Origin of the sequence: Streptomyces hoynatensis, from assembly GCF_003626535.1 — a bacterium.
GTDB lineage: Bacteria > Actinomycetota > Actinomycetes > Streptomycetales > Streptomycetaceae > Streptomyces > Streptomyces hoynatensis.
Genome location: NZ_RBAL01000001.1, coordinates 56,980 through 114,650 on the forward strand (window position 1 = coordinate 56,980; position 57,671 = coordinate 114,650).

General features: G+C 75.0%; 40 protein-coding genes (1 of these 40 running past the window's edge). 21 read left to right on the forward strand and 19 right to left on the reverse strand.

Going from position 1 to position 57,671, the window contains the following annotated elements:
- Positions 1-168: 168 nt before the first annotated feature.
- Entirely contained in the window at positions 169-6,981 is a 6,813-nt protein-coding gene (locus D7294_RS00220; protein WP_158674539.1) for a CHAT domain-containing protein, read from the forward strand.
- Between the two features lie 62 nt (positions 6,982-7,043).
- On the opposite strand, the gene D7294_RS00225 is transcribed toward D7294_RS00220, so the two are convergent.
- Together D7294_RS00225 and D7294_RS00230 are read right to left on the reverse strand one after the other, a co-directional pair.
- Positions 7,044-8,663: a peptidoglycan-binding protein gene (locus D7294_RS00225; RefSeq protein WP_120674143.1), complete on the reverse strand. Its 1,620-nt coding sequence runs from the start codon at positions 8,661-8,663 to the stop codon at positions 7,044-7,046.
- Positions 8,664-8,678: 15 nt separating this feature from the next.
- Positions 8,679-9,935, reverse strand: coding sequence for a hypothetical protein (locus D7294_RS00230; RefSeq protein ID WP_158674540.1), 1,257 nt, complete (start codon positions 9,933-9,935; stop codon positions 8,679-8,681).
- Between the two features lie 12 nt (positions 9,936-9,947).
- Here D7294_RS00230 and D7294_RS00235 point away from each other — a divergent pair, with 12 nt between their 5' ends.
- Positions 9,948-10,478 carry a TetR/AcrR family transcriptional regulator C-terminal domain-containing protein gene (locus tag D7294_RS00235; RefSeq protein WP_120674148.1) on the forward strand — a complete coding sequence of 177 codons (531 nt, stop codon included), beginning with the start codon at positions 9,948-9,950 and terminating at the stop codon, positions 10,476-10,478.
- A 115-nt stretch (positions 10,479-10,593) separates the two neighbouring features.
- On the opposite strand, the gene D7294_RS00240 is transcribed toward D7294_RS00235, so the two are convergent.
- Positions 10,594-11,481 carry a DUF4232 domain-containing protein gene (locus tag D7294_RS00240; protein WP_120674150.1) on the reverse strand — a complete coding sequence of 296 codons (888 nt, stop codon included), beginning with the start codon at positions 11,479-11,481 and terminating at the stop codon, positions 10,594-10,596.
- Positions 11,482-11,755: 274 nt separating this feature from the next.
- The gene (locus D7294_RS00245; protein ID WP_120674152.1) at positions 11,756-13,177 is read right to left on the reverse strand and encodes a serine/threonine-protein kinase; all 1,422 of its coding nucleotides are present in this window, start codon (positions 13,175-13,177) and stop codon (positions 11,756-11,758) included.
- Between D7294_RS00245 and D7294_RS00250 the strand changes: the two genes are divergently transcribed.
- Entirely contained in the window at positions 13,176-13,781 is a 606-nt protein-coding gene (locus D7294_RS00250; protein WP_120674154.1) for an RNA polymerase sigma factor, read from the forward strand. The two genes, D7294_RS00245 and D7294_RS00250, sit on opposite strands and share 2 nt — an antisense overlap.
- Positions 13,782-14,235: 454 nt before the next feature.
- Positions 14,236-14,922: an NAD(P)-dependent oxidoreductase gene (locus D7294_RS00255; RefSeq protein ID WP_120674156.1), complete on the forward strand. Its 687-nt coding sequence runs from the start codon at positions 14,236-14,238 to the stop codon at positions 14,920-14,922.
- Positions 14,923-15,087: 165 nt separating this feature from the next.
- Here D7294_RS00255 and xynC read toward each other — a convergent pair whose 3' ends face one another.
- Positions 15,088-16,392, reverse strand: a complete 1,305-nt coding sequence (gene xynC, locus D7294_RS00260) for a glucuronoarabinoxylan endo-1,4-beta-xylanase XynC (protein WP_120674158.1) — start codon at positions 16,390-16,392, stop codon at positions 15,088-15,090.
- Positions 16,393-16,879: 487 nt separating this feature from the next.
- Between xynC and D7294_RS00265 the strand changes: the two genes are divergently transcribed.
- The gene (locus tag D7294_RS00265) at positions 16,880-19,228 is read left to right on the forward strand and encodes an alpha-glucuronidase family glycosyl hydrolase (protein WP_241561997.1); all 2,349 of its coding nucleotides are present in this window, start codon (positions 16,880-16,882) and stop codon (positions 19,226-19,228) included.
- Positions 19,229-19,285: 57 nt separating this feature from the next.
- On the opposite strand, the gene D7294_RS00270 is transcribed toward D7294_RS00265, so the two are convergent.
- Both D7294_RS00270 and D7294_RS00275 read right to left on the reverse strand, forming a co-directional pair.
- Positions 19,286-20,242 (reverse strand): sigma-70 family RNA polymerase sigma factor, encoded by a 957-nt coding sequence (locus D7294_RS00270; RefSeq protein WP_422070644.1) that lies wholly within the window; start codon positions 20,240-20,242, stop codon positions 19,286-19,288.
- A 199-nt stretch (positions 20,243-20,441) separates the two neighbouring features.
- Entirely contained in the window at positions 20,442-21,656 is a 1,215-nt protein-coding gene (locus D7294_RS00275; protein ID WP_120674160.1) for an NAD(P)/FAD-dependent oxidoreductase, read from the reverse strand.
- Between the two features lie 264 nt (positions 21,657-21,920).
- Between D7294_RS00275 and D7294_RS00280 the strand changes: the two genes are divergently transcribed.
- The 3 genes from D7294_RS00280 (at position 21,921) to D7294_RS33585 (ending at position 27,831) form a co-directional block, all read left to right on the forward strand.
- A complete protein-coding gene (locus D7294_RS00280; RefSeq protein ID WP_120674162.1) occupies positions 21,921-22,850 on the forward strand; it encodes an endonuclease/exonuclease/phosphatase family protein in 930 nt (309 codons plus the stop codon).
- A 379-nt stretch (positions 22,851-23,229) separates the two neighbouring features.
- Entirely contained in the window at positions 23,230-25,203 is a 1,974-nt protein-coding gene (locus D7294_RS00285; protein WP_120674164.1) for a polysaccharide lyase family 7 protein, read from the forward strand.
- A gap of 462 nt (positions 25,204-25,665) precedes the next feature.
- Positions 25,666-27,831 carry a protein kinase domain-containing protein gene (locus tag D7294_RS33585; RefSeq protein WP_158674541.1) on the forward strand — a complete coding sequence of 722 codons (2,166 nt, stop codon included), beginning with the start codon at positions 25,666-25,668 and terminating at the stop codon, positions 27,829-27,831.
- Positions 27,832-28,492: 661 nt separating this feature from the next.
- On the opposite strand, the gene D7294_RS00295 is transcribed toward D7294_RS33585, so the two are convergent.
- Entirely contained in the window at positions 28,493-29,287 is a 795-nt protein-coding gene (locus tag D7294_RS00295) for an FHA domain-containing protein (protein WP_241561998.1), read from the reverse strand.
- Between the two features lie 206 nt (positions 29,288-29,493).
- On the opposite strand from D7294_RS00295, the gene D7294_RS00300 reads away from it, so the two are divergent.
- Positions 29,494-29,757 (forward strand): hypothetical protein, encoded by a 264-nt coding sequence (locus D7294_RS00300; RefSeq protein ID WP_120674169.1) that lies wholly within the window; start codon positions 29,494-29,496, stop codon positions 29,755-29,757.
- Positions 29,758-29,812: 55 nt separating this feature from the next.
- Here D7294_RS00300 and D7294_RS00305 read toward each other — a convergent pair whose 3' ends face one another.
- The 3 genes from D7294_RS00305 to D7294_RS00315 all read right to left on the reverse strand — a co-directional run bounded on the left by D7294_RS00305 (position 29,813) and on the right by D7294_RS00315 (position 33,260).
- Positions 29,813-31,174 (reverse strand): pyridoxal phosphate-dependent decarboxylase family protein, encoded by a 1,362-nt coding sequence (locus D7294_RS00305; protein ID WP_120674171.1) that lies wholly within the window; start codon positions 31,172-31,174, stop codon positions 29,813-29,815.
- Between the two features lie 245 nt (positions 31,175-31,419).
- Entirely contained in the window at positions 31,420-32,079 is a 660-nt protein-coding gene (locus D7294_RS00310; RefSeq protein WP_120675190.1) for a response regulator, read from the reverse strand.
- Complete coding sequence (locus D7294_RS00315; protein ID WP_120674173.1) at positions 32,076-33,260, reverse strand: sensor histidine kinase; 1,185 nt, start codon at positions 33,258-33,260, stop codon at positions 32,076-32,078. Before D7294_RS00315 ends, D7294_RS00310 begins: the two co-directional genes overlap by 4 nt.
- A 110-nt stretch (positions 33,261-33,370) precedes the next feature.
- Here D7294_RS00315 and D7294_RS00320 point away from each other — a divergent pair, with 110 nt between their 5' ends.
- Positions 33,371-34,081 carry an ATP-binding cassette domain-containing protein gene (locus D7294_RS00320; RefSeq protein ID WP_174248233.1) on the forward strand — a complete coding sequence of 237 codons (711 nt, stop codon included), beginning with the start codon at positions 33,371-33,373 and terminating at the stop codon, positions 34,079-34,081.
- A 3-nt stretch (positions 34,082-34,084) separates the two neighbouring features.
- Positions 34,085-34,912, forward strand: a complete 828-nt coding sequence (locus D7294_RS00325; protein WP_120674175.1) for an ABC transporter permease — start codon at positions 34,085-34,087, stop codon at positions 34,910-34,912.
- 205 nt (positions 34,913-35,117) lie between these two features.
- Here D7294_RS00325 and D7294_RS00330 read toward each other — a convergent pair whose 3' ends face one another.
- The 5 genes from D7294_RS00330 to D7294_RS00350 form a co-directional block, all read right to left on the reverse strand.
- Positions 35,118-36,143, reverse strand: coding sequence for an alpha/beta hydrolase family protein (locus D7294_RS00330; RefSeq protein ID WP_120674177.1), 1,026 nt, complete (start codon positions 36,141-36,143; stop codon positions 35,118-35,120).
- On the reverse strand, positions 36,140-37,063 hold the full coding sequence (locus D7294_RS00335; RefSeq protein WP_120675194.1) for a zinc-binding dehydrogenase: 924 nt from the start codon (positions 37,061-37,063) through the stop codon (positions 36,140-36,142). The genes D7294_RS00330 and D7294_RS00335 overlap by 4 nt, the downstream gene beginning before the upstream one ends.
- 637 nt (positions 37,064-37,700) lie before the next feature.
- Positions 37,701-38,969, reverse strand: a complete 1,269-nt coding sequence (locus D7294_RS00340; RefSeq protein ID WP_241561999.1) for a serine hydrolase domain-containing protein — start codon at positions 38,967-38,969, stop codon at positions 37,701-37,703.
- A gap of 65 nt (positions 38,970-39,034) precedes the next feature.
- On the reverse strand, positions 39,035-40,012 hold the full coding sequence (locus D7294_RS32700; RefSeq protein ID WP_277751063.1) for a beta-galactosidase: 978 nt from the start codon (positions 40,010-40,012) through the stop codon (positions 39,035-39,037).
- The gene (locus tag D7294_RS00350) at positions 39,916-40,680 is read right to left on the reverse strand and encodes a class I SAM-dependent methyltransferase (RefSeq protein ID WP_120674181.1); all 765 of its coding nucleotides are present in this window, start codon (positions 40,678-40,680) and stop codon (positions 39,916-39,918) included. The genes D7294_RS32700 and D7294_RS00350 overlap by 97 nt, the downstream gene beginning before the upstream one ends.
- A 109-nt stretch (positions 40,681-40,789) precedes the next feature.
- Between D7294_RS00350 and D7294_RS00355 the strand changes: the two genes are divergently transcribed.
- The 4 genes from D7294_RS00355 (at position 40,790) to D7294_RS00370 (ending at position 44,334) form a co-directional block, all read left to right on the forward strand.
- Positions 40,790-41,269, forward strand: coding sequence for an Lrp/AsnC family transcriptional regulator (locus D7294_RS00355; protein ID WP_120674183.1), 480 nt, complete (start codon positions 40,790-40,792; stop codon positions 41,267-41,269).
- Between the two features lie 167 nt (positions 41,270-41,436).
- Positions 41,437-41,841, forward strand: a complete 405-nt coding sequence (locus D7294_RS00360) for a BlaI/MecI/CopY family transcriptional regulator (protein WP_120674185.1) — start codon at positions 41,437-41,439, stop codon at positions 41,839-41,841.
- A gap of 4 nt (positions 41,842-41,845) precedes the next feature.
- Positions 41,846-42,769, forward strand: coding sequence for a M56 family metallopeptidase (locus tag D7294_RS00365; RefSeq protein ID WP_120674187.1), 924 nt, complete (start codon positions 41,846-41,848; stop codon positions 42,767-42,769).
- Positions 42,770-43,911: 1,142 nt separating this feature from the next.
- Entirely contained in the window at positions 43,912-44,334 is a 423-nt protein-coding gene (locus tag D7294_RS00370) for a hypothetical protein (protein ID WP_120674188.1), read from the forward strand.
- Positions 44,335-44,503: 169 nt separating this feature from the next.
- On the opposite strand, the gene D7294_RS00375 is transcribed toward D7294_RS00370, so the two are convergent.
- Together D7294_RS00375 and D7294_RS31775 are read right to left on the reverse strand one after the other, a co-directional pair.
- Positions 44,504-46,399, reverse strand: a complete 1,896-nt coding sequence (locus D7294_RS00375) for a discoidin domain-containing protein (protein ID WP_120674190.1) — start codon at positions 46,397-46,399, stop codon at positions 44,504-44,506.
- A gap of 304 nt (positions 46,400-46,703) precedes the next feature.
- Entirely contained in the window at positions 46,704-46,934 is a 231-nt protein-coding gene (locus D7294_RS31775) for a hypothetical protein (protein ID WP_158674542.1), read from the reverse strand.
- A 138-nt stretch (positions 46,935-47,072) separates the two neighbouring features.
- Here D7294_RS31775 and D7294_RS00385 point away from each other — a divergent pair, with 138 nt between their 5' ends.
- Entirely contained in the window at positions 47,073-50,615 is a 3,543-nt protein-coding gene (locus tag D7294_RS00385) for an NACHT domain-containing protein (protein ID WP_147450744.1), read from the forward strand.
- 98 nt (positions 50,616-50,713) lie between these two features.
- Here the strand turns inward: D7294_RS00385 and D7294_RS00390 are convergent, their stop codons facing one another.
- The gene (locus D7294_RS00390) at positions 50,714-51,523 is read right to left on the reverse strand and encodes a FadR/GntR family transcriptional regulator (RefSeq protein WP_120674195.1); all 810 of its coding nucleotides are present in this window, start codon (positions 51,521-51,523) and stop codon (positions 50,714-50,716) included.
- A gap of 227 nt (positions 51,524-51,750) precedes the next feature.
- Between D7294_RS00390 and D7294_RS00395 the strand changes: the two genes are divergently transcribed.
- The 5 genes in view from D7294_RS00395 to D7294_RS00415 are tightly spaced (at most 14 nt apart) and all read left to right on the forward strand, a layout consistent with a single transcriptional unit that may run on beyond the window.
- On the forward strand, positions 51,751-53,364 hold the full coding sequence (locus tag D7294_RS00395; protein ID WP_241562001.1) for an ABC transporter substrate-binding protein: 1,614 nt from the start codon (positions 51,751-51,753) through the stop codon (positions 53,362-53,364).
- 14 nt (positions 53,365-53,378) lie between these two features.
- Positions 53,379-54,320 carry an ABC transporter permease gene (locus D7294_RS00400; RefSeq protein WP_422070645.1) on the forward strand — a complete coding sequence of 314 codons (942 nt, stop codon included), beginning with the start codon at positions 53,379-53,381 and terminating at the stop codon, positions 54,318-54,320.
- Entirely contained in the window at positions 54,317-56,401 is a 2,085-nt protein-coding gene (locus D7294_RS00405; RefSeq protein WP_120674201.1) for a dipeptide/oligopeptide/nickel ABC transporter permease/ATP-binding protein, read from the forward strand. Before D7294_RS00400 ends, D7294_RS00405 begins: the two co-directional genes overlap by 4 nt.
- A 5-nt stretch (positions 56,402-56,406) precedes the next feature.
- Positions 56,407-57,414, forward strand: a complete 1,008-nt coding sequence (locus D7294_RS00410; RefSeq protein WP_120675196.1) for an oligopeptide/dipeptide ABC transporter ATP-binding protein — start codon at positions 56,407-56,409, stop codon at positions 57,412-57,414.
- Positions 57,411-57,671, forward strand: partial view of a dihydrodipicolinate synthase family protein gene (locus D7294_RS00415; protein ID WP_120674203.1) — the 5' portion only. 660 nt of this gene lie beyond the right edge of the window; the window shows 261 of its 921 coding nt (coding positions 1-261); its start codon is at positions 57,411-57,413; its stop codon lies beyond the right edge, outside the window. The genes D7294_RS00410 and D7294_RS00415 overlap by 4 nt, the downstream gene beginning before the upstream one ends.

Below are 57,671 nucleotides of genomic sequence, written 5' to 3' on the forward strand. Positions count from 1 at the left end.
GGCCGCGCCGGGGGCGGGCCGCGCGGGGGGCGGGCCGCCCCCGGGCGGCCTCGGGCCCGGCGGCGCGGCGGCACGGGGGGGCCGGGCCGCCCCGAAGGCCCGGGCCGCCGGCGGGGCGCGGCCGTCTGGCGGAACGCGGACCTGGGTAGAGGCCGAGAGGGGGATGCCGTGACCGAGGAGACGCAGCCGGGCGGGGACGCGGGCTTACCCGACCGCGCCCACGCCGCGGCACACCGGGCGGGAGCCGCCGCCGACCGGCCGCGTGAGTGGGCCGGGCGGCCCGCGCCCGCCCGGGACGCCGGGGAGGCGCTCGCCCGCGCCACCCGCACGCTGCTGGCCCGCGCCCGGGAGGACGCCGCCGCCTTCGCTCGCCTGACCGCCTGGCTCTGCTCCCGCCTCACCACCCAGGCCCCCGCCGGGCAGGTCGCCGCCGAACTGGCGGAACTCGGCCTCGACGACCCGGAACTCGCCCCGCTGCAGGAGCTGTTCACCCGGCTTGGCACCGGGAGCGGGGAGCCCCGCGCCCAGGCGGAAGCCGCCCGCTCCTGCGCGCGCGCCGCCCGGCGGGCGCTGGACGCCGCCCCCCGCGGCGCCAGGGAACGGCCCGGGATCGCCAGGTTCCACGCCCTCCTGCTGGTGCGGCAGGCCCTCCTCGCGCCTGGCACGGTCGACTTCACCGAGGTGGACGACGTGGCCCTGGCCGCCCCGGAGCCGGACCCCGCCGCCCGCGCGGCCTGGCCGGGGCCGCTCGGCGCGCAGCACCAGGTGGCCTCCCTGGTGGACACGGTGCGGATCTTCCAGACCGCCGACCGCAACCGCCTGGAGCACAGCGTCGCCAGGCTCCGCGAGATGACCGCCGCGGTGCCGGGGGAAGGACCGGCGGCCCAGGCCGCCAGGCGCTCCACGGCCGGACTGCTCTCGGCCACCTTCCTGCACGCATCCCGCCTCCAGGGCAACCACCGCGACGTCGACGCGGGACTGGCCACGGCCAGGGAACTCCTCGCCGCCCACCACCGCGAGGGCACCCCGCCGCCGACCGAACTGCGGGTGCTGGCGGCGTTCCTCGAAATCAACGTCGCCTGCCGCGGCGACGACCCGCAGGCGCTGGCACCCCTGATCGAGGAGCTGACCCGGCACCACGCCGCCCTGGCCCCCGGCCACCAGCTCCGCTTCGCCGTGGCCGCCGCCCTGGGCGAGGCCCACCGCGCGCTCGCCGCCCGCACCGGGGACCCGGCCGGACTCGCCACCGCCTCCCGGTACTTCCGGCAGGCCGCCGCCACCGAGCAAAGGCACGTACCGCCGCTGCTCGCGCCCTACTTCCCCGCCTATCGGGCCGAGACCCTGGCCAACCTGGTCCTGCTCGAACCCGGCCGGGAGGCCGTCGGCCGGGCCGTCGCCGCCGTGCGGGAGGCCCTCGCGGCGCCGGGCGCCTTCGCCGGGCAGGAAGCGCTCCTGCGGTACTCCCTCGGCCGGGCCCTGCTGCACGCGGCCGGCCGGCCCGGCGAGGCCGGCCTGCTCGACCAGGGCCTGGCCGAACTCTCCCGGGTCCGCGAACTCGCCGCCCAGGGAGCCGAGTTGCCGCAGCTCGCCGACGCCCTCACCCGGCTCGCCGAGGCCCACTGGCAGCGCGGACTGCGACGCCGCTCCGCGCCCGACGTGGAGACCTCCCTGGCCATCGGCCGCGAGGCGCTGCTGCGTCTCTCCGCCGACGTGCTCCTCCAGCTCGGCGCGGAACACGGCCTCGCGGTGGCCCGCGGCGGGGCGGCCCAGGCGCTGCGGCTGGCCCACCGCTGCGCGCTGACCGGCCGCCGGGCCCGGGCGGTGGAGGCCCTGGAACTGGGCCGCGGCCTGGTGTTGCGGGCCGCCGCCGCCTCCCGCGGCGTTCCCGAACTGCTGAAGGAACGCGGGCGGCCCGACCTGGCCGCCCGCTGGCGCGCCGAGGCCGCCGTGGAACCCCTCGGCCCCGGGGCCGCGCCCGCCCTGCTCGACCCGTCCGCCGGGCCGCAGGTGCCGAGCAGCCTGCGGCGCGGCGTGCTCGCCGCGCTGGGCGCGAGCAGCGGCGAGGGCGCCGTCGCCCTGCTCGGCGTACCAGGACTCGACGAGCTGGCGGCCGGGCTCGCCGCGGCCGGAGCCGACGCGCTGATCTACCTCGTTCCGGGCGAGGCGCCCGGGCAGCCTGGCTTCGCGCTGCTCGTGCGCCCGGAACCGGGCGCCGCCCCGCGGACCACCCTGCTGGAGCTGCCGCGGCTGACCCAGGACGCCGAGCCGCTGAAGCGCTACCTCGACGCCGTCGCCCCCCGGTCCAGGGCCCTCGCCGACCCCGCCCTGCACCGCTCCTGGCGCGCCGCCTGGGACGCCCACTGGCAGGCGGCGCTGCGCGAGCTGTGCGACTGGGCCTGGCCGGCCGTCATGGGACCCGTGCTGGCGGCCGTGCGCCCGCGCGGCCCCCGGGCGCCGCGGCTCGTGCTGGTGCCCTGCGGCCGGCTGGGCACCGTGCCCTGGCACGCGGCCAGGACCCGCGACCCGTCCGGCGGCGCGGGCCGGCGGCGGTACCGGTACGCCTGCCAGGAGGCGGTGTTCAGCCACGCCGCCTCCGGGAGCCAGTTCCTGCGGGCGGCGGCCCGCGCGCGCCTGCCCCTGACCGGGCGCCGGGTGCTGGTGGCCGACCCCCACCTCGACCTGGTGTGGTCGGAGATCGAGACGCAGGCGCTGCGCGCCACCTGCTACGCCGACGCCCTCGGCTACGGCGCGTTCCCGACGGCGGCCCGGGAACCCGACGCGCCCGGCACCCCGCGGGACCTCCTCGCCGCCCTGCCGGGAGGCACGGCCCCCGCCGCCGTCCTGCACCTCTCCTGCCACGCCCTCGCCGGCCCGAGCCCCACGCGTTCCGCGCTCCGGCTGGCCGTGCCGCCGGGCGGTGAGCCGGACGCCGGGCAGCTGACCGTCGCCCGCATCCTGGACAGCGCCGCCCGCCCGCCGGACCCCGCGGGCCCGCTGGTCGTGCTCAGCGCCTGCGAGACGGACCTGAGCACCCGCGACCACGACGAGGCCCTGACCCTGGCCACGGCCCTCGTCGCCGGCGGCGCGGCCGACGTGGTCGGCTCGCGGTGGGCCGTCTCCGACGGCTCGACGGCCCTGATGATGACCGTGTTCCACCACTACCTGGTCCACCGGGGCCAGGCCCCGGCCGACGCCCTGCGCGCCGCGCAGCTGTGGATGCTCGACCCCGGCCGCGAGCCGCCCCCCGGCCTCCCCGCCCCGCTGCGCCGCGAGGCCGCCCGCCGCGACCTCGACCAGGTCCACCTCTGGGCCGCCTTCACCCACCAGGGCAATCCCACGGCCGGCCCCGGAACCGCCCGAGCGAATGAGGAGCCCCACATGAACGGCACCGAAGGCACCGAAGGCACTGACTGCACCGAAGGCACCGACAGCACCGAAGGCACCGACGGCATCGACGAGTTGCTGGAGCGAGCGGAGTGCTTCCTGCCCGCCCTGTTCACGCCGGGCCCGCGCCGCCCCCCTGCGGCGCCCCCCGTGGCCGGAGAACGCGAGCGGGTCATGCGGCAACTGGCCGCGGCCGAACGGCGCCTGGCCCCGGGCGACCCGCGGCTCGCCCCGCTCAGGGTGCGCCTGGGCACCCTGATCGGCGTCAGGTACCTGCGGGAGGCGGGCGAGGGGGACCGGGAGGAGGCGATCCGGCTGCTGCGCGCGGCCAGGGAAGGGAGCGCGGCCGGCCTGGGGGAGGACGACCGGCTGCTGGGCACCACGCTCCTGGCCCTGCTCCTGCTGCCGATGCCGGTGCCCTGGCCCGAGGGCCGGATGCCCGACTTCGAAGCCATGGTCGCCTGGGCGGTGCGGCAGCCGCCGCCTGGCCCCGGGCTCGTGGCGGAACTGGCGGAGGCGGAACGGCTGCTGACCGAGCTGCGGGCCGGGCCGCTGCCGCCCGGATGGCGCGAGCAGGTCGCCCAGCTCGCGCGGGCGGCCCGCCTGGTGCGCACGGCGATCCACAGCGGCATCGCGGGGCTTCCCTCCTTCCTCGGGCGCATCGGGAAATTCGCCCGGGCGCTGCCCGGCGTGCCCTACGGCGACCAGCTGCAGGCCGTGCTCCGTCTCGCCCACTCCGCGGCGCCCGGCAACCTCCCACGGACGGCGCCCGATTCCCCGCAGACGGCCCCCGATTCCCCGCGAGCGCCCTCCGGTTCCCCGCAGCGGCCCCCCCACTCCCCTACGACGGCCCCGGCTTCGCCGCCCGACCCGAGCCGCGACTTCGCGGAGCTGCTGATGCTGGCCGAGATGCAGGTGCCCGGGACCGTGAGCACCGAGCGGCTGGGCGAGATCTCCTCGCTCCTCGCCCGGCCGGGGGACGGTGCCTCGGAGCGCGCCGTCGTCGCGGATCAGGCCCTCAGCGGGCTGGTCAAGGCGATCATGGCCCTGCGGACGGGCAAGGCGGAGCACCTGGCCGAGGGCGCCGAGGCGATGCGTGGGGTGGCGCCGAAGATCCCGGGCATGGAGCACATCCTCCCGGGGATCTCGGCGGCGGGCAGGCTGGTGCGCGGGAACATCGAGGACGAGGACGAGGGGCTGCGCGGGCTCCGGGCGCTCGCCTCGGGTGCGGCCGGCCGGCCGGGCGCGCCGCCCACGAAGGAGGTCAGGGACGCGCGGCTGCTGGGCAGGGTCATGGAGGCGATGCTCCGGCTCTGGCGGCTCCACAGGTCCCCGGCCGAGACCGGCCCCGAGCGGGAACGCAGCCTGCGGGAGCTGGAGGAGATCCACGCCGGGCTGCTGGAGACGGCGCGGGACACCGATCCCGGCGACGAGTGGTATGGGTACGTGTCCATGGCGCTCGGCATCGCCGAGATGGATCTGGCCCTCAGGCGCGGGTTTCGCCTCGGGGAGCTGCGTGCCGGGCTGGAGAAGCTGGAACGGGCCCTGGCCCACGAGGGCTCGCCGGGTTTCCTGCGCGCGTGGCTCGACAACGTCGTGCTGGCGCTGCGGGCGCACCTGCGGCTGCTCGAAGGGGACCCCGGCGGCGTCGCCGGGCTCGCCGAACGGGTTCACGGGAGCCTGGACAAGGGGGACGCGTTCCTCAACCAGCGGGCGCTCGGCCGGGCGAGCCTCGCCATGACCCAGCTGTCCGCATACGGGCTGACCGGGGATCGTGCGCTCCTCGACGAGGCGATCGCCGAACTGGAGCGCGCCACGGCGGAACTCGCCGAGGAGGGCAGCGACCCGATCCGCGGCGACGTGCCATGGGAGCTGGCGCGCGCCTACGCGGCGCGGGCGGGGGACGGCGACCTGGCGCGGGCCGCCGCCGCCGGGCTGGACTCGCTGCGCCTCGTCGCCGACGACGTCCTCATGCAACTGGGGGCCGAGCACGCGCTCCAGGCGGCGCAGGCCGGGGCCAGCCGGGGGCTTCGGATCGCCGCCTGGGCGCTGGGCGTGGGGCTCCTGCCCCAGGCGGTGACGGCCCTGGAGGCGGGGCGCGCCCTGGTGTTACGGGCCGCCGGGGCCGCGGCCGGCGTCCCGGAGCGGCTGGAGGCCCTCGGGCAGCGCGCGCTCGCCGAGGAGTGGCGCCGGGCCGCGCCCCGGTCCCCGGGCGCAGCGGACGCCCCGGGCCCGTTCGACCGGGAGCACCTCATCCCCAGCACGCTGCGCCGCCGCGCCCTCGACGCCCTCGGAGCGGAACGCGGGGACCTGCTTGCGGTGCCAGACCTGCCCACGCTGACGGCGGCCCTGGAGTCCGGCGGCGCCGACGCGCTCGTCTACCTGATCCCCGGGCAGGGGAAGGCGGACGGGGCCGCGCTGATCCTGGGCCGGGCGGCGGGCCCGGCGCGAGCGGAGGATGCGGCCGGTGCGGCACGTGCGGGGGCCGACGCGGGCGCCGTGCTGCGGCTGCCCGGGCTGTCGCAGGCCGGCCGGGAACCCCTGGAGCGTTGGCTGAACGCCGCCGCGGACCGCGCCGCCGACCGGCCGCGGTGGGAGGCGGCCCTCGACGCCCTGTGTGACTGGGCGGGCCGGGCCGTGGTGGGGCCGTTGCTGCGGCGGATCGGGCGCGCCCTGGGACCGGTGCCTGGGCCGTACCGCCTCGTCCTCGTCCCCTGCGGCAACCTCGGCGTGGTGCCCTGGCACGCCGCCCGGCTCCCGCAGGGCGGCTACGCCGTGGAGCGGGCCGTCTTCACCTACGCCGCCTCGGGGGCGCAGTTCGCCGGGGCGGCGGCCCGGAAGCGGACGCCACCCGCCGGGCGGGCCGTCCTCGTGGCCGACCCCTCGCTCAGCCTGCTGTGGGCGGCCGAGGAGGTGACCGCCCTGCGCCGCGCCTTCTACCCGCAGGCCCGGCTGTACGGGGACTTCCCGGACGACCCTTCGCTGCCGGTGCGGGGGCGGGGCACGCCGGAGGAGGTGCTGGCCGTGCTGCCTGGCGCGCCGCGCCAAGGCGAGGCCGCCTCCCTGCTGCACATCGCCTCGCACGGCTCGGCCGGCGCGCGGCCCACGGTCTCCGCCCTCGACCTGACCGGGCCGCTGACCGTGGCGCGGGTCCTGGATCGGGCGGGCGGCCCCAGGCCGGGGGAGCGGGGGCCGCTGGTCGTGCTCAGCGCCTGCGAGACCGATCTCAGCACCCGCGACCACGACGAGGCGCTCACCCTCACCACGGCCTTCGTGGCCCGCGGCGCCACGGACGCGGTCGGCTCCCGGTGGATGACCGAGGACAGCGGCTCGGCCCTGCTGATGGCGGTCTTCCACCACCACCTGTCCTTCGGCGGGCTGGCGCCCCCGGACGCGCTGCGCGCCGCCCAGCTGTGGATGCTCGACCCCGCCCGCACGCCCCCGCCCTGCCTGGAGGGCCACCTGCGGCGCGAGGCGCTGCGGCCGCACCTCGAACGGCCGCGCGTCTGGGCCCCGTTCATCCACCAGGGCAACCCCGCGCCCGCCGGGCCAGGGGCCACCCCCGCGGGCGGCGGCCCCGGCGGCGGCCGGCCGTAGCCCCGCGCGCCCGGGGGCGGCGTCCCGGCGCCGTGGCCGGGACGCCGCCCCCCGCGGCCCCCTCAGCACAGCACGCGGAATCCGGCCTCCTCGCCCAGCGTCGTCAGGGACCTGCACCCGGGCGCGCCGTCCGCGTCGCTGCCGCCGAACCCCTGGGCCCGCTGCTCGGCGGCGTACGCGGCCCGCGTGGCGGTGCCGAAGTGCCCGGTGGCGCCGGTCGGCAGGTGGCGCCCGCGGGCCAGGAGCGCCCGCTGCACCGTGCGGACCTCCTCGTTGGTCTTCCCGAACTGCACGTTGGCCAGGCGCACGAGGGGCTGCTCCCCCTCCCACACCAGGGCGGGGTCCGGGTTCGGGCAGGCCGGCAGGAGCCGGAGCACGAACGCCGCGAGCAGCACCGTGGACGGCGGCGTGGTGCTCACCGCCCGGTCGGCCGGTGCGGCCGGCGTGGGCTCGGGCGGGACGGGCTCCGGCGCCTCGGCGGCCGCGAACTCGTGGGCGCCCACGACCCGCTGCCAGCGCCTGACGCCCTCGGCGAGCACGTCGGGCGCCGGGGCGTGGCCCTCCTCGGGCGCCGCGCGGAGGACCAGGGTGGCGAAGGCCGGATCGAGGAAGCCGAGCCCGGTGGGCCGCTCCTGCCCGCCCGCCCCGGGCCCCTCGCCGCCCCCGGGCTCCACGCCGCCGCCTGGACCCTGGCCGCCCCCCGCGGGGGAGGGGGCGCAGACCACGCGCAGCGAGCGGACCAGCACCACGGATTCCACGTAGGCCGGGCACCGCCCGGACGGCGGGTCGGCCCCGTCGCTCAGCGGCTGTGCCCCCGCCGGGAAGCGCCAGGCCCGTGAGCGGAACATGGCCGGGTCGAGCCACGGGCGGACCACGTCGACCAGGGCGTACTCGAAGGAGAGCGACTCGATGCGGGCTGCGGTCTCCGGCAACTCGGCCGCGTCGATGCTCAGTTGGGACCACGGCTGGTCGAGGATCCCGGCCGGGGCGAAGCCCGTGGGCGCGTACCTGCTGCCGTCGAGCCCGGTGGCCCAGTCCGCGGAGCCCGGGCCGGGGTCGAACTGGGTCCGGTACCCGGCCCACACCTGCCCCGGGTCCTTGTCGCCCAGCGTGTCGAGGTCGAGCAGCGCGGCCTCGACCTCCGCCCGCCTTCCCTCGACGCGCCACCGCTGCAACGCCGCGTCGCGGGCCTGCCGCAGGGCGGGCTCCCGGTCGGTGCCCTCCCCCGCGGCGAGCGCGGCCTGGGCGGCGAGGGCGGCGTGCCGGGTGCTCTGGTAGTCCAGGTACACCCGGGAGGGCACCCGCCGCCCCTGCGCGAACCGGTAGAGCAGGCTCAGCGCGGCGGAGTACCGTCCCTGCTCCTCTGCGCTGAGGGTCGTGGCCGCCAACTCGGCGCCCAGCACGTCCCGGTAGACGTCCCACAGGTGCTCGGTCCCCGCCCGGGACCAGACCGGCGCGGCCAGCGGAACCCGGTTGACCAGCTCCGCGAACTCCGCCGCGGCCCTGGCCTGTTCCGCCGTCGCCGGGCCCGCCCCCGCGAAGCCGAGCGCCTCGGCGTCGTACCCGGTGACCAGGGCGGGCACGCTGACCACCGTGCCCTCCGCCGCGAGGGCCCGGCGCAGCCGCGCGGCCACGGCGGCGACCGCGCCGGCGTCGACGCCCTGGGGCTGAATCTCCGGCATGGACGGGCCCCTGCGTCAGACGAAGTCGCCCTCGGGAATGTCGGGCAGCGGGTCCGGGGTCTTGCCGAGCAGGTGGTTCACGAAGGCGATGACCTGCATGCCCGGCACCTTGATCGCGGCGCCGTCGTCCTCGGCGTGGAAGTGGTCCCCGCTCTCCGTGTGCCCGTAGCTGCCGCTGAGCGTGAACGGCCCCCAGCCGACCCGGGCGTCGGCCCCGAACTGGCTGGCGTACTGGTGGTACGCCTGCTGGAAGCCGGCGGACCTGATGGTGACGTCGCGCACGAACACCGCCTGCATCGGATAGCCGACGAACATGCCCTCGGGGGGCCGGGCGCCGTCCGAGGGCATCTTGTCGAAGGTCCAGCCCTCGCCCTTGCGCAGCGTCCAGCCGCGGTTGATGAAGAACTCGGGGTAGAACCAGGGCCGGATGATCTGCGCCTGCGTCATCTTGTAGGAGAGCCCGAAGTCCTCGATCTGGAAGCTCGTGTCATAGGTGGTGGAGGTTTCGGTGGCATCCCCGCCGGCGTGCCAGAAGCCCCACCAGACGTCGCCGCCGACGCTCCACGAGGTGGTCTCGCTGTGCGTCGTGGTGTCCACCATCGAGTGGTGCATGCCGTACTCGGTCCAGCCGGCGGCCGTCGCGAAGTCACCGGGCGCCACCGTCGTGTAGTAGAACCGCTGGCCGGGGGCCACCGCGTTGGCCAGCGCGTCGTTGTAGAACCGCTTGAGGTTCTCCTTCCACAGCAGCAGCGACTTCTCGGTCGTCTGGGCGATGTACGCCTGAATCTGGTCCACGTCGTTCCGGTAGCCGTCGGACGTCCAGGCGTCCTCCGCCGCCTTCACCTGCATGAGATACAGCTGCGCGTTGGCCGACCAGTCCGCGACCGCGGCCACCCCCTGCGGGCCGGTGGCGGCCGTGGCTGCCACCCTCTTGTTGTTGTAGGTGGTCTGGGCCGCGATGTACTCCTGCATCTTCTGCGTGTAGGCCTTCATCATGGGCGAGGCCTCGGTGACCTCCTTCTCCTGGTCCGTGACGAGGTCCTTCACTTTGCGGGTGGTGCGCAGCAGCCCACGGAAACGCTCCGCCTCGGTCGCCGCCGCCCCCGTGGCGTCGACCAGCAGGGTGGCGCCCAGGCCGGACAGGTTGAGGGCGTCCTGCACCGGGTCGATCTTGTTCCCGACGCCGATGGTCACATTGCCCAGCTTGTTCAGGTACATGTGGTTCACGCGGCCTTCGAGCCGCTCGGAAAAGAACGGAAAGGCACTGCGCACGGAACTCCGCATATGCGCTCCTCCTTGTGCTCCGGCCGCGCGGCCGACGGCCCGGGGAACGTCGGGAACGTCCGCTCCGGCCGCCCACCGGCTCCCAGTCTGCGAGCACCCGCCCGCCGCCGCATCCGCGAGCCGGGGACCGCGAGCCGGGACCGGGGGCCGCGCGGCGCGGGCGGCGATCCGGTGCGGCGCGCGCCGCGGATACCGGGACCGGTCCTCACCGCGTGGATCGAGGCGGGGCCGCAGACCGCGCACCTGCGGCTGGCCCCCTACCTCGCGCGCATGGCCGACCGCGGTCTGCTGCTGCTCGACGACCCGGAGCGCGCCGCCGACCATTTCAACCTGCTCACCGTGGTCAACGTGAACCAGCGCACCTTCCACGGCGCGATCCCGCTGCCCCCTCGGCAGGTGACGGAGCTGGTCACCAGCGGGGTCGGCGCCTTCCTGCGGCTGTACGCGGCCCCGCGGACCGGCGCGCCCGTGCCTCAGGAGGCCACCTCGACGCCGAAGTCCCGCACCAGCGGCTCGAGTCCGCCGGCGTAGCCCTTCCCACCCACCACGAAATCCCAGTCCCCGCGGGACCTGCGCCCCAAGGGGCGGCCCCCGTTGCGGGGGAACGTCCGGGCCGCGGCCGGGGGTGTCTTTCGGGGCCGATGGCTCAGCTGCCGTCGCCGGGGGTGAAGGCGGTGATCGTCGGGGTGTCGCCCGAGACCGGCACCTCGCCCTGGTCCCAGGGCACGGCCAGGGCGATGGCCGTCTCCGGCGGCGTGATCCACAGGTACGCGGGCACCGCGGTCTCGGCCCCGCTGATCTCGGGGTTCGCGAAGGAGAGCCCCGCCCAGGCGCTCTCGCCCGGGGCCAGGGTCACCCGGCTCGGGTCGGCGGTCCTGTCGCGTTCCGGGTCGGGGCCCAACTGCCGGCCCGAGCCGTCCACGAAGGCCACCCCGGGGTAGCCGTACAGGGCGCAGCTCTCGTCCCAGTCGTTGGTGACCACGACGGCGAAGTGCGAGTTCCCCGCGCCCGGCTGGTTCCTGCCGACGGAGGCGCTCATCTCGGAGGCGGGGCAGGTGATCTCGCCGTCGCCGCCGTCGGCCGTGCCCTCCGTGGCACCCTCCGCGGCCCCGGAGTCCTGCCCCCCGTCCCCCTGGGCCCCGTCCTGCTCCGTCCCGTCCCCGGACCCCTCCGCCGCGGAATCCTCCCCCGGCGACTGCTCGCCCCCCGCCCCTTCCGGCGCCGAACCACCGCCGGGGGAACCGTCCTTGGTCGAGCCGTCCTGGTCGCCGGCGACCGGCTCCGCCGTGCCGGACAGGGCCTCGGGCTCTCCCGCGCCGCCCTCTCCGCAGGCGCCGAGCAGCAGGCCAAGGGCGGCGACGCCCGAGGCCAGCGCGATCCGGCGGGTACGGGAGGGGCGGGCCCGGAAGGGGCGGGGGGCGCGGGGTGTACGGGAGGTGCGGGGGCGCGTGCGGGGGGCGCCCTCGGGGCCCGGGCCCGTTCCGCCGCCCGTCCCGCCGTCCGCTTCGCCGCCGGGGGAGACCGCCCCGGCCATGTGCGCGACGCTCCTTGCCAACGGCCCCGCCGTCCGCGCCGCCGCCCGTCCCGCCATCCGTATCGCCGCCTGTCCCGCCATCGGTGCCCCCATCTGTGCCTTCGGTGCCGCCCGTCGGTGCTTGCGCGTCACGCGGGTCGACCGCGCGTTCCACGACGGCACGTGTCGCTGTGTCGCCGGGTCCGATGCGCGGCGGCGCACGGAAGTTCGCGAGGAGGGCGGGGAATGTGTCCCCGGCCCGGCCGCGCGGATCGGAGCGCCGTGGCAGGCCCCCTCACCGCGCGACGTCCAGGGAGGACAGGATGCGATCCGTTGCGTCGCTCCCGCCCGACTGCCTGATCTGCACGTACACCTGCGGCTCTTCGCCCTCCTCCGGCGCGAGGGCGGCCTCCGTGAGGGTCCCGCCCTCGCCCGGGCAGGAACTCCACCTGCGGACCGTGCCGCGCCAGTTCGCCCCCGCGTGCTCCCGGCTCCCGTCGTAGTGGCAGTCCTCGTGGGCCAAGGCGGCGACCTCGGCGGCCACGTCGCCGTCCTGCTCGCTGAGGCCGACGAAGAGGCCGTTGACGGGGGAGCCGAGGTCCTGCCAGGCGGAGAGGTCGTCCGCGATGGCGAAGCCCGGCTCCGTTCCTGCCGCGAGCCCGAGGGCCTCCGGGTCCCAGCCGGAGTCGCGCAGCTGACCCGCCCACTGCGCGGGCACCTCGGCGGAAACCCGTCCCGTGGCGTCCCGCACCAGGCGGGTGCCCCCGCCGCCGTCCTGGTGCCCCACCGCCCAGGCGGTGACCGTCCCCGCCGCCGCGGCGGCCAGGCCGGCCGCTGCGGCGGCGAGCAGCAGCGGCCGGGGGCGGCGCCTGGAGGCGGCCGCGGGCGGCGCGGGCCGGTCCGCGGGACCCTCCGCGAGCCGATCCGCGAGCCGGTCGAGTTCCCCGGCGAGGTCCTTCGCGGTGGGCCAGCGCCGCTCCCGGTCGGGTTCCATGGCGCGCAGCAGCGCCCGCTGTACGTCCTGGGGCAGTCCCGGCCGCAGTTCCGCGGGGCGAACGACCTTCCCGGGCGATCCCGGAACCGCGCCGGTGACCAGGTGGTAGCCGAGGGCGCCCAGGCTGTAGACGTCGGCCCTGGCGTCGATGCCCATGCCGGGTTCCGCCTGTTCCGGCGGCTGGTAGCCGGCGGAGCCCGCGGCCATGGTCAGGCCGGAGGCGTGGGCCAGGCTCTTGGCCAGGCCGAGGTCGGCAAGCAGCACCCGGTGGGGCCCGCCCTCCGCGTCCGGGGAGGTGCGCAGCAGCACGTTGGAGGGCTTGATGTCCCGGTGCACGATGCCGGCGGCGTGGAGGGCGGCCGCCCCGCGGGCGGCGCGGGCGGTCAGGCGCAGCGCCTCCGCAAGGGGCAGCGGCCCGTGCGCCAGCCGGTCTTCGAGGCTGCCCGCGTCGGCGTATTCCATGACGAAGTAGGGCCGTCCGTCGGGGAGTTCACCGATGTCGAAGACCTGGATCACCCGGTTGGAGTCGGCCTGCCGCAGCAGGCGTGCCTCGGCGAGGAAGCGTTCCCTGATGTCCAGCCGGTCGATCCAGTTCTCGGCCATCACCTTCACGGCGACCGGGGCCGCGAGCACCTCGTCGTGCGCGAGCCAGACGGTCCCGAAGGCGCCGGCCCCCAGGCGCCGGTCCACTCGGTAACGCCCGATCTGCTCGCCTCGCTCCATGTCACTATCATGCCGTCCGGACCCGAAGCCCCCGAAGGGAGTACCGGTGCAGCACCCCGCGCAGGCGCACACCGAGGAGTTGGCGCTGCGTGCGGCGCGGGGAGAGGCGGCGGCCCTGGACGCGCTGCTCGCGGCCATCGGGCCGGATGTCGTGCGGCGCTGCGGCAGGTTCCTGCCCTGCCGCGAGGACGCCGAGGAGGCGGCCCAGGACGTGCTGCTGACGGTGGCGCGGCACATCACCGCCTTCGAGGGCCGCAGCCGGTTCAGCACCTGGCTCTACACGGTGGTGGCCAACTGCTCCCGTCAGAAGTACCGCCAGCTGAAGCGCCGGGCCGCGGAACAGCCCGGCGTCATCGAGGACGCGCACCGCGTGGACCCGCGCACCACCAGCGTCATCGCCGGCTCCCGCATCGACCTGCTGGAGGCGCTGGAGCGGCTGGAGCGGGACCACCCCCACCTGGTCGCCCCGCTGGTCTACCGGGACATCTGCCAGCTCGACTACGCGGAGATCGCCGAACGGGTCGGCATTCCCCTGGGCACCCTCAAGTCCCGCCTGCACCAGGCCCGCAAGGAGATCAGGCCCTGGCTGGCGGAGACCGCCTGACCCCCAAGCCCTCCTTACGCCCCCACTTTCGCGCCCGCCCCCGGCGTACCGCGCGCGCCTCCGCGTCCGCACTTTCGCGCCCACCCCCGGCACACCGCGCGCGCCTCCGCGTCCCGTCGTTCCGGCGCCCCTCACGCTCGCGCATCCGTAACGCGCCACGCCCGCGCCCCGTCTCACGCCCCCGTACCCGCCACGCCACGCTCGCCTCCCGCGCCGCCGCGCCTTCGCGCCCCCGGCGCGCCTCCCCGGCCGTGCCCTCGCGGCGCGTCCGCGTGCCCCGGGGCCGGCACGCCCCCGCGCGGGCCCGAAGCCCGCTGCCCCGCTCGCCCCCGCGCGGCCGGCGCCCCGCGCGCCTCGGCACCGTTCCCCCATTGACTCCTTACGCCGTGGAGTTAGTATCTGCCGTGCGGAGATTGAACGCCGTTTAGTAAATGCACAGGGAAAGGTGCACACCATGGACATCGGAGTCTTCGGCGCCACGGGCGTCATCGGCGGGGCCGTCGTGGCGGAGGCGGAGGCGCGCGGCCATCGGGTCACGGCGTTCACGCGCAGCGCGGCCCGGTTCCCCGCCGAGCCGGGCGGGGTGGCGTGGCGGGTCGCCGACATCCTCGACCCGGAGTCCGTCGCGGCGGCCATCGAGGGCCTGGACCTCGTCGTCAACGCCATCAACGCCGGGGAGGACATACCGCAGCAGATCGCGAACGCGCAGGTGCTGCCCGCGGCGGCGCGCTCGTTGCTCGCCGCGCTGGAACGCCACGACTCCGTCCGGCCCATCCGGCTGCTCGTGGTCGGCGGGGGCGGCACCCTCGAACTGCGCCCCGGGGTGCGGCTGGTCGACGACGAGGAGGCCCTGCGCACCACCCTGACCGAGGTGCTCCGCGTTCCCCTGGAGTACCGGCAGGTGGTCCTGGCCCAGGCGGAGGCGCTCGACCTCTACCGCCTGTCCAACCGCCGCTGGACCTACGTCAGCCCCTCGACCGGCCGCATCAACTCCGGTGCGCGCACCGGCCGTTACCGCACGGGCGCCGACTCGGTGATCAGGGCAGGCGAGCTCACCGCGCAGGACCTGGCCGTGGCCCTGCTCGACGAGGCCGAGCTGCCCCGCCACGTGCAGCGCCGCTTCGCGGTCGCGGCGGCCTGACGCCCGCGCGGCCACCCCACGCCCCGGCGCGCGCGCCCGCGGTCCCGCCCCGCGCGCCGGCCCCGCGCGCCGGCCCCGCGCGCCCCGGTCCTGCCCCGCCGCGTCCCGCCCTGCCGCGTCCCGGCCCCCGGCGGGCAGCCGGGACGCGGCAGGGCGGTGGCCGGCTCAGGCCGTCACGAAGGTCGTCACGCTCTGGGCCGGAAGCTGGGCCGTGAAGCTGCCGTTCGACAGGCCGGGCCCGGTCTGCGAGGCGAGGTTACGGCTCGCGTCCGTCACCCAGGCGGACACCCGGGAGGCGCCGGTGCTCCCCAGGCTGAACTGCTGACTCACCGCGGAGGTCCCCTTGTTGAGGGCGACGATGACGATCTCCGAGCCGCCGCCCCGGAAGGCCGAGACGTAGACGTTCGACTGCGGGTTCGGCGTCGCGTCGACGCGCACGTGCCCCGGCCGCACGAACTTCGAGAAGTGCGCCAGGTTGGCCCCGCGCTTGCTGATCTGCCCGTCCTCCCGCATCGGGCCGTAGGAGCGCCGGATGTACCACCACACGTACGCCTGGAACCCGCCGTCCACCAGGGCGTGGTGGATGTGTTCCCCCACGTCGAGTGCCTGCGGCCAGAGGTCGGCCGAGTCGCTGCTGTTGGGGTGGTACACCTCGGTCATCCAGAGCTCCTTGCCGCCGCCCACCTGCTGGAAGAGCGGGTAGGGGAAGTTCTGGTACGGGGTGCCGTAGAGGTGGGCCCCGAGGATGTCCAGGTTGGCGAGCGCCTGGGCGTCGTTGAGGATCGGGTCCGAGAAGCTCTTCACGTACTGGAAGGACTCGGGGGCGATGACCCTGGTGCCGATCGAGCCGGCGTTCTCGCGCAGGAAGCGGACCATCTCCTGCGAGGTCCACCACGTCCAGTCGTGCGCGTAGTCGGGCTCGTTCTGCACCGAGATGGCGTACAGGTTCACGCCGTTGTCCCGCATGAACCCGTAAAAGTCGTTCAGGTGCTGCGCATAGGCGGCGTACATGTCGTACCTGAGCCGCCGCGCGTCGGTCTGGCTGCCGCGGACGAAGGTCTCGACCATGTTCGCGGGCGGGTTCCACGGCGAGGCGATGACGGCCGCGCCGTGCGCGACGGCGCTCTGGGCCGTCGCCACCTCACGGCTCCAGTTCGCCCGGTCCTCGTGCACGGGAATCCGCAGCACGGAAAGGCCGAGTTGGCCGTTTCCGTTGCCGAACGCGGTCTCCCGCTGGGCCGCGGTCAGATCGCTGATCCACAGGGTGTGGTTCATGCCGCCGAAGCCGCGGATGGTCTGGCGCTGCGCCGCGGGGTCGACGACCACGGCGGAGGCCGCGGCCTGGGCCCCGGAGGCGGCCACGGCCGGCGTCGCCGCCAGCAGGGGCAGGGCGCCCAGCGTGGCCAGAACGGACCTCCGGCGGGGCGATCCCGGCCCGGTGTCCTGCGCGTCGTTGCGAGGTGACGTCATGGCTCCTTCTCCCGAACGTTCTCGTGCCCGGTTTCCCGGCCTGGTGATGGGAGCGCTCCCATCTCGGCCCTGCCAAGGGGGTGTGCTGCCGCGGGCAAGGGGGGCGCCTTCGGGTGCGCCCGCTGGGGGCGCGGGAAGGCGGAAGGGCCGGCTGGGCGATGCGTCCCTGGTGCACGTGCTGAGGAGCTTGCGGAACGTGCCGAAGTGCGTGGGGGTGAGCGCGCTGTGGTGGGGGGGTGCGGGGTGGTGCGCGTTGTTCGGTATGGCGAACGCTGTCCGCCATGGTGGATGGCTGGCACGGTAACGGCCCCCGCTCTCCGGCGTCAATTCGTCCGGCGGAAGTCCTCCTCTGTTCCCGGGAGATCGCGGGGGCGCAGGGGCGGAAGCCCAGGTCGCGGCCGGAGTCGAGGCGCCGGCGCCGCGTTCATATACGTGATCATTGTTCTCCATGCTGACAAGCCGGGGGAGTGTCTGCTAAGACGACCGCATGTCTTTGAGTCGACGGGTGTTCATGGGCGCGGTTGCGGCGGGCGTGACGCTGGGGCCGCAGGTGGGAGAGGCCGCCGGGGCGGCGCGAAGTGACGGCGCGGCGGCCCTCGGCGCCGCCGCGCGGGACGACGACTACGACGGCTCGGCCCTGTGGCTGCGCTATGTCCCGATCGCCGACCCGCAGCTGCTCGGCCGGTACCGGCGGCAGATCAGCACCGTCCTCGTGGAGAACGCCGACCGGAACAGGTGCCACCGCCACACGCAGGACCTGCGCATGGCCCCGGGCTCGGCCGAGCGGCTGATGGACTCCACCCTGCAGGCGGCCCGTGAGGAGCTGGTCCGCGGGCTGAGCGGCCTGCTGGACCGCCGGATCCCGGCGCAGGACGGGCCCGGGCACGCCGTTCCCGACGGCGCCGTCGTGCTGGGGACCCGGGAGAGCTCGCAGGTCGTGCGGCGGCTGGTGCCGGCCGGCGAGCTGGCGCGCGTGGGCGAGGACGGCTTCCTCATCCGGTCGGTCTCCCAGGGGCGGCGCGCCTTCACCGTGATCGCGGGCAACACCGATGTGGGGGCGCTGTACGGCGCGTTCGCGTTCCTGCGGCGCCTGCAGACGCACCGGCCGATCACCGGCCTTTCCCTCGCCGAGTCGCCCAGGATCGCGAACCGGCACCTGAACTACTGGGACACCGAGCGCCTGTACGCGGGCAACAACGCCTCGGGGACCGGCGGGCTGAACGGCGAGAACGGCGCGCTCTTCAACTTCGCGGCCACCGGCGAGAGCGCCGCGCGGAACCTCCCGGTCATCCTCGACCGTTACCTGGTGGCGGCCCGCGCGCTGGCCTCCGTGGGCATCACCGGCATCACCATCAACAACGTCAACGCGGACAACGCCTACCTCACGCCCGAGTACATCGAGCAGGAGGCCGCGCTGGCCGACGCGCTGCGGCCGTACGGGATCAGGCTCGCCCTGTCCATCAGGTATGCGGCGCCGACGGATCAGCGGTTCGCGCCGGACACGCTGACGGATGAGCAGATGGCCCCCGTCGACCCGGCCTTCCAGGAGTGGTGGAGCCGGAAGGCACGGCAGATCCAGGAGGCCATACCGGACTTCGTCGGCTTCACGGTGAAGGCCAACTCCGAGGGCCAGCCCGGGCCGCAGGACTTCGGCTACGACCACGGCGACGGCGCCAACGGCATGGCGACCGCGGTGGCGCCCCTGGGCCTGCGGATCTACTGGCGCACCTTCGTCTACAACGCCGACGTGGACCGGGACCGGTTGAAGCGGGCCTACCTGGAGTTCGGGCCCATCGACGACGAGCCGCAGCCCGACGGGACGCGCGGCCGTTTCCTGGACAACGTGTTCCTCCAGACGAAGAACGGCCCGCTGGACTACCAGGCCAGGGAGCCCATCCACCCGATGTTCGGCCGGATGGAGAACACCAACCAGGCGCTGGAGCTGCAGATCACCCAGGAGTACACCGGCCAGAACCGGATGCTGTGCTTCCTGGCCCCGATGTGGGAGGAGGTGCTGAAGACCGACACGTACGCCACGGACGGCGACGGCCGGCTGCTGGAGCGCCGCCTGGTCGGCCACATCGTGGACGGAACGGCCCAGCACCACGCGGACACCGCCATCGTCGGCGTGGCCAACCTGGGGAACGCGGACAACCTGACCGGGCACCACTTCTCCCAGGCCAACCTGTACGCCTTCGGCCGCCAGGCGTGGGACTGGACGCTGGACTCCGCGGACATCGCCGAGGACTGGGTCCGGATGACCTGGGGCAACGGCCGCGGGCTCGTGTCGGCCCTGGTCGCGATGATGATGGGCTCCTGGGAGGCGCTGGTGAGTTACCAGACGCCGCTGGGGGTGGCGCACCAGTTCCGGTCGAGCGACCACTACGGCCCCGCCCCCTCGGAGGTCCTCGCGCGCGAGGACTGGAGCCCCGTCTACTACAACCAGGCGGACGCCACCGGCCTCGGCTTCGATCGTTCCCCCACCGGAAGCGACCTGACCGCCCAGTACTTCCCCACCCTGGCGGCGCGGTACGGGGACATCGACTCCGTTCCCGAGGAGCTGCTGATGTGGTTCCACCACGTGCCGTGGGACCGCCCGATGCCCAGCGGCAGGATCTTCTGGGACGAGCTGGTCCACCGCTACTACGCGGGCGTCCGGTACGTCGGCGAGATGCGGCGGACCTGGGACTCGCTGGAGTCCCAGGTCGACGCCCGCCGTTTCGCCGAGGTCAAGGCCAAGCTGGCGCTCCACGAGGCGGACGCGGCCGACTGGCGGGACACCTGCGTGAGCTACTGGCAGCAGTTCAGCGGCCGGGAGATCCGGGCGACGGACTGACCCCGACGGCCGCCCGGCCTCGCCCCCCACGCCGCGGCTGGGGGGCGGGCCGGCCGGTCACCAGTGGGCGAGGGCGGGGGCGCTGGGCCCCTGCCGCCGCCAGGCCGCGGTGAGGCGGCCGAGGCGGGCCGGGGCGGCGAAGCCCTGAACTGCCGCGATCCTGCCCCCTTCGATCCCGAGGTCGATCTCGAAGGCCACCGCGCCGACGACCCGGTCGCCGAGCACGGCGAGCGCGCCGGGGGAGCCGTTGAGCAGCGCGAAGTGGAACGCCGGATCGCCGCCGAGGAACCGCCTCTTCGCCGCGGTGGGCTTGAATCCGGCCCGCACGAGGGCGGCGACGCGCGCGGACGACTCGTAGCGCAGCAGGCTCCTGGCCAGCCCGGCGCCGTCCGAGAGCGCGGTCGCGTCGTCGGTGAGCAGCGCCACCAGCCGCTCGGTGCGGCCCGAGGCGGCGGCGGCGAGGAATTCCGCGACGATCCGGCGGGCGGCTGCGGGGTCGGCCTCGCCGCCGCGGCGCGCGGCGGCGACCCGGCGGCGGGCCCGGTGCACGTGCTGCTGGCTGGCGGACTCGGTGATGCCGAGGAGCGCGGCGATCTCGGCGTGGCGGTAGGCGAAGGCCTCCCGCAGGACGAAGGCGGCCCGCTCGACGGGGGACAGCCGCTCCAGCAGGATGAGTACGGCCAGGGACACCGATTCGCGCTGCTCGGCGGTGTCGGCCGGGCCGAGCATGGGGTCCCCCTGGAGCAGCGGCTCGGGCAGCCAGGCGCCGGCGGCCCGTTCGTGGCGCGCCCTGGCCGAACGCAGCCGGTCGAGGCACAGGTGGGTGACCACCTTGGTCAGCCACGCCTCCGGCGCCTCGATCAGCCGCCGGTCGGCGGCCTGCCAGCGCAGGAACGCGTCCTGCACCGCGTCCTCCGCGTCGGCGGCCGAGCCGAGCAGCCGGTACGCGAGCGCGGCCAGCCGGTCCCGGCCGGCCTCGAAGCGAGCGGTGGCGAGGGGGTCCACGGCGTCCATAGTGCCCATGGTGTCCAGGGTCCAGGGTCCAGGGGTCCAGGGGTCCAGGGGGTCCATAGTGCCCGGCGCATCCGGGGTGTTCGGGGGTCCGGGGGTCCGGGGGATCCAGGGGTGCGGGGTGTCCGGGCCGGCCGGGGTCCAGGGTGTCCGGGCTGGGGCCAGGGGGCCAGGGGGCCAGGGGGTCCGGGTGTCCCTCGGCCTAGGCGGCGGCCTCCTCGGCGGGCCTTGCGCCCGCGTGCCGGGCGGGCGGGGCGGGGGCTTCGGCCAGGCGGCGCCTGCGGGTGGGCCGGCCGAAGGTCGGGTGCGCCACCCCCCACAGCGAGCCGGCGAGGATGCCCGCCTTGAGGCGCGCGGCCGGCCGGCCACCCAGGTACCAGGACCTGGCCCGCGCCTGGCCGTCGACCAGCTGGAAGATCGCGTCCCGCCGCCCGAGGCTGATGTGGTTGCCGACGTACACCAGCGAGGTCCGGGAGATCTTCCGGCCGGTCAGGCGCCCCACGATCGCGTCGGTCGCCTGCATGGCGGTGAAGCCGGCCGAGGCGCAGGACATCGGCAGCGGGCGGCCCGCCGTGCCGATCGCGTAGACGCTGTCCCCGGCGGCGTAGACGTTCGGGTGCGAGACGGACCGCATGGTGCCGTCGACGAGGATCTGCCCGGTTTCGGCGACCGCGAGGCCGCCGTCGGCCGCGAGCGGGGCGACGGCGAAGCCGGCCGCCCACACGGTCGCCTCGCTGGGGAAGCGGGTGCCGTCGGCGGCGAGGGCACCGGTCGCCTCGACGGCCTGGACGGGGGAGTGGCGGTGGACGGTGATGCCCAGCCGGTCGAAGGCGCGGTCCAGGTGGCGGCGGGCCCGGGGGGAGAGCCAGGCCCCCGGCTCGCCGCGGGCGGCCAGCGCCACCGAGAGGCCGGGCCGCGACTCGGCGATCTCGGCGGCGGTCTCGATGCCGGTCAGGCCCTCGCCGACGACCAGCACCCTGCCGCCCTCGCCGAGGCCCTCCAGGCGGGCCCGCAGCCGCAGCGCCGAGGGCCGGCCGGCGACGTCGAAGGCGTGCTCGGCCACGCCGGGGACCTCGCGCCGGCCGGCGGAGCTGCCGAGCGCGTACAGGAGCGTGTCGTAGGGGAGGTGCTCCTCGCCCGCCGCGTCCCGCACGGCGACCGTCCCGCGTTCCGGGTCGAGGGCGGTGACCCGGGCCAGGCGCAGCCGCACCCCGGTGCCGGCGAACACGTCGGCGAGCCGGGTCGTCTTCAGCCGCTGTCCCGTGGCGAGTTGGTGGAGGCGCAGCCGCTCGACGAAGTCGGGCTCCGCGTTGACGAGGGTGATCTCCGCCTGGGCGGGGGAGAGGCGGCGGGCCAGGTTCCCGGCGGCGTAGGCCCCGGCGTATCCGGCGCCGAGGACGAGGATGCGGTGCTTCACGGGAGGCTCCTCTCTCTGGGTTTCTCTGGGTTTCTCTGGGCTCTCCGGTGCGCGTTGCCTCTTGAACGAGAGGGCGCCGCCCGGTCTGACAGGCGCCGCTGTGAGCCCGGTCACAGCCGCGGTCTTTCCCGCGGCTCCTCGCGGGGCCACGCTCCTGGGTGCGGAAGTTCGGAAGGTGTTCCGCGCGGCGTCGCCCGGGCTCCGGGGTGCGCACAGGAGCGGCGGCGAGGGTCCAGGCGGAAAGGCGATCAGAGGAGGACTGCCATGGGTGTGTCACGCCGAGAGGTGCTGGGCGCGGCGGGTGCCGCGGGGCTGCTGGCGGCCGGGGGCGCGGTCAACGCGGCCGGAGCCGTGGCGGAGGACAGGTCCGCGCCCCGGCCGCTGATCGGCCGGGCGACCGGCGACCGGCTGCACGTCATGACGTTCAACATCCGCTACGACGCGCACGCCGCGCCGGGCACCGACGACTCCTGGACCGACCGGCGCCCGGTGCTCGCCGAACTCCTCGGGCTGGAGCGGCCCACGGTGCTCGGCGTCCAGGAGGCGCTGTACGGCCAGGTCAAGCAGGTGCACGCGGACCTGCCCGCGGCCTACGACTGGATCGGCCTCGGCCGGGAGGGCGGCGGCCGCGGCGAGTACATGTCGATCTACTTCGACACCCACCGCGTGGAACCGCTCGACTACGACCACTTCTGGCTCTCGGAAACCCCGAACGTGATCGGTTCGGCGTCGTGGGGGAACACGGTGGTCCGCATGGTGACCTGGGTGCGGTTCCGCGACCTGCGCACCGGCAGGGAGTTCGTGCACGTCAACACGCACTTCGACCACCAGTCGGAGAACGCGCGGCAGCGCAGCGCGGCCCTGGTGCGGGAGCGGATCGCCGGCTTCGGCCCGGCCCTGCCGGTCGTGCTGACGGGTGACTTCAACACCCCGGCGGTCACCTCGGACTCCTACCGCATCCTCGTCACCGAGGGCGGGCTGACGGACGTCTGGCAGGCCGGGCGGCAGCTGACCCCGGAGTGGGGCACGTTCCCCGCCTACGGCGAGCCGGTGCTGCACGCGAACCGCATCGACTGGATTCTGGCCAACGGAAACGTCGAGGTGCTCGACGTGGCGATCAACACCTACCGCAAGGACGGCCGTTACCCCTCCGACCACGTGCCGGTACAGGCCCTGGTCCGGCTCGCCGGCTGAGCCGGGAGCCGCCGCGGGCACCCGGGGCCGCGGGCCGCGCCGCGCGGGTGCCCGCGGTTGGCCGCCCGGGGTGCCGCGGGTCGCGCCGGGTGCCGCTGCCGCTGGGGCGCGCCGGGTGCCCGCGGTTCCCCGCCCGGGGGGCCGCCGTTCGGGCCGGGTGCCCGCGGGTCGCCGCCCGGGGGGCCGCCGGGCGAGCCGGGGCGGGCAGGGCTTCCCCGGCACCCCTGCCGAGGCTTCCCCCCTACGGTCGCGCTCGACGCCTCATGGCCTGCGCCGCGATGCGGCCCGGGCCGAGGAGGAGAGCGCGACGAAGGAGGACACCCCTGTGAGGCAAATCCGCTTGTCCCGATTCCCAGGGCGGGGACGTGGCCGGCTGCGCGTGGCAGCCGCCCTCCTCGCCGTGGGCGCAACCTCGCTGGTGGCGCCGGTGGCCGCGCGGGCGCAGGCCGGTGATGTGCAGCTGACGCCGGGTGCGGGTGCGGTGTCGGCGAGTACGAGTGACGGGAATGTGCCGGGGAACGTGGTGGACGACGACTACTCCACCCGCTGGTCGGGGGAGGGGGACGGCGCCTGGCTGCAGTTGGATCTGGGGTCGGTGGTGACGGTCAGCCACATCAAGCTGGCGGTGTACCAGGGCACCTCGCGGCGCAATGTGTTCGAGTTGCAGTACTGGGACGGTGCGCGCTGGGTCACCGTGGTCGACGGGGAGAGCGCCGGGAACACGACGGGGCTTGAGTCCTTCGACTTCACGCCCGTGCAGACCTCCAAGGTCCGCTACGTCGGGCACGGTTACGAGGGGGACGGCGCGGGCGACTGGAACAGCCTGACCGAGGTCGAGGTCTGGGGCACCCGCGACGGCGACGGCGACGGGGATGGCGACGGGGACGGGGACGGGGACGGCGGGGCCGAGTTGCCCTCCGACGTGCTGGACCTGAGCGACTGGAAGCTGACCCTGCCCATCGGCGACGACGAGGAGCCCACCGAGATCTACCAGCCCGAACTCGACGGCTACTCCCACGAGGAGTACTTCACGGTCAACGAGACGGGGGACGCGGTGCGGTTCCGGGCGCCGGTGAACGGGGTCACCACCGGCGGCTCCAGCAACCCGCGCTCCGAGCTGCGGGAGATGGAGGAGGGCGGCGCGGACGAGATCGCCTGGCCGGCGGACGAGGGAACGCACCGGCTGACGCTCACCGAGGCGTTCACGCACCTGCCCGAGGGGCGGCCCTACGTGGTGGGGGCGCAGATCCACGGCGAGGACGACGACGTGACCGCGCTGCGGCTGGAGGGCTCGGAGCTGTGGATCACCGATGACGACACCACGCACCACCACCTGATCACCGACGACTACGAGCTGGGCACGTTCTTCGAGTTCTCGTACGTGGTCAGTGACGGGCAGATCGAGATGTACTACAACGGCGAGCTGGAGACGACGCTGGACTACTCCGGCTCCGGCAACTACTTCAAGGCCGGCGCCTACACGCAGGCCAACTGCGGCAACACCGACCCCTGCAGCGACGACAACTACGGCGAGACCGAGATCTCCGCCCTCAGCGTCAGCCACGGCGACGGAAGCGGGGACGGGGACGGGACCGGCGACGGCGACGGGGACGGCGACGGGGACGGCGACGGGGGGAGTGACCCGACGCAGGCCGCCGACCGGTACGGCTGGGGCACGCCGCTGCCGATCTCGGACGAGTTCGACTACACCGGGCCGGTCGACCCCGACAAGTGGGCGGTGCCCAGCGGTGACGTCGGCGGCACGGAAGGCTGCTGGGAGGGGCACGCCGGCAACGGCCGCAGGTGCGCGGCCAACAGCAGCGTCGCGAACGGCATCCTCAGCATGGTCGGCGAGGAGAACGGCGACACCGGCTGGCTGCGGCAGGAGAGCGAGCAGCGGTACGGCCGGTGGGAGATCAGGTCCCGCTCGCGGAACACCGGGGACAGCGGCGAGCTCTACCACGTGCTGCACCTGATCTGGCCCACCGAGGGCAACCGGCTGGAGAACGGCGAGTACGACTGGGTCGAGAACTCCGACCCGGAAGGCCAGTGCCTCGCCGCGTGGCTGCACTACCCGCAGAGCCCGTCCGACGACAAGGAACACCAGGAGTACTGCCCGCTCGACGTGACCGAGTGGCACAACTACGCCTTCGAATGGACGCCGGACGGGGTGGCCGGCTACGTCGACGGCGTGGAGTGGTTCCGGATGGAGGACGGCGCCGACGACGGCCGCGGCGACATCCAGGACATGCCCTCGGGGCACCTCAACATCCAGCTGGACAACTTCACCGGCGAGAGCGGCCTGCGCCCCGCCGTCCTGGAGGTCGACTGGGTCAGGAACTACGCCATCTGAGAACCCCCGCCGGGGCGGCAGGGCGCGGCGCAGGCCGCCCGCCCGGCCCGCCGCCCGGCCGCGACGGCCCGCCGGATTCCCGGCGGGCCGTTCCGCGTCGCGGATGCGTCGGCGCACGTCCCCGCCCGGCCCGTTGCCCGAGCCCTTTCCCGTCGCGTTGCCGAACCCTTCGCCGTGCCGTGGCCCCTCTCACCACCCCTGCCCTTCACCGGATATCCCAAGGGGTCACCGATTCTTCTCTCTGTCTTCACTCGGGCTTTTCCCCCGAACCTTTCCCTATTCTTCCCCGGCTCCTTCCCTCGGCTTTCCGAAGCTCTCCTGTGCTTTCCTCGGCATTCTTTCGGCATCTTCTCCGGCGACTGTTCCCGACGGGGAGGCGTCACCGGGCGCAACCTGCAACGCTGGACGAGCGTGACCATGTCCGAGGACGCTCGAAGCGGCGCCGAGGGAGGAAGGACGGCAATGGAGGCGTTATATCCGCAGGACCCGTCGGCCATCGGCCCCCACCGGCTGCTGGCGCGGCTGGGCGAGGGCGGAATGGGGCGCGTTTTCCTGGGCCGTTCGCCCAGCGGGCGGATGGTTGCGATCAAGGTCCTGCACAGCGAGCTGGCGCGGGACCTCCACTTCAGGCGGCGGTTCCGCGCGGAGGCCGAGGCGGCCCGGCGGGTCAGCGCCATGTGGACGGCGCCCCTCCTGGACGCCGACCTCGACTCGGCCGTCCCCTGGATCGCCACGGCGTACGTGCCGGGTTCCTCGCTGCGTGAGGTGGTGGACGCCTGGCACGGGCCGCTGCCGGAACACTCGGTGTGGGCGCTGGCGTACGGCCTGTCGAGCGCGCTGACGGCGATCCACGGCAACGGGCTGATCCACCGGGACCTGAAGCCCTCGAACGTGATGGTGACCCTGGACGGCCCCAAGGTCATCGACTTCGGCATCGCGCGGGCCGTCGACGCCGCCGCGCTGACGCGGACCGGCGGCATGGTCGGCTCCCCCGGGTACATGCCACCCGAGCAGATCAGGGGGGAGCGGGTCGCGGGCGCGGCGGACGTGTTCGCGCTGGGCGCGGTCCTGGCGTACGCCGCCACCGGCATGTCCCCGTTCTCCTGGGACGGGGCGCAGCCCCCCACGGTGATGTACCGGGTGCTGAACGACCCGCCCCACCTGGGGCCAGAGGACGGGCCGCTGACGGGGGACCTGCGGACCATCGTGCTCCACTGCCTGGCCAAGGACCCGGCCCAGCGGCTTGACCCGGCCGAACTCGGGCCCTTCGCCAAGCGGCGGGCCGGCAGCGTCTACTGGCTGCCGTCCGAACTCACGGCCCGGCTGGGGCAGGTGGCGGCGAACCTGCTCGCCTTCGACGGCCCCGAGGCCGATCGGCCGCCCTCCTCCTGGGGCCCGCGCCCGCCCTCGGCCTGGGACCCGCCCTCCCCTGCCTCCCCTTCGCCCGCCTCGCCCCCCGCCGGATCGCCCCCGTTCCTCTCTCCCGTGCCCGCCTCGCCCGAGTCGGCCCCGCCCGCGTCCGTGCCCCCTGCCGCCGCCTCGCCCGCCTCCGCGTCGCCCGAGCCGCCGGTGCGTCACAACCAGACCACGTACGACTCGGGACACGCCCCCTGGGCCGCCGGGAACTCGCCGGCGCCCACGCCCGCCGCGGCTCCCGCCGGTCCCCCGCTGCCCGGCTCGCAGGCACCGTCCTGGACGCTCCCCACGCCGGCCCCGGCTCCGCCCGCCGCGCGGTGGGGCCGCGGGCGTTACGCGCTGGCGGGGGTGTCCGGGGCGGTGGCGCTCACCCTCGGGGCCTGGCTGATCGTCGCGAACGTGGGGGGCGAGAACGGCGAGGCGCAGGGGCAGCAGCCCTCGGCCGGCTCCGCCCCCCTGGAGGTGCGGGAGGCGGGCGAGCTCATCGTGCACGCGGGCATCAAGGACGACCCCCCGATCATCTTCGCGGAGGACGAGACCGGGGAACTGGCCGGCTTCGAGGTGGACCTCGCCGAGGCGATCGGGCGGCAACTGGGCGTCCCCGTCGTGTTCGACCAGTCCGACGACGGGGACACCGCCGCCCAGGCCGCCGTCCGCGAGGGCCGCGAGTCGGCCAACCACATCGCGGTGGGCAGTTTCGTGGACAACGAGCGCGAACGGGAGACGCTGGGCGTCGACTTCGTCAACCACTTCGTCGACGGCTGGGCCGTGGTGAGCGAGGACCCGGAACGCTCCGGGGACCTCGACGACCTGTGCGGCCTCCGGATCGCCGTCTACCAGGACAGTGAGACCGAGGAGTCGGTGCGCAGGCACACCGAGGACTGCGCGGGGAACACCGAGATCCTGCCGAGCGCCACCAAGGACGACATGGCCGAGGCGGTCAGGGAGGGCAGGGCCGACGTGGTGGTGATGCTGTACACGCAGGCGGCGTACTACATCGCCGAGGAGGCCACCTGGCTCAGCATCAGCTTCGCCGGGGAGAACCAGGGCTCCCGGGGCATCGCGGTGCCCTCCGGCCAGCCGGAACTGCGGGAGGCCGTCCACGACGCGCTCGGCGAGCTGATGACGGACGGCACCTACGCGGACCTGACGAGGCGCTGGCACATCGAGGAGGCCGCCCTCAGCCACCCGGACGTCAACCGCGGCACGTGAACCCTCCGGGAGCCGCCCCCACCCACCCTCGGCCGGCCGCCTCCCGCCCGCCCGCTCCGCGCGCGCCGCTTGCCTCCCGCGCGCCGCCCATCGGCCGGACGACGCGGTCGGTCCGCGGTCGGGGTGGTGCGGGCGTGGTGGGGGGCGCGGCCGGGTTGGGCGGTGCGGCCGGGCCCGGTGGTGCGGGCGAGGCCGGGGTGGCGCGGGCGGGTCGGAGCGGTGCGGGCGTGGTGGGGGTGGCGCGGCCGGGCCGGGCGGTGCGGGCCGTGGCTCGGGCGGTCAGGTTGTCCCGCGTGGTTGGGTTGTTCCCGCGCGGCCAAGTGTCCGCGCCGCGTGGCGGACCCGTGGCGTGGCGGACCGTGCGTGGGGGCGCGTGGCGTGGCGGCGCGGTCGGCCTCCGCCCTGAGCGGCGCGGATGGCACGTGCGAATGCGCCGGCCCGGCAGGCGCGTTCCCGAGGCGGCGGGCTCGCCGAGCGGGCAGCGCGCGCGGCGGCTACGTGCTCGCGCCGGGCGGCTACGCGCCCGCGCGGCCAGCGGCCACGGCCGCCAGTCGCCCTCGCGCGGCGGACGTGCGTGCGCGGCGACGATGCGCCCGCGCGGCAACGCCACCCGCACGCGGCGGGCACGCTCGCGCGGTAGCGTCGCGCTCGCCGGGCAACCTCACTCCCCCAGCAGACCCAGGTCCGACTTGAGCAGCGTGGTGCTGACGATCAGCTCCATGATCAGGTTGTGGTTGAGGGTGTTGCCGACCGGCGGCGGAACCTCCTCCTCCAGCAGGCCAGGCACCGAACGGCTCAGCCGCTTGCGCACGTTCGTGACGATGTGGGCCGCCCGGCGTTCCCCCCACCGCTCCTGCGGCCGCAACTCGCTCAGCTCCGCGGCCACTTGGGCCCAGGTCAGCGGCTGCGGATACGGCTCGTTGCGCAGGTAACGCTGCCCGAGACACACCAGCACCAGCTTCTCGACCGGGCTCAGCGGCCACACCTGGGGCCCCCGCGTCGCGGCCTCGTGCTCCACTCCGGCGGACGCCGAGGGGGAGGGGGCGGCGATCCGCACCTCCAGCAGGTGCTCCTGCCGCGGGCCGAGGATGAACAACGGCGTGTAACCCGTGGGCAGGTCGGCCAGGTCCCCGCTGAGCACGAGCCGCGAGGGGGAGAGCCGGATCGGCAGCCGGCCCAGGTTGTGCAGCACCCAGCGCGTGTCCTCGCGCACGAAGTGCCCGTGCTGCCGGCTGACGTGCGGGTCCTCCGCGCCGACACACACGTGGACATCGGGCTCGCTGCGTCCGAAGACCAGCCGGAACCCGGCGTCAGGCGCGACGCTCATGCCACCGTTCACGCCCAGGACGAACAGCGTCCCGGGCCGGACGGACGCCGGGAGCGGGCGCGTCAGACTGCCGAAGTCCCTCGGCAGGAGGTTCACCTTGCTCGACGAGCCGGACATCGGTGGCGTCACCGCCCATCCCTTCTCCCTGCGTCACCCCGAGATTACCTCCGGTCGCCTCCACCGGGAGAGTGCCCGCAACCGGCGCACAACCGGCCGAAGCCCCCGGCAACCCCGACCCAACTCTCTACGCCACCCCTACCCGGCCCCCGGCACCCCCGTCACACCGGCCGAAAACCCCATCGGCCCCCGCCTCCCCGGTGCCTACACTCCTCGCCATGAACGTCCGTGAGGTCAGCCCGCTCGACACCACCTGGGAACAGGACCACGCCCGCTACCGGGTCTACTTCTGGGACGTGGCGGCCATGGCGTCCGACGAGTACGAGGTCCTGGGAGAGGTCGACGTCGAGGAGGTCCTGGCCTGGGCGTCCCGGTACGCGGCCGAACGCGGCTGGTCGTACACCGTCTACGCCCTCGCCCTCGACAACGGGCGCCCGGGCCTCATCCGCCTCGCGGGCGTCCTCGGCGACCCGTTCGCCTGACGACTCCCGGAAACTTTCCCCGTCCCGTCCCCGGCGCCGCCCGGGCGACCGCTCCTCAGAGGGCCCGGGCGATCACCCGCACCATCTCCCGCAGGGCCGAGCGGTCCAGCTGCGGGTGCAACAGGCACATCCGCAGCGAGAACCGGCCGTTGACGGGGGCGCCGCCGAGCCGGAGGGCGCCGGTGGCGTTGACCCTGCGCAGCAGGTCGCGGTTGGCCCGATCGCCGCCGTGCCGCAGCCGGAACGTCACGATGCTCAGATCCGGAACGGGGCCCGCCCGCAGCGCGGGATGGGCGCCGAGCGCGCGGTGCGCTTCCGCGGCGAGGTCGAGCATGCGGTCCAGCACCTCCCGGAACGCCCGCAACCCGTGCAGATGCAGCGGCAGCCACAGCCGCAACGCGCGGCTCTCACGCGACAGTTCCGGCCCCAGATCGCTGTAGGTGGGCAGGTCGCCGCCGCCGGAGACCTCCGCCATGCAGTCCGCCTCCAGCGCGAACGCCCGGCGCAGCGTGGCCGCGTCGCGAACCAGCAGGACCCCCGCGCCGAACGGCGCGAACAGGCTCTTGTGCGCATCCACACACAACGAGTCCGCCTGCTCGATGCCCGCGAGCCTGCGCCGCCCGCGCTCCGTGAGCCGGAAACCGCCCCCGTACGCGGCGTCGACGTGCAGCCACAGCCCCTCCCGCCGGGCGAGTGCGGCAAGCTCCGGCAGCGGATCGACGGTGCCGGAGACGGCCGTGCCGGCGTTGGCCAGCAACAGGAACGGGGTCCGTCCCGCGCGGCGATCCGCCTCGATCAGGCGGGAGGCCGCCGCCGGGTCCATCCGCAGGTCGCCCGTCGTGGGAACGGTACGCAGGCAGGACGGCGGCAGCCCCGCGACGCGCAGCGCCCTCCTCGCCACCTCGTGCGTGTGCACGGTGGTGTACGCCGTGGCGCGGGCGGTGGCCTCGCCCAAGCGGTCCTCCCGCGCCGCGACCACCGCGGTGAGGGTCGACAGCGAGGCGCCGGTCTGCAGGGTGCCGATCGCGCCCGCCGGCAGGCCGAACACCCCACACAGCCAGCGCAGCAGCCCGTCCTCCAACGCGATCATGGCGGGGCTGAGGTCCGGGATGGCGGTCACCCGGTTGAACCCGGCCGCCAGCAAGGCGCCGACCGCCGAGGCCGGCAACCCCGCGCTGGGAATGTAGGCGAGGTGCCGCGGCGAACCCGTCTCCTCACCCGCCCCCACGGCCCGGCCCAGCAGGTCGAGCAGCCGCTCGCCGTCGCCTGGCTCCTCGCCCGGCGGCGCCGCCAGCCGTTCCGCCAACCCCCGCGCCGACTCGGCCCGACCGGGCGCCAGCCCCGGAACCTCCCGCCAGTAGGCCGCCAGCCGCCGCGCCGCCTCCTCCACCAGCCCGGGGGCCGCGAGACGCGCCACCGCGGCCGGGTCATCCCCCGGGCCCACCGGTGGGACCGCACCGCCGAAGGAACTCACATCAGGCACACCGTTCACACCGGTGTCCTACGTCACTCCGGCACCCGAACGCGGAGCCCGGCCGTGCGTTCAGCCGAACGAGTCGGCAACGCGGTCGCGTTGACCGGCCCGCCCCCGCGCCGGCCTCTTCCGCTCACCCCTCTCCTTTCCCTCCTCCTCGCTTTTCCCGCCCGCGGCAGGGCGGCCCCCTACACCCCCGCCCACCCGCGGCCCGCATCCCGGACCAGCAGCGCCGCCTGCACCCGGTTCTCGCAGGCCAACTTGGCGAGGACGCGGCTCACATACGTCTTGATCGTCGTCTCGCTCATGTGCAGCCGCCGCCCGATGTCCGCGTTCGACAGGCCCTCGGCCACCAACCGCACCACATCCGCCTCGCGTGCCGTCAGCGCCTCCAGGCGGGCGAGCGCCTCACGACGGCGGGGCAGCGCGTCCGGGGCCACGACACCGAGGATGACGCGCGTCACCGCCGGGGAGAGGAACGCCTCGCCGCCGTGCGCGGCCCGCACGGCCCGGATCAGCTCCTCCGGGGTGCAGTTCTTCAGCACGAACCCGGCCGCGCCGCCGTGCAACGCCCGCAGCACATTGGGCTCCGCGCCGAACGCCGTCAGCACCACCGTCCGCACCTCGGGGGCGCGGCGCCGCAACTCCTCCACGGCCGACAGCCCGTCCAGCACCGGCATGGATATGTCGACCAGCGCCACGTCCGGACGGCACCGCATCACCTCCTCCAGTACAGCTCCACCATCGGCCGCCTCCGCGACCACCTCGATGTCCCCCGCCGACTCCAGCACCGTGCGGATGCCCGCGACGATCAACGGCTCGTCGTCGGCCACCAGCACGCCGATCACCAGCGCACCCCGAACAGCAGGCTCGCCGGCAGCGCCCCGAACGCCGCCACCGCCATCGCCACCTCCAGCCAGCCGCGGCGCCTCACGGGACGGGCCACCGCGGCCCCCGCCGGCAACATGGCGAACAACCGGAACTCCCCCTCCTCCGTCAGGCCGTGGTCGACGAAGCCGCCCGCCGCGCGCGCCCGTTCGCCCAGGCCGGCCAGCCCGTGCCCGCCGCGGGGCCCGTCCCCCGGCGGCCCGGCCGCCGGATTGGCCACGGTGAGCAGCAGGGCGTCCGGCTCCCACGCCATCCTGACCACCACCGGCCTGCCGGGCGCGTGCTTCGCGGCGTTCGTCAGCCCCTCCTCCACCACGCGGTACGCCGCCTCCCCCGAGGCCGGCGGCAGCTCCACCGGCGCGCCCTCCCGCCGCAGGCTCACCTCCACCCCGGACGCCCGGAACTCCCCGATCAGCCGCTCGACCGCCGCCACCCCGCCGGGCTCGGGTATGCCGGCCTCACCCCCGCGCAACGAGCCGACCAGGCCGTGCAACTCGGTCATGGCCCCGCGCGCCGCCTCGGCGAGGTGCCGCGTGGACTCCCGCTCCCGCGGCGGCAGCCGGCCGGAAACCTCAAGGGCGGCGGCCTGCACCGACACCAGGCTCAGCCTGCGGCCCAGCGAGTCGTGCACGTCGCGGGCTATTCGCAGCCGCTCCCGCAGCCGCTCCCGCTCGGCCAGCAGGCGACGCTCCGCCAGCAGCGAGTCGACCAGCCGGCGATGCTCGGCCAGATAACGGCCGGCCAGCAGCGGCAGCGCCGTGAAGACGAGGGAGGACCACACCAGATGGGGAAGCACGCGCGGCTCGGCGACGTGCAGCACCGCCTGGACGGCAAGACCACCGGCCGCCGCGGCCACCACGAACGCCGCGGCGGCCCGCGAGGCGAGGGCGTACCCGGCGCGATAGCCCGTCCACAGCAGCAGCACATAGGCCGCCCCCGTCGCCGGGGCGAGCACCAGCGCGGCCGCGGCGAAGGCGGCGCAGGCGCTGCGCCGTTCGACCGCGGCGACCAGCGCCCCGGCGAGCGCGAAGCCGGGCAGCGCCCAGGCGGGCAGGCCGGGGTGCGCGGCGGCCAGAATCGCGGTGTCCGCCGCCACCACCATGGCTGCCGTCGGCGGCCTGAGCTTCACTGATGAGTACATACCTGGAAGCGTACGGTCACCGCCTCCGCCCGGGCTATCCACTTTCGTCTCCTTCACCGGCTACTTTCGGAGACTGTGCCCGGCCCGCTCGCCTCCCTAGCGTGTGCAGGGTGATCGAAGTACGGGATCTGACCAAGACATACCCGGGCGGCAGCAGGGAGGCCGTCGCCGGGCTCTCCTTCACGGCGCGGCCCGGGCGGGTGACGGGCTTCCTCGGGCCGAACGGCGCGGGCAAGACCACGACGCTGCGCCTCCTCCTCGGTCTGACCCGGCCGACGGCGGGGGAGGCCCTGATCGACGGGTGCCCCTACGCCCGCCTGAAGGAGCCCCTGCGGCGGGTGGGGGCGCTGCTCGAGTCGGGCGGCGCGCACCCCGGGCGCAGCGCGCGCGACCACCTGCGCTGGCTGGCCCGCACCCACGGGATCTCCGCGGCCCGGGTCGCGCAGGTGCTGCGGCTGGCCGGCCTGGCGGAGGTGGCGGACCGGCGCGTGGCGGGCTTCTCCCTGGGCATGCGGCAACGCCTCGGCCTCGCCGCCGCATTGCTCGGCGACCCCCCGGTGCTGCTGCTGGACGAGCCGGGCAACGGCCTGGACGCGGCAGGGCTGCGCAGCCTCCGCGAGACGCTGCGCAAGCTGGCGGCCGAGGGCCGGACGGTGCTGGTCTCCAGCCACCTGATGGCCGAGATGGCGCTCACCGCCGACCAGCTGGTCGTGATCGCCCGCGGCCGGCTGCTCGCCGACGCCTCCGTGCGGGAGTTCACCGGGGCGAAGGGCCCCGGCGCGCTCGAGGAGGCGTTCCTGCGGCTGACGGGAGGCGAGTAGCCGATGCCCGAGTGCCCCGTCTCGAAGGTTGCCGGGGAGGTGGCCGCGCGCGGCGCGCCGGGCCTGATCGGCGCCGAGCTCCTCAAGCTGCGCACCCTGCGCTCGACGTGGTGGGCCCTGGCCGCCACGCTGCTCACCGGCGTGGGCTTCGGCCTGCTCGCCGGCCTCAGCCACCGCAACGCCTACCCCGGCATGACGCCCGAGCAGCGGGCCGCCGACGACCCGCTCTTCTACTCGCTCTACGGCCTGACCCTCGCCCAGCTCGCCCTCGCCGTCTTCGGCGTGTTCGCGGTGGGCGGCGAGTTCTCCACCGGCACCATACGCACCTCGCTGCTGGCGGTTCCGCGGCGCGGGCGCCTCTTCGCCGCCAAGATGACCGCCATCGCCGTGCCCGCCTGCGTCGTCTCGCTCCTCACGGTCCTGACCACCTACGCCGCGGCCCAGGCGACCCTCGGCCCCCACGCTGCCTCCCCGGACGAGGGCCGCACGCTGCGCGCGATAGCCGCCGGCTGGCTGTACCTGACCCTCATCTGCCTTTTCGCCGCGGGGCTTTCCGCCCTGATGCGCGGCACGTCCCGGGCGCTCGCCGTCCTCCTGCCGTTGCTGTTCCTCGGCTCGCAGGGCCTGGGCAACGTCCCGGTGGCGCGCACGGTCCTCCAGTACCTGCCGGACCAGGCAGGCATGGTGGCCATGCACCTCGCCGACGAGGTGCGCGACCCGGCCTTCGCCCGCGACTACGGCCCGGACACGGCTCTGGTCCTGGTGGTCCTGTGGACCCTGGCCGCCCTCCTCGCCGGCTACCTCACCCTCCGACGCGCGGACGCGGAGTAGGCGCGGAGTCGGCCCGACAGAGGAGGGAGAAGAGACCGGACGCGCGCGACGGAGACATCCGAGGTCGCGGATGAGATCGGGCCGCAGCGGCATGGGGCAGTCCTCGGCCTTCTGCCCCAGCCGCCCGGCCGAGAACGGCCACGGCTGCGCGGCCACGGCTGCGCGGCAATGGCAACCGCGGGGCCGGTGATCGCGGCGAGGGCGGTTACGGCGAGGGCGGCGGCGTCGCAGCCGTGGAGGGCGCGGTGAGGGCCCTGGCCAGCCAGTCCGCGAGGTAAGGCAGCCAATCAGGGCGCGCGTTGAGGAGGAGGTGGTCGCCGTGGGGCACGGACAGGTACTCCCCCCGCGGCGCGAGAGCGGCCAGTTGCCCGCCGTTGGCCACCCCGGGGATGACGTCCTGCCCGCCGTCCACCACCAGCAGCGGCGCGGCGATGCGCGCCGCGAGCGCCGACAGATCCACCCGGCCGGCGAAGTCGCGGGCCGCCCCGGACCCGCCGGCACGCAGCGTCAGGATCTCGCGCACGGTGCGCGGCAGCCGCTCCCAGTCGAGCCGAAAGGGGCCGCTGACGGTTGCCACGGCCGCCACCCGCGGGTCGTGTGCCGCCGTCTCCGCCGCGTAGTAGCCGCCGAGACTGAGCCCGACGAGCCCGAAACGCGCGACGCCCAGCGCCTCGGCGACCCGCGCGACCACCCGGTGGTAGTCCGCCCGCACGACCGTCCCGGCCGCCAGCGCCCCCTGCCCCGGGCCGTCCATCGCGAACACCGCAAGCCCCCTGGCCAGCAGCGCGGTTCCGAGATCCAGGAACTCCTCCTTGGCCGAGTCAAGACCTGGCACGACGATCACCGTGGCAGGCGCGTCGGCGGGGCCCCGCAGCCAGCCGGTGAACTCCTCGCCCTCGACGCGCCGCGCGGCCGGATCGAGCAGGGCCAGCGCGCCGGCCAGCGCGGCATCCGCCTCGGCGGCCGCCGCTCCCGCCGCTCCTGCCTCCACCCCGGGCCCCAGCGTGGCGACGTGAAACCAGCCGGCCGCCGCCAGCAGGTGCCCGCCCCGGGACACGGCAGACCCGGCGGCCGCCGCGCGCGCCAGGTGGCCACGCGCGGCGCGCACGAAGGCAGGGGCCCAGTCGGCGATCGAGCCGAGGCCCTCGGTGACGCGCCGGTACTCGTGCGGATCGAGACCCGCCCCGCCGGCCCGGGGCCACAGGGCGGCCGCCCACTCGGCGGCGCTCACCGGGCCGCTTCCGTGGTGAGGACGGCCTTGCCGCGTATCCGGCGTTCGCGCAGGTCGACCAGGACCGCCGCGGTGTCGGACCAGTCGGCGACCCGGCCGATCTCCGGGTGCAGCCGTCCCGTCTCCACCAGCCGCACCAGCGTCTCCAGGTCGGGGCCGTAGGGCGCGCCCGCGTAGTGGAAGTGCCGGAGGGTGACCCCCTCGGGGCTGCCGAGCAGGCCGAAGAAGTCGAGGGTCGCCGGGGTGCGGGTGGCCTGCCCGAACCACACGAGCAGGCCGCCGGGGCGCAACTTCGAGAGGGCGGTGGCCAGATGAGGCCCACCCGTGGACTCCAGCACGACGTCGAACGGCCCGTCGGCCGCCGCGACCTCGTGCACGACCTCGGCCGCGCCCAGCGCGCGGAGGCGTTCGCCGCGGGCGGGTGTGGCCGTCACGACCGTCAGTTCGGCACCGGCCGCGGCGGCCAGTTCGGTGACGTAGTGGCCGACGCCGCCGGAGGCCCCCGTCAGCAGCAGCCGCCTCCCGGCCGGGGAACCGGCCGCGCGCAGCAGCCGCAGCGCGGTGATCCCGGCGAGCGGCAGGGCCGCGGCCCGCACGCTGTCGACGCCGTCCGGGAGTACGGCCAGCGAGTGCGTGGGAACGGCCGCGTACTCGGCCCAGCCGCCCAGCGGGGGATGGCCGACCACGCGGGTGCCGGGACCGGGGCCCGAGCCGTCCGCCGCCTGCCGGACGACGCGCCCGGCGACGTCCTTGCCGGGCAGCAACCCAGGGCGCGGGCGGTCGAGAAGGAACGTCTCACCGCGGTTGGGCGCGAACGCCTCCACCCTGATCAACGCCTCGTCGGGTTCGGGGACCGGCCGGTCGGCGTCGGCGAACTCCACCGGTCGCGCCGCCTCCCCCGTGGGAATCAGTCTGCGCATGCCGGACATCGAAACCCCGCCCCGGCCGCAGGGGCCAACAACGGCCCGGCGCGTGTGACAACCCTCGGTTGTCGTCGGTGGTGAGGCCGCGGAGGGGGACCTGCTCCCGGCGCCGGCGCGCGCCTTCGCACCGACCGCCGCCGGCGCACCGACGCGCCGACCGCCGCCTACGCGCCGACGCGCCGACCGCCGCCTACGCGCCGACGCGCCGACCGCCGCCTACGCGCCGACGCACCGACCGCCGCCGGCGCACCGACGCACCGACGCGCCGACCGCCGCCTACGCGCCGGCGCGTAGGCGAGGGGCGGCAGCCGCCCCCGCGGTGGGCGGCCTGGCCCACGGGTTACGTGCCGATACGCACCCCGGCCCAGGTGCCGAACGCGCGAAGACGCGGAGGACGCAGCGGAACACTCGGCGGAGCCGGTGCCGCTTCCGGCGCCCGGGGCCCGCACCGGACCCGGCGGGCGTGCCCAACTCCCGTCCCCCGCCCCGCGACTCCCACCCGCGACTCCCGCCCCGCGAACTGCCCCCCGCCCCGCGAACTGCCCCCCGTCCCGCGCGTCGCACGGCGGGTGACCGCCTCTTCCGTATGGGCGGGCGGGCCGCTACGCGGGCGGGCCGCTACGCGGGCGGGCCGCTACGCGGGCGGGTGAGAGGGCCGGCCGGAGGGCTCGCAGACGACGTGGTCCAGCAGAGAGAGCGTGGCCGCCTGCTGCCGGAGGAAGCGCTCTTCGTCGTCATAGCGGGTGGTGTAGACGGCGACGGCGGCCGATGCCCTGCCGTCGGGGGTGACGACCTCCTCGGACACGGTGCCGAACGAGGTGCCGCCGTGAAACCAGACCCCGGCGTCGCAGCCCTCGGCCGGACGCCAGGCGATGCCGAGGCCGTAGCGCGCCTCGTCGCTGCCGCCCATCCCCGGCGCGGGCACCGTGGTGCGCATCTGCGCCAGCTGTTCGGCGGGCAGCAGGGTGCCGTTCATCAGAGCGCGCAGGAAGGAGTTCATGTCGTCGGTGGTGCTCACGATGCCGCCGTCGGGTCCGCCGTCCACGGAGAGCGTGGTGTCGGTGAGCTCTTCCCGGCCCGGGAACCGGGTGTAGGCGGTGGCCGTGGGCTGGGGGACGTAGGCCGAGGTGCCCATGGTCATGGTGTGGCGTAGGCCGAGAGGTTCGATGATCCGGTCGTTGACCTCCTGCTCCCAGGGGTGTCCTGTGGCCTTTTCGACGATCAGGCCGGCCAGCACGTAGTTGGTGTTGGAGTAGGACCAGCGGGTCTCGGAACCCGGGGCTTCGGCGTCCGGCAGCCAGCCGGGAGGCCGAGTGGTGGCCAACGCGACCTCCTCTTCAAGGGTGCGGGCGGTGAACCGCCCCTCCCGGAAGCCCTCGGGTGTCAGCGTCGCGGGGTCGCCGAAGAGGACGTCGGTGTAGTCGGCAAGGCCGCTGGTGTGCTGGAGGAGGTTGCGGAGGGTGATGCGGCTGCCGTCGTTGCCGTTGCCGCTCACCACTCCCGGCAGCCACTCTTCCACCGTGTCGTCCAGGTGGAGCGTTCCCTCGGCGACCAGTTGGAGGGCGACCACGGCGACGAAGGTCTTGGTGTCGCTGCCGATCCGGTAGTAGGCGTCGTGGTGGACGGGGTCGCGCCCGTCCAGGTCGGCCACGCCGGACCTGACCGCGGTGTCGTGCCCGGCGGCGTCCCGTGCCCGTGCCACCAGGCCGGTGGCGCCGGTGTCCCGCACCGCGTCGGCGTCCCGCTGGAAGCGTCCCTGTGCGGCCCGGTGGGCGGCGGCGCCCTCGGCGCCGGGCCCCGTGCCCAGCACGGTGGCCACGCCGACGGCGCCGACGCCGGCGAGGGCCAGCGTCATCCGCGCCCATGCGGATCGCCCGAAGTGCTTTCGTATCGCCGTCTCCATGGGGTGGACGCTACGGAGTCGCGCTCCTGGAGGCGATCCTGCGGGCCCCCAGGGGCGGGGTGGGGCTAACCCGAGCCTGCGTGCCGACGGGCCGAGGTGACGGGGACGGCCGGTCGGCGCCTGGCGCGCGGGGTCGGCGGTGCGCGGGTTGCCCGCTCGGCGGCGACGGTTCGCCGCCAACTGCCCGGCGGGGGAGCGAAGGCCGGGGCGGTGGCGGAACGGGGGCTCAGCGGGCGGGGGCCTGGGTAGGCGCCGAGGTCGTGGTGGGGGTGGAGGAAGTCCACCGGGAGGTTGGCGCCCCACAGCGGCCGGTAGTGGTCGAGGCCGCGGCCCTGGAAGGCGAGGCCGGCCGAGGGGTGGTTGGGGCCCTCCAGGGCCCACCAGTTGTCCCAGTCCCAGACCACGGCCACCTCGGCCGTCTCGGCCCGGCCGCCCGCAAGGCCGGCCAGCGTGCGCAGGTCGCGGCCGAGTTCGGTGACCTCGCGCCAGGTGCGGGTGCGGGTGCCGCCGTGCGGGAGCATCGCGGAGCGGAACCGTTCGGCCCCCGCCCGGGACTGGCGCCACTGGAAGCACATCACCGAGTCCGAGCCGCGCGCCGGCGCCTGGAGGGACCGGACGCGCAGCTGACCCGCGGGCCGTGCGGAGTTGCGGCGGCGCGGGACGTTGGCGCCGGTGGCCGACTCCGGCAGCAGCCAGGGCCTTCCACCGCGCAGGGAGCGCATCAGGTCGAAGTTGCAGGCGGCGAGCAACTGCCCCTCGGGGTCCGAGGAGTCGGGGTAGACGTCGATCGTGGCCACGTCCTCCTCGGCCGCCCAGCGCCGGCAGTCCAGGTGCTGGAAGGAGGCCGTGAAGTTGGTGGGGACCGGCACCTGCGGGGTGTGGTGGCGGATGATGTCGCGTTCCGCGGTGAAGCATTCGAGCGCGGCCTGGTCGTACGGTTGGCTGCCTAGGCCCGGGTGAGGGCCACCGTCCGCAGGCCGCCGGGGCCGGTCTGCTGGCGGGTGACGCGCAGCCCGGCGACGCGGAACTGTTCCAGCACCCAGTCGTGGGCGAGCCGCAGCGTGCGGTAGCTGTGGGCGTGCAGGGTCCAGTCGCCCGAGGGCCCCCTGCGGTGGATCAGGTCGTGCACCAGCACGGTGTAGTCGTTGAAGTCCTCCGGATACTCCAGGAAACAGGTCATGATCCGGTCCTCGGTGGCCCGGATCGGAAGGAAACGGTCGGTCCCGGTCAGCGGGACGGTCAGGTCCCGGTAGGCGAACAGGGCCGTGCCCTCCGGCGCCAGCGCCGCGGCCACCCGGGCGAACAGGGCCGCCACGTCTCCCCTGGTCGGCAGTTGCGTCAGCGTGTCGCCCAGGCAGACGACGGCCCCCGCGGAGCCTGGGCGCACCAGCCGGGGCAGCGCGGTGCGCACATCCGCCTGCACGGTCCGCACCGCGGGCGTTCCGGCCGCGTGCGTGGCCAGTTCGTCGAGCAGCGGCCGGCTCAGGTCGACGGCGAGGACGGGGTCGAAGCCGAGTTCGGCCAGGGCGAGACTCGTGTGCCCGGGGCCGCACCCGAGATCCACCGCGAGCGGGCCCGCGGCGCCCGGCGTCACGCCCCACTCCGCCAAGAGGGCACGCTGGGCCGCGGCCAGCGCCCCGAGGTCGCCTCCCAGCATCCACGTGTAGTGCTCGGCGAGGAACCGGTCGTAGTGGTCGACGGCAGTCGTCATGAGGGAGCGCTCCCTGGTCGTCCGGCAGGAGAGGAGAAATCTAGAGCCTGATGCGGAACGTTGGGGGCTCGCCCGAACGATATTCGGAAGCAGGGGGAGAATGGCGGCCATGGACGACATTGATTCGGCGATCCTGGGTCACCTGCAGCGCGATGCACGGCTCACCAACCGGGAACTGGCCCAGAAGGTGGGCATCGCACCCTCCACCTGCCTGGAGCGGGTCAGGTCCCTGCGGGCCCGCGGGGTCATCACCGGATTCCACGCGGCGGTGCAACCCCGGCTGCTCGGACGTGCGTTGCAGGCGCTGGTCTTCGCCAGGCTGCGGCCGCTGAGCCGGGAGGTGATCTCCGGGTTCCAGGTGTACCTGAGCGAGTTGCCCGAGGTGGTGTCCGTCTACGTCGTCTCGGGGGACGACGACTTCATCGTGCACGTGGCCGTGCCGGACATCGAGCAGTTGCACGCCTTCCTGATGGACAGGTTCAGCGCCCGCCGCGAGGTCGTCCGGTTCCGCAGCTCGGTGATCTACCAGCAGACCGGCACCCGGGTCCTGGCCCCCATGACCGGCTCCACGTACGGCGAGGAGCCGTAGGCGGCCCGCCGGCTCGCCGGCTCGCCGGTCCGCCGGTCCGACGGTCCGCCGGTCCGCCGGTCCGACGGCTCGACGGTTCGCCGGATGCGCCGCTCGCCGGCGGACCGGGGCCCGCGGGGGGCGCTCGGCCCTACGATGGGACGGCTGTGCCCGCGGAGGAGGGACGTGTGGAGAACCAGGAGACGCCAGGTTCGGGCTCCGGTCAGCCCCTGCGCCGGGGGCAGGGGGAGCTGGAGGCCCTGGTGCTGTCCGCGTTGCGCGCCGCCTCGGGACCGGTGACCGCGCACTGGATTCAGGCGGAGCTGGGCGGGGACCTGGCGTACAGCACGGTCATGACGATCCTCTCCAGGCTGCTGGCCAAGCAGGCGGTGACCAGGGAGCGTTCGGGCCGCGCCTACCTGTGGCGGCCCGTGGCGGACGTGCCGGGGCTGGCCGCCCTGCGGATGCGCCGGGTACTGGAGGCGGAGGCCGACCGGGAGGCGGTGCTGGCCAGCTTCGTTTCCGCGCTCTCCCCCGACGACGAGCGCTTACTGCGCGACCTGCTGTCGGGCACGGAGCAGTCAGGAGAGTGACGCGGTGGGGGTCTTCGTCTTCCTGCCGCTGGTGCTGCCGTTGACCGCCTGGCCGATCGCGCGGCTGGCCGAGCAGCACCTGCACCCGCGGGCGACCGCCCGCCTGCTCACCGGCGCGGCCGCCGTTCTGGCCGTGTGCAGCACGCTGTGCCTGTCGCTGATCATGATCGTGGGCACCGCGCAACTGCCGGGAAACCCGCTGCCCGACGGGTGGTCGCACCCCGAGGTGCGGGCGGCGGTGCCCTGCGACAGGTTCGCGGGACGCGCGGCCATTCCCGCGCTTCTCGCGGTCGCGGTGGCCTGCGGCCACACGCTGTGGCGCCGGCACCGGATCGTCCGCGGCGTGCGGGAGTCGCTGACCGGACTGCCCGCCTGCCAGGTGGCCGTGCTGCCGGACGAACGGCCCTACGCCTTCACCCTCCCCGGCCGCCACGGCCGCATCGTGGTGTCCGCCGCGATCCTGGGCGGCCTGACCAGCGGGGAGCGGCGGGCGCTGTTCGCCCACGAGCGCGCGCACGTGTCCGGAGGGCACCACCGGTACCTGCTGGTCGCCCAACTGGCCGCCAGGGCCCATCCGTTGCTTCGGCCCCTGCGCACCGCCGTGGCCTACAACCTGGAGCGCTGGGCCGACGAGGACGCGGCGCAGGTGGTGGGGAACCGCCTCGTGACGGCGCGGGCCGTGGGCAAGGCCGCCCTGCTCACCCCGTCGGCGGGCCCCCTTCCCGCCTTTGCCGCGCCGGGGCCGGTACCGCGCCGGGTCGCGGCGCTGCTCGCCCCGCCGCCCCCGTCCCGCACCTGGCCGCCCGCGCGCACGCCCACGGGCCTCGCCGCCTGGATGGCCGCCGGCGGCACCGCCGCCTCGGCCCTGTCCTCGCTCAACGCGGCGAGCGCGCTGATCGTCATCCTCCACGCCGCGGCGGCCTCCTGAGCCCGCCCACCCCCCGGTGGCAGGTCAACGCCGGGCCGCTGCCGGGGGGTTGACGTACCCCCACCGGGCCCCACCCTCTCCCGTCGATGTCCGCCACCCTCGGGCGTCTTCCGCCACCCTCCGCCGCGCAGCCCCGCCCACCCGCGACCGCGCGGGCCAGACCCACACCCGACGGCTCGTCCGGTCCGGCAGGGCGTTGCGTCTGCATCGGTCCGGGGGTGCCGGGGGAAGCGCGGCCGGCACGGGGGGAACGCGCGGGCGGGGCGAGGGGGATTCGGTTGCGCTCGATGTGATCGGGGTCTCGCGCAGTCGCCATGTTCGACAGTAGTGTAGAAGTATGGTCGCGGTTGGCCCGATGGCGGGCGGACCACGGCCGTTGCCGCCCCGCGCGCCGCGCCCCGCCGCCGGTTTTCCGCCGGCCGGAGGGTGGCCGGGCGAGCCGGGGGCGGGTAGGGCGACGACTGCGATGGTTGGTGGAGTGGTGGCAGTGCTTCGGCTGGGCGGCGATCGCGCGGTCGCACATGTGAACGAGTGTGCCGTCCGGGTTCGGGGAGGGCTTCGTCGCTTCCTCCCCGGGGAAAGACCGCGCGCCTCGGCCGGGTAGGGGGAGCACCCGGCCGAGGCGCCTGGGCGGGAACTGCCGGCCGAACGCGCGGGAGGGCCCCGGCTAGTGCGCGACGTTCCGGGCGGAGCCCTCCGGTTGAGGTTGCTCCGGCCGAAGCCCGCTGGGGAGGCATCTCGGGGACACCGGTGGGCCACCGGGAGATGTCGCCGGGGCGGGTTCCCCTGGAGGGAGCGTCGCTGCGCTCCCCGGTGCGGCCCCTGGCCAGTCCCCGGTGGAGAAGCCGGAGCAAGCCGGAGTAATGCAGAGCAATACAGGGCAGCCCAGAGCAACCCGGAGTAACCCGGAGCAATCCAGGGCAAACCCGAGCAATGAGGCGGTGCGGCGGGGTGGCGGTGGGCCCGGGGCGCCTCGGGCTCCGCGTGCCTCCGGCCTTCCCGGTGCGCAACCGGCCCCGGCGGCAAGCCGTTACCTCGCTCTTGATTTCATTTTCGGTTCGTTTTCAGTCCGTTTTAGTTGGATACCGGTTCATTTGGGCTCGCGCCCGGGCGGCGCGGCGGAACGGCGAAAGCTGTGGGCGATGGTCTCTCGCATTGAGGCGGCGGTCGGCGAGCTGCTGCACCGGCGCGGCTGGCGCAGGGCGTTCACGGTGGCGGAGATGGTCGGCAGATGGGCCGTGCTGGTGGAGGCGGTCGAGCGGGGGTACCCGGACGGCCCGCAGAGCTACGTCGAGGACCTGGACTGCCGCAACTGGCTGCACGAGGCCTGGCTCCTCCTGGACCACGACACCATGGTCGTCTGGAACCAGCGCATCAAGGATCTCGACCTCAGGTTCGTCACCGCGACCGTCTACGACGACGGGGCGGCGCTCGGCCGGCTGCACCCGATCGCCTCCGACGCGCTCTGGTGGTGGCGCCGCCATCCGCGCCTCCTCACCGGCCCCCTGGGACGCGCCCTCGGCGCCGCGGAGGCCACCGGCGCGGACCCGGGCGGGGAGCCCTGAACTCCCGCGGCAGCGGCGGCCCGCGTGAGCGACGGCCCGCGCCCGCGCGCGTCGAGCGGTTCGCGCCCGCGACGGCCCCCCGCGGCGGGCGGGCCCGCGCCCACCCCCCGCGGTGAGCGCGACCGCCCCGCGGCGGGCGGGCCCGCGTGGCGCGCGCGGGGGGCGTGGGTCAGAGGCGTTGCTCCACCCGCACCCAGTCGACCTCCAGTTGGACGCCGCCCGCGGCGATGCGGTCGACGCTGGACTGGGGGAGGCCCCAGTAGGGCTGGGTGACGCCGTTGTAGCCCGCCGGGTAGGCGCCGCCGAGGGCCAGGTTGAGGATGACGTAGTGGTTGTGGTCGAAGACCCACTGGCCGCGGGTGGCCTCGACCTTCTGCCGGGTGAGCTCGAACACCTGCCGGTCGTCCACGTAGTAGCGCTGCGCGGTGGGCGTCCACTCGACGGCGTAGGTGTGCCACTGGTCGGCGGACTGGCCCGCAGGGAAGTGCTGGGTGACGCCGATGTTGCCGTCGGCGGAGTAGCCGGGGCCGTGGACGCCGGAGCTGCTCCAGTCCGCGTAGCCGATGTTCTCCATGATGTCGGCCTCGCCGCTGGCCGGCCAGGAGACGGCCGGGTCGTCGACGTTGCTGCCCAGCAGCCAGAAGGCCGGCCAGAAGCCCTCGCCGACCGGCAGCCTGAGCCGGGCGCTGACCCGGCCGTAGGTGAAGTCGAACCTCGTGTTGGTGTCGATGCGTCCCGAACTGAAGTCGAAGACCTGCCCGTTGGGCGCGGTGGTGCACCGGGCGCAGTAGTTCGCCCGCAGGCGGAGGGTGCCGTCGGCGACGGCGATGTTCTGCGGGGAGTCGACGTACGCCTGGGACTCGCCGTTGACGGTGCCCATCGTGGAGCCGGTGGTGACCACCCGCCACCTGTCGCGGTTCAGCGCGGTGCCGTCGAACTCGTCGAGGAAGGTGGTGCGGTACGCGGCCCCCGAGTCCTGGGGCAGCGCCGGGTAGGCGGCCGCGTCGCTGCCGCCGGTGCCCCAGACCTGGAACTCGTAGAGCGAGTAGCCGAACTGGGCCGTGGCCGGGGCAGGGTTGTAGAAGGAACGCCGCTCCACGCCGAGCATCCGCACGTAGCGGCCGGTGGCCGGCGCACTCAGCCGGACGGTGTCGTGCAGGCCGCTCGCCTCGCCCGGGGACCTGACGTCGGCGCGGCGGGCGGCGACCTCGGAGGCCGTGGGCTGGTACACGGTGCGCCAGGAGCGGTTGTCGTCGGAGACCTGGAGGCGGTAGTCCACGGCGTACGCGGCCTGCCAGTACAGGTCGACCGTGTCGATCTGCGCGGTGGCCCCGAGGTCCACGGAGACCCAGCGGTCGGCGTTCCAGTCGCTGGCCCAGCGGCTCTGGTCCGCCCTGAGGTCGGCGGGGATGCCGCCGTCGGTGACGTAGGCGGGGGAGTGGCCCGCGTCCTGGTAGTAGTTGGTGAACGCCGGGTGGTGGAGGGCCAGGTTGGCGCGGCCGGTGGAGGCCGGGGCGGGGACGCCGCCGTAGACCTCGAAGGAGTAGAGCGAGTAGCCGTAGGGCGTGGCCCGTTCGATGCCGCGCACGCGCACGTACCTGCCGACGGCCTCCTGGGGGTAGGTGTGCAGGTCGACGGTGCCGCCGGTGCCCGCGTTCTCGGTGGAGAAGCTGTGCCAGTCCCGGCCGTCGGCCGAGACCTCCACGGCGTACCTGCGGCCGTAGGCGGCCTCCCAGGCGAGCCGTACCTCGGTGACGCGGATGGCGGTGCCGAGGTCCACGGAGATCCAGGCGTCGTCCGCGAAGTTGCTCGACCAGCGGGTGCCGCCGTTCCCGTCGAAGGCGAGGCCCGCGGCCGTGCCGGCGTTCTCCACGCCGGAGGCCGAGACGGCCGCGGGGTCGGCCGCGTACGCCGCTGCGGCCCAGTCGGTGTTCCATTCCGCCGCCGCGAGGGCGGGCCCGGCCGGTGCGGCGGCGGCTTCGAGGCCGGTGCCGGTGACGGCGAGGAGGAGGGCCGCCAGGGCCGTCACGACCCTGGTGCGTGCACGTGTCCGTCTGCGGAACATGGCGCTCCACTTCTGAGGCAGGGGTGGGGGGTTGCGGGCAGGAGCCCGTGGCGAGAGCCCTGGGGCGGCCCTTGCGAGAGCTGCGGGAGAGCGCTCTCAGGGGATGATCGGAAGCGCATTGCGTACATGTCAACGACCGCCGCCCGGTTCCGGAACCCGGCTGCCGCCCCCGCCCGGTTCCGGAACCCCGCGGCCGGTCCCCGCCCGGCTCCGGAACCCGGCGTCCGGCCCTCGCCCGGCTCCCGAACCCGGCGCCCCCGGCCGTCCCCGCCCCCGGGACGCACCCCCGCACACCCCCGGCCGCTCAGGCCCGGCGGCGGGGGTTGCCGGGGGCGAGGTGCCCGGCGGCCCGGATCACCGCGGCCCGGTCGGCGCCGCTGGTGCGGCGCACCGCCAGCTCCACCCGCCGGGTGTGCTCCACCTCCCGCCTGACCGCCGTCCGGTGCGCCAGCCAGGCGCGGAGCACCCCCGCGAGCACACCGGCGAGCAGCGTCACGGCCCACGGCACCTGCTGGGTGAGGAAAAGCTTCTCCATGGCCCCCTCCTGACGTCCTTTCGAGGCCGGGCGGGGCCTCGTGGCCCCGAACCTGCCCTCAGGCTCTGCCCACAGCGAAGTTTCCGGCTAGCGTGGAAAACTGCGGGGAAACCGCGGGCGGCCCGGAGGGGGGGCAGGATGCCAGGAGGACGACCGCCGTCGGCCGAGCGCAAGCGGCTCCCCGAACTCGAGGCGATGTCCGACTGGTTCGAGCGGGCGATCCACGAGGTGGGCCACGGCTCCATCCGGCGCACCGCCACGCTCACCGGCCTCGACCAGCGGGCCCTGTACGCCGCGGTCAACGCCGAGCGCATGCTTCCGCTGCGCCTCGTGCGGGCGCTGGCCGAGGGGCTCGGGCGGGACGCCGAGGAGATCACCGTCCTGTGGGCGCAGGCGAAGCAGGAGCGCGACCGTGCCGCGGAGGCCGAGCTCAGGCAGGCCCACGCCGACACGGCCACCTGGGCCGACATCCCCCTGCCCTCGCCGGCGCTGCGCGACCTCCTGGAGGCGCAGAGCGGCATTCTCGACTGCCTGCCCTACGCCCTGCTCGGCCTGGTCGAACCGCCCCTCTCCGCGATCTACGTGCGGCAGAGCGTCCGTCCCGGCCCCGGCGCGCGGCGCGGCGAGCCGGCCGAGGACCTCACGGAGGCCGCGGGCCCGGGCGAGGGGCACGGACCGGGCCACGGCGAGCCGGCGCCGGGGGACCGGGCCGGGGCGGTGCCGCGCCCGGCGCGTGAGGCGGTGGACCCCGCGGCGGCCGCGGCCGCGGCGCTCGCGCTGCCGGACGCGCTGGCCAGGCACGACCACCTGCTGATCACGGGCGAGGCGGGGGCGGGGAAGTCCACGCTGGCGGGCCACCTGGTGCGGTCCCTGTGCGGGGTGTGGCTGCGGCGTTCCTCCATCCGGGAGGCGCCGGTCGCCGAGCCCGTGGTGCCGCTGCGGCTCTCGGCCTCCCTGCTCGCCGCCGAGTCCGGCTCGTGGAGCGAGCGGCTGTGCCGGGCGGCCATGAACACGCTGGGCGGCGGCCTGGTCGCCGCCCCGCCGGTCTCTCTGTTCGCCGGGCGGGCCCAGGGGGCGCGCTGGCTGATCTTCGTGGACGGCCTGGACGAGATCGCCGACTGGCGGCAGCGCGCGGAGCTGATCCGCACCCTGGCCAGGCACGCCCACCGGGACTCCGACTACCGGCTGGTGGTGACCAGCCGCCCGCTGCCCCCGACGGAACTGGCGCCGCTGCGCGAGGCGGTGGCCGGCGAGTTCGAGATCCAGCCGTTCGGCGAGCCCGAGTTGAAGAGCTACGCCCACAAGTGGTTCGACCAGCAGCGGGCGCGCATCCGGAACCCGGCCGCGGCGGCGGACCGGTTCCTCGGCGAACTCGTCGAGGAGGGCGAGCTGAAGGAGCTGGTGCGCAACCCGCTGCTGGCCACCATCGCGCTGGTGAACGCGACCCTGGAGCCCTCGCTGCCGCCGGCCGCCGGCCGCCTCGCCCTGTACGAGGGCTTCCTGGAACGCCTCAGGGACCGCGCCACCTACGGCGCCCAGGCGGCCTTCCCCGACTGGCTCGCCGACTCGGCCGACGAACTGGTGCGCGCCCTGGCCAGGTTGCGCACCGAGGGCGAGGAGGACCTCGCCGCCGCGGCCAGGGACTGGGTGCGCGGCCGCCCCGCCGCCGGGCCGCTGCCGCCGCGCTGGGAGGGGCGGCTGCCCGCGGCGCTGGTCGGCACCGGCCTGCTCGTGGCCGTCGGGGACCAGCTGCGGTTCCTGCACCAGAGCTTCGCCGAGTACCTGGCGGCGGTGGCGTACGCGGAGGAGATCCCGGCCGAGGGACCTGGGCTTGAGGCGTGGGTGCGGCGGGCCTGCCGGGGGGCGGAGCAGTCCCTGGCGCTGTTCGTGCTGTGCCGGTGGGCCGCGCGGCCCGGCTGCGCGCCCGACCGGCTGCTGGAGCAGGTCTTCGCGCATCCGGGCCCGGAACGCACCCTGCTCGCGGGCACGTTGCTGGCCGAGGGGGTGAACGCGGGGCCCGAGCAGGCCGGGCGGGTGATCCGGCGGCTGGCCGATCTGTGCCGCGGGGACGACACGGGCGACTCGGCCAAAGCCGCCGACGCGCTCTCCGCCCTCGGTGGCAGGCACGGCACGGCGGCGGTGCTGGAACGGCTGGTGGCGGCGCCGGGGCTGAGCGCGGGGCACCGGTTCCGCGCCCTGTCCGCGCTGAGCCGGCTGGTGCCGCCCGAGGCGGCGACCGCGCTCCTTGGCCCGCTGCTTGAGCAGCTGCACGGCTACCTGCCCAAGGCGGGGCAGCTGGCGGTCCGGCTGGGGGAGGCGGCCCGGCAGGCCGTGCGCGCCCGGCTTGCCTCCTTCCTCGCCGAGCCGGGGGCCGACGCCTGGGAGTGGACCCTCGCCGCGGAGACCCACCGCGCGCTGGAGGCGGCCGAGGAGGTGGAGCGCTGCGCGCGGCGGGTGCTCGCGGACCCGCTCGCGGTCTCTGGCCTGCTGCGCCGCGCGGCCGATGCCTGGCTGGCCGCCGATCCCGCGGCGGCGGGGGCGGTCGCCGAGCTGGCCCTGGCCAGGCCCGCGGCCGACCAGGCGGGCAGGCTGGCCCTGGCGCGGGCGCTGGAGGAGGCGGAGGCCGCGCCGGAGGCGGCGACGGTCGCGGCGACGCTCGTGGAGTCGAGGTCCCGCACGACGGCCGCCCAGGTGCAGGCCGCCGAGATCTGGCTGCGGGCCGGGGGCGAGCAGGCCGCCGAGTCGGCGTCGAGGCTGCTCGCCTGGGGGGAGGAGCAGGGCTGGGAGATGTGGCGCCTGGCCTGGCTGCTGCGGTTCATGGCCGAGGCCGGGGTGGAGCGCGAGGCGGCGGAGTGGGTCGGCCGGCAGCTGGGCGGGGAAGAGGAGATACCCATCGGGGCGGTCGACCTGGCGCGGCTGTGGCCGGCCTGCCACGGCCCGGGCGGGATGGCGGAACTGCAGGCGCGCGTGGGCGATCCCCGGCGCCTCAACCCGTTCGAACGCGCCGAGTGGGCGCAGCTGCTCCTGGACGCCGGGCTGCCGGAGGAGGCCTTCCGCGTGGCGGAGCTGGCGCTGCGGTCCCCGGTGACCAGGCAGGCGCACTTCGCGCAGGCGGCGCGGGTGCTGCTGAAGGCGGACCGGCGGCGCGCGGTCGCGGAGCTGGCCGCCCGGTCGGCGGAGCAGGCCGCCTGGGGCGAGTGGGGCTCCGGGGTGCTGGACGCGCTGGACGAGGACCCGGCGGTGGAGCTGGACGAGCTGCGCCTGCGGATCGCCGAGGGCATCCTCGCCTCGGCCGAGGCGAAGGGGGACCAGGTGGAGACGGCCCTGGGGGCGCTGGCGGAGTACGGCGGGCGGCAGCGGCTGCCTGAGGTGGTCGGGCAGATCTGCCGGCACCCCGCCCTTTCGGTGGCGCAGCGGCGGTCCGCCGCCCAGAACCTGGCCGCGTACGGGGAGGAGGAGAGCGCCCTGGAGATCTGGCGGTTCCTGCTGAGCGTGCGGGGCCGGGAGTCGGAGAGCAGCGGCATCGTGCTGCTCGAAGACGTGGCCCAGGCCACGTCGTTCGAGGTGGCGGAGGAGCTGGTGCGCGAGCAGCTGACGGCCGAGCCGGCGCCGGGGCCGTTCCGCCGCCGCCGTCTGGAGCGGCTGCTGGCCTGGCTGGGTACCTCGCCGGTCCGCGGCTGAGAACCGCGCCCGCCGCCCCCGGGGTGTACGCGGGCGCGCGGCGTTTTCGGGGGCGTGCCTGCCCCGGCACGCGCGGGCGCGTCCGCCCCGGCCGCGGCTCAGGCGCCCGTCTCGCGCCCGCGCCCACCCTCGGGACCGCGCCCGCGCCCCAACTCGCCCTCGCCGTCCCGCCCGCCGTCTCCCGCGCCGTGTCCGCCGTCTCCCGGGCCGGGCGCGCCGTCTCCCGGCGGGGTGAGGAGCTGCCTGATGCCGGCGAAGTGGTGGCGCATCGCCGCCGCGGCGCGGGCGCCGTCGCCCGCCTCCAGGGCCTCCAGGATGTCGTGGTGCCGCGCGCAGGTGACGCGCGGGTCCTCGCGGTCCTCGCGCAGTTCCTCGCGCACCCGGTGGAAGGCGGCCCAGAAGGCGTCGAGCACCTCGCTGAGCAGGTGGTTGCCCACCGAGCGGTAGAGGGCGAGGTGGAAGGCGCGGTCGGTGGCGGCGGTGACGCGGCCCACGGCGGACTCGCGCTCCATCGTGCCGACGAGCTCGCGCAGCGTCGCCAGGTCCGCGGCGGGCACCTTGCCCGCGACGTCGGAGATCAGCCCGGCCTCCAGGGCCTCCCGCACTTCGAGCAGCTCGTACAGGCTGGCCTCGCCGCGGCGGTGCCTGACCGCCGCGCGGAAGACCACGCCGTCCACGAAGGACTCCAGGCTCAGCGTTCCGACATACGTGCCGAAGCCGTGCCTGATGTCGACGATGTTCAGGGCCTGGAGGGCCTTGAGCGCCTCGCGCACCGAGTTGCGGCTGACGCCGAACAGGCTCATCAACTCGCTCTCGGTGGGCAGCGGATCGCCCGGGGCCAGTCGGCGGTGCAGGATCAACTCTTTGATCTGGCCCTGCACTTCCTCCGACATCATGCGGCGCGCCATGGCTGTGAGCCTCTCCCTCGTCGCCCTCTTCTCACCGTGAGTTCACATTGTGCCACCGGAGATAGGACATGGGATGTCCGGGGGATGGCGGCGGCTCGTCCGCCCTCGTGCACCCTCGTGCGTCGCCCGGAGTTTGCGCGCAGGTCTTGACCTCTTTCCCCGGCCCCTCCTAGCTTGACGTCGGACGTAGAACGTAGGACCTCCCACCTGACAGCGATGGAGCCGTCGTGAGCAACGCATTGGATCGCAGGGCTTTCCTCAAGTTGACGGGCGCGTTCGGCGCGGCCGGGGCGCTCACCGCCACGCTGGGCGCCTGCTCAGGGCCCGCCTCCACCAACGGCTCCGGAGGTTCGGGCGACGGACTTGAGGAGCTCACCGCGGTCATCGGCTACGGCAACGACCAGAGCTGGGACCCGACCCAGACCGCCTCCGCCTTCACCATGGCGGCCAACCACCACATCTACGAGGGCCTGCTCGACACCGACCCGATCACCCGCGAGCCCTACCCGGCCCTCGCCACCGCCCTGCCCGCCGACCTGAACGCGACCACCTGGACGTTCACCTTGCGGGAGGGTGCGCTGTTCCACGACGGGGAACCGGTCACCGCCGACGACGTGGTGTTCACCTTCGACCGCATCCTCGACGAGGAGGCCAACACCCTGGCCAGATCCTTCTTCGTCACCTGGCTCGCCGAGGTCCGCAAGGTGGACGAGCGCACCGTCGAACTCGCCTTCCGCTTCCCCTTCCCCGACGCCGCGCCCCGGCTGACCATCGCCAAGATCATGCCCAAGCACGTCTTCAGCCAGGAGGGCGCGTGGGACGACGCCTCCGCGGGCCTCGCCATCGGCTCCGGGCCCTACCGGCAGGCCAGTCACCAGCCCAAGACCAACACCACCTTCGAGGCCTTCGCCGACTACAACGGCCCGCGCCCGGCGAACTTCGCCCGGATGAACTGGCTTTCCATAGTGGACGAGGCCCCGCGCGTGGCCAAGATCTCCGGCGGCAGCGCCGACGCGCAGATCGCCGACAACATCCCCTACTCCAACGTGGAGCAGCTGGAGGGCGACGGCCTCAAGGTCGAGGGCGGCGCGGGCATGAACCACATGTTCCTCATGTTCAACACCGCCCGCGAGCCCTTCGACGACGTCCGCGTGCGCCAGGCGCTCTTCTACGCCATCAACACCCAGGAGATGATCGACGTCGCGCTCAAGGGATACGGCGCGATCCCCACCTCGTTCCTCAACCAGGACAACCCGGCCCACGCCGATGCCTCCACGGTCTACACCTACGACCCGGACAAGGCCAGGCAGCTGCTCGACGAGGCCGGGGTGAGCGACCTGAGCGTGACGCTCATGGCGGTCAACGTCAGCTGGCTCGTGGACTGCCTGCCCACCATCAAGGAGTCCTGGGACGCCATCGGCGTGCACACCACGCTGGAGCCGCAGGAGACCTCGGCGCTGTTCTCCAAGATGGACCAGAACCAGGACTACCAGGTCGTCGCCGCCGCCTCCAACCCCAACCAGTTCGGCCTCGACGCCGACCTGATCATGCGGTACAACTACACGGCCGGCGGCGGCTGGATGACGTACACCCGCTGGGACCAGAGCCAGGACGCCCAGGACCTGTTCGCGCTGATGGACGAGGCCACCCGGGAGCCCGACCCGCAGCGCAAGCTGGAGCTGACCCACCAGTACCTCGACGTCATCGCGGAACAGGCCGTGCTCTACCCGGTCGTCCACAACGAGCTGCTGACCGCCTGGGACCCGGACAAGCTCACCGGCGTCCGCGCCCAGCCCTACCCCGGCATCAACCTGCTCCAGGCGAGGCCCGCGTCGTCGTGATCACCATCCTGCGGATGCTGGTGCGCCGCATCCTCCTCCTCGTCCCGATGATGCTCGGCATCGTCCTGTTCGTCTTCCTCGTCATGCAGCTCTCCGACATGGACCCGGCGGCGGCCTACTACAAGGGCGCCAACCCGACCCAGGAGCAACTGCACGCCTTCCGCGAGGAGAACGGCCTGCTCGACCCGCTGCCGGTGCGCTACGTGCACTTCGTCGGCGACCTGCTGCACGGCGACATGGGCATCAGCGTGCTCACCAAGTCCCCGGTGCTCGACCAGGTGACCACGGCCATGCCGCTGACCATCCAGCTGACGCTGCTCGGCCTCGGCATCGCCATCGTCCTGGCGCTGCTGCTCGGCGTCACCGCCGCCCTCTACCGCGACCGGCTCGCCGACCAGGTCATCAGGGTGGTGTCGCTGACCGGCGTCGCGGCGCCCGGCTTCTGGCTGGCCCTGCTGATGATCCAGTACCTGGCCGTGGAGACCGGCTGGTTCCCCACCGGGGGCTACGTGAACCCGGCCGACTCCTTCACCGGCTGGCTCGAGTCCCTGACCCTGCCCGCCTTCGCGCTGTCGCTGCCGATAGCGGCCCAGCTCACCCGCATCGTGCGCACCGCCGTGGTGGAGGAGCTCGACAAGGACTACGTCCGCACCGCGATCGGCGGCGGCCTGCCGCCCGTCGTGGTGGTCGGCCGCAACGTGCTGCGGAACGCGCTGATCAACCCGCTGACCGTGCTCGGCCTGCGGGTGGGCTACCTGCTGGGCGGCGCGGTGGTCACCGAGACCATCTTCTCCCTGCCCGGCATGGGCAAGCTGATGATCGACGCCGTGCAGAACGGCGATCCTGCGGTCGTCCAGGGCGTGGTGATCACCACCGCCGTCTGCTTCGTCTTCGTCAACCTCGTCATCGACATCCTCTACCTCCTGGTCAACCCGCGGCTGAGGAGTGCCTCGTGATCCGCCGTGTGCTACGCCGCCTGCCCCTCTCCTCCCGGATCGCCCTGGTGCTCCTCGGCGTGGTCGTGCTGACCGCGCTGCTCGCGCCCCTGCTCGCGCCGCACGACCCCTACCAGCAGGACGCCGACTCCGCGGGGCCCTCGGGGGCGCACTGGATGGGCCAGGACAGCCTGGGCCGCGACATCCTCAGCCGCCTGATGTACGGGGCGCGTTCCTCGCTGGCGATCGGCCTGGGCGCCACGCTGCTCGCCCTGCTGGTGGGCAGCCTCGTCGGCGCCGTGGCCGCCACCTCGCGCAAGGCGGTGGACGAGACGCTGATGCGCTGCCTCGACATCGTCATGGCCTTCCCCGGCATCGCCATCGCCGCCGTGCTGATCTCCGTGTTCGGGGCGGGCCTCGGCATCCTGATCTGCGCCATCGCCTTCCTCAACATCCCCCCGGTCGCCCGGGTGGTGCGGGCCAACGTCCTGGACCAGTACGGCGAGGACTACGTCACCGCGGAACGCGTGCTCGGCGCCCGCACCCCGCACATCCTGCTCCGGCACGTCGCGATCAACTGCGCGGCGCCGGTGCTGGTGTTCTGCACCGTGATGGTGGCCGAGGCCATCGTCTTCGAGGCCGGCCTGTCGTTCATCGGCGCCGGGGTGCGCCCGCCCGAGCCCTCCTGGGGCAGCGTCATCGCCGACGGAAAGAACATGGTGCTGCTCGGCGGCTGGTGGGCCACCGTCTTCCCCGGCCTGGTCATGCTGGCCACCGTCCTCGCGCTGAACGTCCTCGCCGAGGGCATCTCGGACAGCTGGGCCGCGCCCGCCGCCAGGACCCTCGCCGGCGAGCCGCGCCGGGCCGCCCCACGCGGCACCGGGGCCGGGGCCGTCGAGGCCGAGACCACCGAGGCCGGGGCCGTCGAAACCGAGACCACCGAGGCCGGGGCCACCGAAGCCGCCGAGGCCACGGGGAGCGCCGCGGCCAAGGAGCCGGCCGCGCCCGGGGGCGCCGCCGGCGAGGTGCTGCCGCTGCCCGGGCTCGCCGAGGCGGGCCGCAGGCTGCGCGGCCTGGCCAGGCCCCCGGCCACCGGGGCGCCCGTCCTCACGGTCCGCGGCCTGTCCGTCGGCTTTGCGGGCCGGCACGGCGGCACCGACATCGTCGACGGCATCAGCTTCGAGGTGCGGCCGGGCGAAGTGCTCGGCCTGGTCGGCGAGTCGGGCTGCGGCAAGTCCCTGACGGCGCTCACCGTCATGGGCCTCCAGCCGCCGGGCGCCCGCATCCGGGGCAGCGTCACCTTCGAGGGCCGCGAACTCCTCGGGCTCACCGGGCGGGCCAGGCGGCGGCTGCTCGGCCACGAGATGGCCATGGTCTACCAGGACGCCCTGTCCTCCCTGAACCCCGCGATGACCATCCGCGCGCAGCTCAAGCAGCTGGTGCGGCGCGGCGGCACCCGCACCCCGGCCGAACTCCTCGCCCTGGTCGGGCTCAACCCCGAACGCATCCTGCGCAGTTACCCGCACGAGATCTCCGGCGGCCAGCGGCAGCGGGTGCTGATAGCGATGGCGCTGTCCCGCGACCCCAAGCTGATCGTCGCCGACGAGCCCACCACCGCCCTCGACGTCACCGTCCAGGCCCAGGTCATCGAGCTGCTGCTGCGGCTGCGCGCCGAGCTGGGCTTCGCGCTGATCCTCGTCTCGCACGACCTCGCGCTGGTGGCCGACGTCACCGACCGGGTCGCGGTGATGTACGGCGGGCAGATCGTCGAGACCGGGGTCACCGCCGACCTCGTCGAGTCCCCCGCGCACCACTACACCCGCGGGCTGCTCGGCTCGGTCCTCTCCCTGGAGTCGGCCGCCCAGCGCCTCACGCAGATCCGCGGCGTGGTGCCCTCACCGGCCGACTTCCCGCCCGGCTGCCGGTTCGCCGACCGCTGCCCGATGGCGCGCGCCGACTGCGCGACCCGGGTCCCGGAACGCCGCGCCCCCGGGGCCGCGCACCTGGTGGCCTGCCACCACCCCGCCGTCGAGACCGAGGAGCCCGCCGCGCCGCCCGCGGAAGGCGGCCGGGCCGACACGGAAAGCGAGATGACCCGGTGACCCTCATGACCGTCCGGGACGCGCACATGGTCTACCCGGCCCGCAGCGGCGGCCTGTTCCGCTCCGACCGCGTGTACGCGCTCACCGGCGCCGACCTGACCATCGCGCCCGGCGAGACGGTGGGCGTGGTCGGCGAGTCGGGCTGCGGCAAGTCCACCCTGGCCAGGGTGCTGGTCGGCGTGGAGAAACCCACCAGCGGCAGCGTCTCCTTCCACGGACAGGACCTGTGGGCGATGCCGGCCGGCCGGCGGCGCGAGGTCATCGGCACCGGGATCGGCATGATCTTCCAGGACCCGGCGACCGCGCTCAACCGCAGGCTGCCGATCCGCCGGGTGCTGCGCGACCCGCTCGACGTGCACCGGCGCGGCACCCCGGCCCGGCGGGAGGAGCGGGTGCGGGAGCTGATGTCCCTCGTCGGGCTGCCGGAACGGCTGGCCGACGCCCTCCCCGGGCAGCTCTCGGGCGGGCAGCGGCAGCGCGTGGCCATCGCCAGGGCCCTGGCCCTCGAACCCGAACTCGTCGTGGCCGACGAGCCGACCAGCGCGCTCGACGTCTCGGTGCGCGCCCAGATCCTCAACCTGCTCCTCGACCTCAAGGAACGCCTCGGGCTCGCGCTCGTCTTCGTCTCGCACGACATCCAGACCGTGCGCCGGATGAGCGACCGCGTGATCACCATGTACCTGGGCCGCATCGTCGAGGAGTCCCCGGCCGCCGAGGTCACCGGGCACGCCAGGCACCCCTACACCCGGGCGCTGTTCTCGGCCACCCCCGGGCTGCTGGACCCGATCGACCCGATCCCGCTCGTCGGCCCGGTGCCCTCGGCGATCAACCCGCCCAGCGGCTGCCCCTTCCGCACCCGCTGCTGGAAGGCGGACGCCGACTGCGCCGCGTCGATGCCGGAGTTCAGCGGGGAGGCGGGGGAGCATCGGTTCCGCTGCCACCACCCGGTGGACGGGGCCGAGACCACGCACCACCTCGTACGACAAGCAGTCACCGCACAGGAGCGTTCATGAGCCTTTCCGGCCGGCTTGCCGGTGTGATCCCGCCCGTCTGCACCCCGCTCACCCCCGACGGCGACGTGGACACCGGCTCGCTGGTCAGACTCGTGGACCACCTCACCGGGGCCGGCGTGGACGGCCTGTTCGTGCTCGGCTCCTCCTCGGAGGCCGCTTTCCTCACCGACCGGCAGCGCCGCACGGTGGTGGAGACGGTCGCAGGACACGTCGGCGGCGCGCTGCCGGTGCTGGCCGGTGCCATCGACATGACGACG

Bases quoted from the DNA above. Each gene is read 5' to 3' on its own strand.
- D7294_RS00400 (WP_422070645.1), top strand. From the start codon at position 53,379: ATGCTGGTGCGCCGCATCCTCCTCCTCGTCCCGATGATGCTCGGCATC.
- D7294_RS00245 (WP_120674152.1), bottom strand. From the start codon at position 13,177: ATGGAGCGAGGCGAGCAGATCGGGCGTTACCGAGTGGACCGGCGCCTG.
- D7294_RS00280 (WP_120674162.1), top strand. From the start codon at position 21,921: ATGGGTGTGTCACGCCGAGAGGTGCTGGGCGCGGCGGGTGCCGCGGGG.
- D7294_RS00340 (WP_241561999.1), bottom strand. From the start codon at position 38,969: ATGGAGACGGCGATACGAAAGCACTTCGGGCGATCCGCATGGGCGCGG.
- D7294_RS00375 (WP_120674190.1), bottom strand. From the start codon at position 46,399: ATGTTCCGCAGACGGACACGTGCACGCACCAGGGTCGTGACGGCCCTG.
- D7294_RS00240 (WP_120674150.1), bottom strand. From the start codon at position 11,481: ATGGCCGGGGCGGTCTCCCCCGGCGGCGAAGCGGACGGCGGGACGGGC.
- D7294_RS31775 (WP_158674542.1), bottom strand. From the start codon at position 46,934: ATGGAGAAGCTTTTCCTCACCCAGCAGGTGCCGTGGGCCGTGACGCTG.
- D7294_RS00350 (WP_120674181.1), bottom strand. From the start codon at position 40,680: ATGACGACTGCCGTCGACCACTACGACCGGTTCCTCGCCGAGCACTAC.
- D7294_RS00250 (WP_120674154.1), top strand. From the start codon at position 13,176: ATGTCACTATCATGCCGTCCGGACCCGAAGCCCCCGAAGGGAGTACCG.
- D7294_RS00235 (WP_120674148.1), top strand. From the start codon at position 9,948: ATGCGCTCCTCCTTGTGCTCCGGCCGCGCGGCCGACGGCCCGGGGAAC.
- D7294_RS00315 (WP_120674173.1), bottom strand. From the start codon at position 33,260: ATGTACTCATCAGTGAAGCTCAGGCCGCCGACGGCAGCCATGGTGGTG.
- D7294_RS33585 (WP_158674541.1), top strand. From the start codon at position 25,666: ATGGAGGCGTTATATCCGCAGGACCCGTCGGCCATCGGCCCCCACCGG.
- D7294_RS00390 (WP_120674195.1), bottom strand. From the start codon at position 51,523: ATGGCGCGCCGCATGATGTCGGAGGAAGTGCAGGGCCAGATCAAAGAG.
- D7294_RS00370 (WP_120674188.1), top strand. From the start codon at position 43,912: ATGGTCTCTCGCATTGAGGCGGCGGTCGGCGAGCTGCTGCACCGGCGC.
- D7294_RS00270 (WP_422070644.1), bottom strand. From the start codon at position 20,242: ATGGACGCCGTGGACCCCCTCGCCACCGCTCGCTTCGAGGCCGGCCGG.
- D7294_RS00355 (WP_120674183.1), top strand. From the start codon at position 40,790: ATGGACGACATTGATTCGGCGATCCTGGGTCACCTGCAGCGCGATGCA.
- xynC (WP_120674158.1), bottom strand. From the start codon at position 16,392: ATGACGTCACCTCGCAACGACGCGCAGGACACCGGGCCGGGATCGCCC.
- D7294_RS00325 (WP_120674175.1), top strand. From the start codon at position 34,085: ATGCCCGAGTGCCCCGTCTCGAAGGTTGCCGGGGAGGTGGCCGCGCGC.
- D7294_RS00335 (WP_120675194.1), bottom strand. From the start codon at position 37,063: ATGCGCAGACTGATTCCCACGGGGGAGGCGGCGCGACCGGTGGAGTTC.
- D7294_RS00385 (WP_147450744.1), top strand. From the start codon at position 47,073: ATGCCAGGAGGACGACCGCCGTCGGCCGAGCGCAAGCGGCTCCCCGAA.
- D7294_RS00225 (WP_120674143.1), bottom strand. From the start codon at position 8,663: ATGCCGGAGATTCAGCCCCAGGGCGTCGACGCCGGCGCGGTCGCCGCC.
- D7294_RS00410 (WP_120675196.1), top strand. From the start codon at position 56,407: ATGACCGTCCGGGACGCGCACATGGTCTACCCGGCCCGCAGCGGCGGC.
- D7294_RS00255 (WP_120674156.1), top strand. From the start codon at position 14,236: ATGGACATCGGAGTCTTCGGCGCCACGGGCGTCATCGGCGGGGCCGTC.
- D7294_RS00265 (WP_241561997.1), top strand. From the start codon at position 16,880: ATGTCTTTGAGTCGACGGGTGTTCATGGGCGCGGTTGCGGCGGGCGTG.
- D7294_RS00300 (WP_120674169.1), top strand. From the start codon at position 29,494: ATGAACGTCCGTGAGGTCAGCCCGCTCGACACCACCTGGGAACAGGAC.